This is a genomic window from Syntrophomonas wolfei subsp. methylbutyratica (genome assembly GCF_001570625.1).
In the GTDB taxonomy this organism is placed as follows: Bacteria; Bacillota; Syntrophomonadia; order Syntrophomonadales; family Syntrophomonadaceae; genus Syntrophomonas; species Syntrophomonas methylbutyratica.
Genome location: NZ_BBQT01000017.1, coordinates 1 through 57,671, shown reverse-complemented (window position 1 = coordinate 57,671; position 57,671 = coordinate 1). Strand labels below are relative to the sequence as shown.

Genomic DNA, 57,671 nt, shown 5'->3' with positions numbered 1-57,671 from the left:
TCAGGGCCAGGGGGATAGTTAGGAATATAACCAGTGGTTGGATGAAGGAATGGAACTGCAACACTAAGATAAAATAAATCAGGAAAAGAGCCAGAAGTGCAGCCCGGGTCAGGATACCAAAATTATCTTTGATTTGTTTATATTCGCCATCATAAAGGAGACTAACTCCCGGTAACTCGACAGAGGATAATTTGTCCTTTAGTTCTTTCTCTATTTCTACGGCACTATAGCCTGGTCTTATATCACTTCTTACTTTGATAGAGTTTTGGCCATCGTATTTATTAATGCTGGATAACTGGGGTTTAACCTCGATGCCGGCGATTTCTTTCAGGGGAACGCTCCGCTTGGAATAAGCGGACTTGATACTCAGGTTTTCCAGCTCTTGCCGGGAATTTATATCCGAGCGTAACAGGATATTATATTGCTCCCCTGCCTGGCGCAATACCGAAGCCCGCCCCCCCTCCAGGGCCAGGCTGGTCTGGCGTTGAATATCATAGTTGCTGATTCCCAGGAGGCTGGCTTTTTCAGCATCCGCCTCAACCAGCAATTGCTGTATTTCTCTTTCCCCATTATCTTCAACATTACGTGAACCTGGTATTTGTTTCACTTTACTCTTAATCAGCTCAGCAGCCTGGCGCAGGTTTTCCCGCTGTTCTCCACTTATTCTTAGCTGTACCGGGGCTACCGGAAAGGCTTTTTCCAATAATTTCACCTTAATATTACCGGCACTAATCCGGCTGTCCAGCTTCTCCTGAAGGTAACTGGCCATTTCCTCGTTGTTTTGAAAACGCTCTCCCTGCTGCGGTCGGATGCGCAGCATAACCTGGGCAAAGTCCGGAGCCTGTGGGGAAACAGGTAGTGTTATATAGAACTTGGGTACAGCACTGCCGACGGAACTGGTATAAGCCAGCACTTCTCCTTCCCGGGAAAGAATATCTTCCACCTGTAGCAGCAGTTCTTCGGTCCCGGCCCGGGTAGAGCCGGCCGGGGCATTAATATCAATGTACAGCAGGTCTTTGTCTGCCGAAGGGAAGAACTGCAGGCCCATAAAAGTAAGAGCATATACCGCCAGGCTAAAAATAAGCAGGGAAGAAATAATGGAGGTCCTTTTTCTAGCCATACTCTCTTGTAATAAATAAGCAAAAAATCTTCTTAGCCAATCATTTTTACGATGCTGGCTGGGAGTAAAAAACCGGTAGGCCATAGCCGGGGTAATAAGCATTGCTACTACATATGAAGCCAGCAGTGATATTAAGACAATCTGGGGAAGACTTTGGAGAAATTCCCCCGGTGCGCCGGGAAGAACAAAGATAGGAGAAAAGGCAATAATAATTACCAGGGTGGCGGTGAGAATAGGTATGGCTGCCTGCTTAAGTCCGTGCAGGCAGGCTTCCATCCGGTTAAGGCCTTTATCTAAGCCAACCTGGATGGCATCTACCATTACGATAGCATCATCTACCAGTATGCCCAAAACAATAATCAAGGCGGCAATCGATATTTCGTGTACCTTAATTCCCAACAGGTACATAGCCATAAAGCTGAGCATAATGGAGAGAGGAATAGCGGTAGAGGCCACCAGGGCATTTTTCCATCCCATTCCCAGCAGCACAACGATTATTACCAGGATTATGCCTTCCAGCAAATTGCGTAAGAAACGATAGAGGTTTTTATTTACTTCATCAGGCTGAAATAAGACCTGGTCCACCAGCAGGTCATGGGGTGCTTCACTTTTTAGCTTATCCAGCTCATCCCGGAGCTTTTTTCCTACCAGGAGAATGTTCTCTTCCGCCTCAAAATAGCCGGTTAACAGGAGAGCCGATTGGCCGTTGTGCCGGGCCAGGGGACGGTCGGGCTCTACTCCCCAGCGGATATTGGCAATGTCTTTTAATCTTTGGCTGCTCCCGTCTGGTGAAACCCCTATAATAGTGTTTTCAATATCGTCCGGGGAATTATACCAACCAGGAATCCTGACATTAGTCTTAATGCCTTCTTCTACAATGGCTCCGGGTGGAATGACTACATTTTGGGACTGCAGGATATTAAATATTTCCTCCAGGGACAGGCCGCTCGCGGCCAGGCGGGTATGGTCGATTTCTACCTCTATCCGTTTTTTTTCTTCCCCAAAGACTTCAAACCGGGATATACCCGCAACTTGCTCCAGCCTTTTTTTGAACTTCTCGGCCATAGCTGCTAATTCTTCTGGATTATAATGCTGCCCGGAGAGACTAACAATAATTCCCGTCGTTTCCGCCAAATCGGTATTAAGCTGAATGGGCAGGCATTCCGGGGGCAGATCTCTTTGCGTATCACTTAAAATCCGGCGCAATTCATTCCAGGATTCTTCCACCGGAGCATCATTTTGCAACTGCAGCAGAACTACAGAAATACTATTTCTACTATAAGATTCACTGAAATCATAGCCAGGCAGCTTGCGAATATTGCTCTCAATCACCCGAGTTACCAGTCTTTCTACTTCCTGTGGTGAGGCCCCGGGATAGATGTTGCTGATCATGGCTACCGGAGCAGTAACTTCCGGGCTCTCCTGTTTAGGCAGGAGGTAATAGCTGTAAAGCCCCAGAGCCAGGCTAATTATAATAAAAAGCAGAATAAAACGGCTGCTGGCAATTATTTTAGATAACATCCCTCGAATCATAATTCCCCCTCAATCCATAAGAAGGCTAGTTTCTATTAATATGGCCTTATTCCTTATTAGTGATGCGAGGGAAAATAATAAGCATCCCGGGTATACGGGTATTGAGTAGCAGAATCCACATGATGCAAGCTTTTAATATTTTGAACCTCTTTTTCCTTTGCCTGCTGACTAGTTAAAGATAGTGCCAGTAACTTAAGAAAACGGAGACTTGACTAGAATTCCACCATACTTTTGCCCATTGTTCAAATCTTCCGTCCAGATACAGGTGCAGCCCAAGCGTTGGGCACTACGGATAATTAGGGAATCCCAAAAGGAGATATGTTCTTGTTTTTGAATGTTGATAGCCTCTAGTAAATCCTCAACATTAGGGCTATGTAACGGCCATTGATCATAGTTTTCTATAACATTTGCCGCCTGTTGAGCGCTTATAGGATTCTTGAGCTTGCGAGTTACGATAACATAAAATTCCTGCAAAACCTGGATGCTAAGGCAGCCGTTTTTCTCTTCCCATAAGTTTATAAGTAAATTTCTGGCCTTCTCATATTTATTTCCAGCAGAACAATCATAGGCATAAACTAAAATATTGGTATCTATAAACTGGCGGCCCTTAATTTCGCTCATGAAGTTCCTCCCTATTCCATGTGCTTTCCCCAGCTGAGCCCATATCAAAACCTTCTTCCATAAGCCGAATACTAAATTCTTTAGCTTTTGAATATTGTTCTTCCCGTGCGACTATATCGAGGATGTATGTGCCTAAAAGAGCTGATAGTGACATGTTGCGGTCTACAGCCAGATGTTTGGCTTTCCTTAAAACATCTTCGGGAAGTGATAGTGTAACATTCTGCCGTCTCATTTTACCACCTCACTTTTTATGTGTATCACATTTTCACTTATTATATTATGCATTGATTCTAATAAAAAGTCTATTGCCAGGGTAGAGCACATCAAATAATAATTCCTCCTGCTAGTGAACATCCTATAACCAGGCTAAACTGCTTAAGATTCTCGATGCTATAAAATAATAACGCAGGAGGAATGAAAATGCGTATTAGTGACCCAAATAAATTGGCTGGAAAGATAATGGAAATAAAGGAAGGCTCTGATTTTACGGAAGTTATTGTGGATATAGGTGACTTTGCTGTTACTGCATCACTGACCTCCTCGGCCTACCAGGATTTACGCTTAAAAAAAGGTGACGAGGTTTTTACTATGTTTAATTCTACTGATGTCACCTTGATAAAGGATTCCAAAAAGAATGAGGACTAATGGGCAAGAATAAAGATGATTGAGATTCAACAATAAAATAGCATGGAAAAGAAAGCGTAGAAAATCTTAAATATTCTTAAAGTATTCCTGTATTATGAAGTAGCTCTTTTTTAAGCGCTCGCTATATGCGGGTAGCTCCCATTGTTCCCATTTGTAAAGATCGCTGCTAAGCAAATCTATAACTTGCTGATTATCGAAATCATAATACAGGGCCGATATGATTATACCGTCAGTTTTTTGAGTTCCCAGGATATCTCGACCGGCTTCTTCGGCAGGGTTGCTATCATTTAGCACCATAAGACTGGATGGATCGCTAAAGTTTAACCGGCCCCAGGGTAAACGGATATAAAGGGTACTATCGGCAAAATACCAGTGATTATAGGAGTTGGAGTCAAAAGTACCGTAATTAAGCTGGCTGGCATTTTCATAGAGGGCAGCAATGGGATTGCCATTTTTATCGACTCTATCCCGGCTTATCAGCGGTCTTATCTCTTCGAATAAACCCTGCGAACTGGCATAAGAAGAAAAACGATTTTGCGAAGCATTATAGCCCGGGTGCACCAACATTCTGGCGCTTTGTGGCCCGCTGAAATCCAAAAGGAATTCTGCACCACTGGGGGCAGAAATATTAATAGCAGGGTCAAATCTGAATTCGCCTTTCTCACGGTCGTAAGTATCCAGAGCAATTAGCAGTTTTTCTTTACTAAAATCCGGTTTCTTAAATAAATCGAGCTTCAAGTAGAGAAAACGAGCATCATAGTTTAGTGTAAGGCTTTTAATTTGACCATTACCTCTTTTGATAACGGGTGGAGCTTTACTGCTTTGAGGTTCTATCGCCAGCAAGCCATAGTTTTGTTCAGGATCAATAGCGTTATGCCAAAGAACATGCCGCTCGTAGGGTATCATAAAGGGCTCAGTCGTCCAGGTTTTCTTAGCCCACTCATCGAGCCATTCGAATATTACAGCTCCAGTGTAGCCTTCTCTTTTAATGGCCTGCATCATTCTTACTATGCCCTTACCCTGTTGCTCTTCGCTAAGTCCTCCATGGTTTAAGCCATCCGGGCTAAGGTGTGCTGTACCCATACCGGTTGCCAGGCCGAATTCTGCTACCAGAGCCGGATACTTATTATGTCCTTCCATAAATTCCTGCAAGTAGCCCCCGTACCTTAACCTTCCCTGTTCGTCCTGATAATCGTTATATTTGCTCTCATTATTCATAAAATCAGGATAATTCGGATATATGTGATAAGCTCCCAAAAAACCTGCTTTCATTTTGGATTCACAGCTAATATTATTAATATCTATTGACACCTTGTCATTATACTCCAGCGATTTTTTCCCCAGTTGATTCCATTCCGAATCATGCTCTTTTACATCCAGGGTAGGCCAACTTACTATGGCCACAGGGTGCAAAGAGGCATAGTGTTCTTCCTCATATTTTGCTAGATAATCACAATTCATGGCCAACCAGGCCTCGCAGGGACTGGCACTAGCTGTTGAAGAAAAATATTCTCCTTTATAAGAAAAACCGGAATTTTTATGGTTGGTGGTGGTAACTTCGTCCGGCTCCAGTTCTCTCCCTACCAGATAAGCCAAAAGATATTTGGAAATATCACTGGTATAAATCCCGTAGGCCCGGCCTTTTCGCGGGGTTATATAAGCCTGACCATGAATTGCATCTACCCCGTACTCTATTTCCTGGAAGTAAGCTTCTACATAATCCTTTTCTAAATAATCCTTTCCCGTGGGATTTTCTTCTGGCCAAATTTCCTGTAGGAGCCACAGAGGAGTGTCGGGGTGACTATCATTATAGGATTTTAAAGCATTATAGAATTCTGGGGGCAACAGAGTATAGATACGGATACAATTAGCATTCATCTGCCCGATTTTTTCCAACCAGTTCAAATAGATTTTTTCATCATTCGGAAACTCGGTAAACCACTTGCCAGGAAGGGCCGTGCCGATATTTACTCCTTTAACAAAAAAAGGCTGCCATTTACCATTTTCAAGAACTTGCAGAGTAGTTTGATTGGTTTTTGCGTAAATCCGGGTGGCCTGGTTTTTGTTTATAGCCAGTTTTATCTGGTCTATAATCCGTGTGTTTAGCAGCGTTGGGCTTTTATGAAGCCAATATAAAACCGGACCTGACAGCAGAAATAGCAGAGCCAGAATTAAAGCAAATATTAAAAAATTCAGTGAAATGATAGCCCATCTTTTCTGCATACTATTTCATCCTTCAACTAATAATGAGTCCAAAGGAAGGCTAGTTCCTAATTGTTATGATTCGGATAGTTAAAGGTTCTACCCTGCCAGGTACGAATTATAACTTCGTTTTCATTAATGTCCAATACATATTCCGGGTTAATCGGGGTTTTACCGTAACCTCCTGGTGCGTTGATAACATAAGTGGGGACGGCCAAGCCAGAAGTATAGCCCCGTAAATGCTTCATAATATCCAGGCCGGTATTGACCGGGCTAACAAAATGGGTAGTTCCTTTTACCTCTTTGGCCTGGAATAAATAGTAGGGGCGAACCCGGATTTTCAGCAATTCCTGGTTAAGTTTTTTCATAACATGGACATTATCGTTGATTCCTTTTAACAGAACAGCCTGGTTGCCCAAAACTACTCCTGCTCCAATGAGCCGGTCACAGGCCTGCTTGGCTTCCGGTGTTACTTCCAGCGGTGAATTAAATTGGGTATTAATATAAATGGGTGCATGCTTTTTTAGTACCGCACAAAGGTTGGCGGTTATTCTTTGTGGAAGTGTTACCGGTGTCCTGGTACCAATACGCTTAATTTCGACATGTGAAATGGCATCGAGTTCTCCCAGCAACCAGTCAAGTGTACGATCGCTAAGCATTAGAGCATCCCCACCGGTAATAAGAACATCCCGTATTTCAGAATTGTTTTTAATGTACTGCAGGGCAGCTTCCTGATCTTTACGGGTGGCATGGTTATCAGTTTCACCAAAATTTCTACGGCGCTGACAATGGCGGCAGTACATAGCACATTGATTGGTAACATTGATTATAAGTCGGTCGGGATAACGACGTGTAATACGGGGAGCAGGATTACTCATTTCTTCTCCCATGGGGTCATCCTCACCCTTATGTTCATTTATTTCATGCAGACTGGGGACAGACTGCTTGTAAATGGGTGACGCCGCATAATTTTTAAAATCGATTAAACTGAGATAATAGGGAGAAATAGCCCAGCGGACTTTTTTGGAAACCCTTTTAATTGTCTGAACTTCGAATTCATTTAAATCCAGAATGGAAGCCAGGACATTTCCATCATTGATACGATTCTTCATTTGCCAGGCCCAGTTATCCCAATCATTCTCGCTGGCCTGAAAGTACTTAAGGATATGTTCCTTATTGTGCAGATTTCGTTCATGTAATCGCATTCCCGTTTCAATAGTAGATTCGATGTCGAGATAGTCAGCAATTTCCTGTTTGAGCTCGCTTGCCCTGCATAAAGATACTTCGCGTTTTATCTCCTGGATTTCTTCATTTATCAAATCTTCTCTTAACAACAAAATCCCTCCTTGTTTACATTTTTTTGGAAACGAAGAGGGTGTATTACCTGTTCGGTTATAAATACTATACCCTCCCCAAAAAGCCTGCGAGGTTAGCTGACGGATTCGGGCAAGGGGATTGCCCTACCAGCAAAAGCCGGATTCACCCCAAAATTGGTTCCCCCGTTCCAGTTATTTAACTGGATTCGGCATGAATCTAATGAATCTATAAGATATCGTATCAATAATATTATAATACATATTGCGTATAGGGCAAATACATCAAAAAACAATTATTATTTACCTTCACCCATCTTTTTTGAAAGAAATCGATGTAATCACCGTTATATAACAATTAGCCCGTAGAATAAAGTAATATTGAATATCTGGAGTGAAAAGCATTTATTTTCTTCCAACTCTTATCCTCCAATAGCAAGTCATTTTATCCCCAGACGAATAAATTTTGCTTAAAGCATAGAAGCTAAAACTAAACAAGCCTGGAAAGGGGAGTCGTTTTTGAAAACACTTTGGAAAGGTGCGGTCAGCTTCGGCCTGGTTAATATTCCGGTAGGCATGTACTCGGCTACGGAGAACAAGGATTTGAAATTCCATTACCTGCATCAAGAATGTATGGCTCCGGTAAACTATAAAAAGGTCTGCTCAAAATGCAATAAGGAAATCAAAGCGGAAGAAATAGTCAAGGGCTACGAGTTTCAGAAAGGAAACTACGTTATTATCAGCGAAGAAGACCTGGCTCGCATCCCTCAGGAAAACACTAAAACCATTGATATATTGGATTTTATAAAATTAGAACAACTGGACCCGATTTATTTTGATAAAAGCTATTACCTGGAACCTGTTTCAGGTGGGGACAAAGCGTATACACTCATAGTTGAAGCCATGAAAAAGACAGGAAAAATTGCACTGGCCAAAATTATGATACGGTCAAAACAATCATTAGCGGTACTACGGGTGAAGGATGAGCATTTGATTATGGAAACCATCTTTTATCCGGATGAGATTAGATCCCCTGCTTCATTGGGAAAGGGGATCGGGGTAGAGAAGCTGCATGAGAAAGAAATAAAAATGGCGGTTAGCCTGATTGAGAATCTATCCATTGATTTCGACCCGGCAAGATATCAGGACAATTATCGTCAAGCTCTCTGGGAGATGATTGAGGCTAAAATCGCCGGAGAGGAATTTGTCAGCCCGGCCCCGGAACGGCAAGCCGGTAATGTAGTGGACCTAATGGAAGCTCTGAAGGCCAGTGTCAAGCTGGCTGAAGAGAACAAGAATGAGGGGAAGAAAAAGGGCAGCCCAAAGAAAGCGGCTAAAACCGGAAGTTAGCGATGGAAATATTCTTGCGAGAAATCCGCAGTATGGACCCGATAAATTGCGGGCAAGCTTTTGACAGCGAGGATTTTCTCTATCAGGTGAAATGGGATGGGGTGCGGATGCTGACTGCTGTTGCCGGAGAACAAGTCACCCTGCTTAACAAAAGGGGAAACCTGCGTAGCAGGCAGTATCCCGAGTTACAGAATCTGCCCAATTTGATCAAGGCCAGTACTGCGGTTTTGGATGGAGAAATCGTGGTGCTCCGTGAGGGCAAACCCAGCTTTCCAGCGGTGATGCAAAGAGATAACTGCCGGAATCCAATGAAGATTCAACATTTAAGTAAAACTCTGGCCATTTCCTATATGGTTTTCGATCTTCTTTATCTTAATGGTAGAGATTTAAGGTCAGCAAGCTTGGTAGACCGCCTCTCTCAGCTGGCGGAACTCTTTGATAATCAAGGCTGCCTTTATCTGGTGGAGAATTTTTCTCAGGGAACTATCCTTTTCAATTCGGTTCAGAGGGCGGGCTTGGAAGGGATAGTAGCCAAAAGAAAGAACAGTTTCTACCGCCCGGGAAAACAACATGATGATTGGTTTAAAATCAAATGTCGCCGCAGTCAGAATTGTCTGGTGGGGGGTTATACTTTACGAGGGAAACAAGTAAATGCTCTGTTATTGGGTGTTATGCGTGATAGAAGCTTAAGTTTTGCCGGTAAAGCCAGCAGTGGCCTGGATGCAGAGCAATTGCAAATACTGTCCGAGACCCTGCCTCGGTTGGAAGTGAAGGATTCTCCCTTTCCCGAGCCGACCCCGGCAGGTTCACATTATATCACCCCTCAATTGGCGGTAGAGGTTGAATATCTAGAGTGGACAGATTCTTTGCATCTTCGCTTTCCGGTGATAAAGTCCTTCATGAAAAATTCGGAAGCTGATTGCAATGTATAAAAGGGAAGTGAGGGGTAAGGGGTCAGCGTAAAAGATTACTATTTAATATTCGTTCAAGCACAATCAGATTCACTTTTCATCAATCCTTGTGTTCTCGGGGCATGGGGTTTAAAAGAAAGGAATAGAGTTATGGGCGAATCAGCAACGATAGCCATAGCGGGAAGAGAGATTAAGCTTACTAATCTGGACCGGGTTCTCTGGCCGGAAGACGGCTATTGCAAAAGAGATTTAGTGGAATACTATGCAGCGGTTTTTCCCTATATGCTTCCTCATCTAAGCGAGCGTCCGCTGGTCTTCACCCGCTATCCGCGGGGAATTGGAGAAAAATCATTTTATCAAAAAAATGCCCCGGAAGGCCTTCCGCAGTGGATAAAAACTTTCACCTGGACTGGCAGTGATGGCGACAGCAAAAACTATGTCCTGATACAGCAAACGGCAGATCTTATGTGCTTGGCCAATCTTGCCTGCATTGAAATTCATCCCTGGTTATCACAAATCAGCAGTATTGAATATCCTGATTTCATAGTATTTGACCTAGACCCTTCGGAGCAGAACACCTTTGGGCAAATTGTTAGTGTAACCCGCCTGTTGCAGGAATTAATGGAAAGTCTCGGCCTCCGGGTGTATCCCAAAACCTCAGGGGCCAAAGGGCTTCACCTTTACCTCCCCATAGCCAAAGGTTATACCTATAGCCAAATACGCCGTGTGGCCCAGGCGATGGCGGAGATGGTTTGCCAGGTGGTTCCCGATATTGCTACCACCGAGAGAGCCATGAAACGCCGGGGGCCTCGGATTTACCTGGACTACCTGCAAAACGGCCTGGGCAAAACTGTCTGTGCTGCTTACAGCGTTCGTCCTCATAAGGGCGCTCCCTGTTCCACCCCGATTGAGTGGCAGGAACTTGAGTCTGTAAGACCAGATCAGTTTACGATTAAAACCCTGCCGGAGCGACTTCAGCAGGTAGGCGATTTATTCGCTGATGTTTTATACGACCGCCAGGATCTAAAAAAAGCCATGGCGACATTGGGGGTTTATTAGCGTTCAAAGGATTATTATTCTAACCCCAATTCATTTTTCAATGCTTTTTGTAAGGTTTGAGAGAAATTTATACCGGCTTTTTCGGCTTTGGTATTTAACCAATTAGGAATACTTAAGGTTTTCTTTACCGCATGGTTATCGTTCTCGCGACGGTATTCAACTGTATCAATATCAATTAGATTAATGAAGCTGTTTGCTTCACAAGGAATATCTTTAATCTTGCCTGGTGTAGGAATTATTTCATCCTTGTTTTCGGCGTCCACCAGCCACATAGAAATGGCATCACGTGCCATTTCTATAGCTTCAACAAGCGAGTCCCCGAAGGTGAAACACCCGGGCAAATCGGGTACAGCTACAGTATAGCTGTTTTTTTTATCTATGGTGAATACAGCGGGATAAACATATTTCATAATTATAACCATTCCTTTCTTGAGGCACAAAACGTCATGAAAGATTTCTTTCAGACTTATTCTCCTTTCAAAGTAGTTAATTACCCCCAGGATCGGATTTATTTTAGTCCTGCTGCCTTGAGGATATTATTCAGGGTGCCTATTGGGATTTCTTTTTTATGTCTTGGTATAGGTATCTTAATTCCAGGTTTATCAGGATTAGTAGCCAGGTGGTGTTTTCTACCTTCTTCTATATACCATCCATTTTCCTTTAATAATTTAGGATTTCCCGCTCTGTCATGTTAAATCCTCCTGTTGTCTGATAGCATAATACGTAATAATACGTACGTCAATATTTCTTAAGCATAAAGATACAAAATATTTTATTTGGAATAGCAGCAGTTTACCTTTTTTCGTGAGAAAAACCAGCTTGTCAGCGTCCTGACACACCAGCTTTTTCTCGTGCATTCTCATTGCTATACAGCCAATGGATTTATAATACATATTAGGTCATGATTTGCTGGTCAATGGCTGTTGCCAGGGGCTTGCTTTGCGGGCCGAAGAATACGGTAACGGCAATATTATTACGGACAAACAGTACGCTCTGCCCAGCAACGGTAAATGATATATCGCCGGCTACCGGCGGATCGTTTCTTATGATATCGGGATTACTTATTTTCGATAATCTTTCCACCAGCACTTCCCGGGCGGTGTGTTCATCATCAGCCACATTAATATCCACCGTATAATCCCGGCCATCTGCCGCAGTTATCTGCCAGATCTTTTGCGAAGCAATGTCTTCTATCAATTTGGCATCTTTAATTAGGTTTACAGCCGAGAATCGAGGGGTAAAATCCTGCCGGGCGGGTCGATTGCTTATCGGCAAATCATCCAGCCCAAATTGCGCCCGAATCATCTTCTTGAATTTGGCTAATGAAGAATTGTCAATACTCTTTCTTTCCATGCTCGTTACCTCGCTGCTTATTCCGACCGGTTCCAGTGCCATTAAATACATGTTGACCACTTGCTGATCTTTTACCAGGCGTTCCCGGTAAAACGCTCCTTTATAGGGGGTGTTAACCGGAACATTTACTTTGGGGCTGCTGGTTTGGGCATAGGCATAGTTCGCCGGCAGATAAGCTGTTTTCCCGCTTACATCGCTCTGACCCGGGTATTGGCTCTGATCCACTTTCAAACAAGCATCATAGATGCCGATATCCTGACGGGCGGTGGGCTCGCTTAGGGTAATTTCATGATAGGAAAACCCGCCCCCAAAAGGAACTATCCAGTTAGGATTTTCATTGTCACAGCCAATGGGTATTATTTTGTTAAGATTAAAATTGCTAAACATTATATTGGTATAAGCATGAACTCCGGCTGATGCCGCCAGAGTGGCAACAAGATTGGCGCAGTCAGTGCAATTGAGGGGTTTGCGGGTAGGACTGCTGCGATCATTCAAGTATTTGCTCATTTTAACCCGACGCTGATCATCGGTATAGAATGAAGCCCCACGCGTAGTATCATATCTGAATGATGACGAATTATTGTGGGAAGTTGTGAGCGCACCGATCACATCCGTTGATGCAGGCGGAACCATCTTTATCAAAACATCAATCACATCAGTCCATACATAAGTGATATCCCCGGCGTTATAGGCGCCGGCGGCACTGTTCCAGGGGTGTTTGGGAGTGTTCGGCAGGGTGTAAACCAGGTGATTGGAATTGATTATAAACTTGCTTTGCTTGTTGTCCAGATCCTGGAATGACCATTTCCAGGTGTTGCTGTTTTTGCTTATGGAGGCATTCTTGATAAGATCAGACAGGCTCAGATTAACATCGATGGTTTTAGTTTCATTTTTGGCAATATTGATTTCATTCGTACTTACATTCCCCAGCAGCGGATGGGCGCTGTCCAGCTCCTGCGCCGACAGCTTGCAGCGCAGGGATTCAGCCGTCGAGGATACGAATTTGACCGTGATGGTCAGACGGGGGTTGGTCAGCAAGGCCGGTATGAATACTCCGCTCATGTTAATCTGCTCATTACTGCCTTTGCTGAATTCCATGCTTACCGGAGCATTGCTCTGGTTGCTGCGAAAATGAATACTACCCAGGGAGGGGTCGGCATCGTGATCAAACTTCAATGAAACTATCTGCAGTTCGCCGTCAGCCGCAGGACGTTTTTTGTCTTGCGCAATGATTAACGCAGCTACTACTGCAACTGTGGCAGATGCGGCTACTACTCCCCAGAAGACCGGTGATTGCAATAGAGTACCGAAACCGGCGGTTATGCCCCCGCAGCTGAAAAAGGACATGGCCCCGGCGCGTCCGGTTTGGGCCGCAATCTGTACTGGTCTGGCTTCGGCTACTTCTTCCATAGGGACTTCCTGATACTCTACTCCCCGGATGCGGCGGCGGCGAAGTCCTGTTGACCCCAGCATCCACATGCCGGCGCTGCCGGCTGCCTGAACCCCATATACGGAGTGAGTGACCTCCTCGCTGGTTTTGCTGTCGGTTTCCATTTGCCACTGCTGTTCGGGAGTCAATGTGCCCCACAGGGGATCTTCTTCGGTGGGGATAAAACAGGCAACCCCTTTCTCGCAGTCCAGTGGATTGGTGTTTTCCGCCAGGACAAACCGGACGTTGCGTACCAGGGCAATCGGCTTGTTATATACGATTTCCTGGGGATACTGCTGGGCCATAAACATATTGGATACTATGTGCGGGTCAAATATGAAGGGGGGATTGTCAATATAGCTGTTGATCTTTTCCGGGCTTAAAGCCTCATCAAACTCAGCCATATAGTCAATATATCCTTTGTAGCCCACCGTGTAGTCAGGCCGTCCGTCAATAGTGCGGGCACCGATAACGGCAGTCTCCCTGCCGGCCAGCGGGCGGGTGGCGGTACCGCTATTGTCGGCAGTGCCATCTACATACAGGGTTACATGGTTATGGGCTACTGTAACCGCGAAATCACCCCACTGATCAGGCAGTAACTCCCGCTCGGAAACAATTGACGCAGTACCGTTGGCAAAAACCAGCTTGAAGTTGTTGGATGCAGTTTTCTGCAGGAGAATCTCCAAACCGCTGCTTCTATCATCACGGCGGTTGGAATACAGACAGATCTGCGCCAGTTGGGTACGCTGCGGGAAAACCTTGCCAATGATGGAATAGGCGGTGGGTTCAGTGGACAGGTTATTGGTCAGCAGAGCACAGCCGCTGCCGTCCCAGGCGGTGCAAGCCACCAGATTGACGATTGCAGATCTGTGTTTGGTATTATCTCCTGCTATCCAGATATTAAGCTGGCTCTTGCTTCTATCAAGCGGTTGGCGCTGGGAGAAATCCAGCCAGGCCACACAGTGCTCGGATGAAGTCAGCGGATTGGCGGCAGCGGCCAGAATTTGCTCCGGCGACAGGACCTGGTCGTGAACCTGAATGGCAGTAACATACCCGTTATGACCGCAGCCTATGTCATAATTATTATTGTTGACTGCCGCTGTTCCGGTTTTGGTCTGTTTTAAAACCGGATAGCCCTGCAAATACAGGGCTGTATCGGTTCCATCATAGCTTATCGCGGCGTAATAGAAATACTGGGGGACCAGCTTTACCTCGTTCGGATAATCGGTTTTTAAACTGCAGAAGCCGGGAGCGTTGAAATATATCATGCCTTCCTCTATGCCCAGCTCAAAGACGCCTTCCTGCCGGTACAGGACTCCCCGCGAGCTGTCACTGAGCAGGCTGAAAAACACCTGCAGCGTGAACGGGCGGGATCCGCCCAGGGTGAAATCCGGGATGGGGTTATGCTGCATATAACTGTCGTTATACGTTCTCAGCCCATTGATGTTTTTGCGGTTAATATTTTTCATGGTTCAGCACCTCTTTTATGGCCGCCTGCCAGTTGCGGCTCAGTTTTTCACTTTCAGCAATAACCTCGGCGGGAACATCAATATTCTCGATTTGGTTCAGGTAATCGATAGCCAACCCCTGGGCGTAGTTGTCGCCTACCACAAATCCGTTGCAGATCATGGTGTGCGCTTCGCCGCTCAGATCCAGGTTGAAGATTCTCTTTCCGAAAGCGAGCGGATAAGCGTATTTTATGCGGCTGTAGCTGCCGTCCTCCATCAGCAGTTCATCGCGGTCGTTCAGCAGGATAAGCGGTTTGGAACCATTTCTGCTTATGAAGGGGTGATCCCGGGTGGCATAAATCTCCGCGTCATTGTCAGCCCGCAGGCAATACAGGGTTTCATCGGTACCGCTCCACACGTTGGTGACGGTGGCAGGCATCCCTTGAGTATTGGCCATCACCTGGTCGCCTATCCGCACCTCTTGGATCTTCCGGGCGATTCCATCGGCCATCCGCACCAGGGTATCTTCCGCCAGGCAGCCCCAGTACAGATGTATCTTGGAAATCTGTTTGTAGTGGGGACTGGGCTGGGAAATCGGATAACTGGAAACCTTTAAGAGGTGTTCCTGATTATCTTCATGGACATAGAATATAGCCTCCATATCAAATTTGTAGGCGCGATTGCCCGCAATTACGCTTTCGGTAATATAATTGTTCCAATACTGGTTAAACGTCCAGTTAAAACCGCCTGCCTGGGCCTGGAATTGCGGAGCGTCGCCATTATAGAAAAGGCCGCCAAAGCCTTCGCAGTTCAAAATTATCCCTACACTGTTGGGCTTGACCCGATCAAAGGTGTAGCCGCCGGCCAGTACCACCTGGCCCCGGTTGTCCAGATACAGCTTCTGATGTCTTTCCGGGGTACGAGCTTCCGGATAGCTGTAATCGATTTTTTCGGCAGCTATAGGAGTGCGGGCATAACAAACCCCGATGTCGTCAGCCGGGCCGGATTTTTTATGAACGGGGTCGGTGATATCGATATGGTCTATAACCTCAGCCACCGAGGTCAGCAAGGTGCTCTCAGTTATATAGGAGTTTAATAAATTGCTGTTGGCAAATTCCCAGGTGGCATGCAAAATCGCCTTGATATTGTGGTTGGGCAGATTCACCTGCTCAACCGTACAGGTAATGGTGAGATTTTTATGCCCGTTGCCGAATGCCGTATTGCAGCCGATAATATTATTCCCGTCATACAGGGTCAAGGTTACAAACATGCGCAGCGCAAATTGGGTCAGACAAACCGTGCCGAAGGAAGTGAGTTTTTGCCCGGCCTGGTCATAGGTGATGTCATTGACCATACAGCTATCTACAAAACCTTTGGCTGCGGATGAATCCCGATAATGATCAACATAGTGCTGACGAGTGTTGACAGCCAGCGCATATAATTGCGGGTATTCCTGCTGGAAATGGTCAACTCCGCCGCACATGGCACAGAAGCAATCGTAATCCTCTTCACGGGCAAAATTCAAGGGCATGGATCGGTTACGCTGCAGGTTGTGCGCCTGGGTTGTTTTGTATAGTGATGCAAAGTAGTCCTGCATTATAATCCCCTCTTTCATAATTTGTTTTCATTAATATAGCATTAATTCCAGCAAATATCATTTATTTTTACTCTCCTCTTGCTTACACTTTTTTGGTGTCATTTCTTTCTTTGACTCAATCCGGAGATGTTATGGTTTTGTTCAGTTTCTGAAGAACAGGAGGTTTGTTTCGGGAAAGAAAGATGCTTGGGAAATATATGCAAAAGAACTCTAAATGTAAAAAAATGCATATAAATTAATGTCAAAACAGGCGCCAAAATTTGTGTCAAATAAAAAAGCACTTCCAATAAATCCTTGAAAGTGCCGATTTTACTTATGGTACGCCCGAGAGGAATCGAACCTCCGCACCCGGCTCCGGAGGCCGGTGCTCTATCCACTGAGCTACGGGCGCATAATTATTGCATAGCAATTATAGCAGAATATTATCGGCAGGTCAAAAACCACAAAAACTACCTCCAGAGATTTGCAGCTGCTTGAAATAGGGATGCAGTTCCTGTGGATGCCAGCAGCCGGAAACTACTCTGGGGATTCCGTACTTCTTGCTGGCTCGCGTTCCAGCAGGGAAAGTAAAAAAGCCAGGATACATATTATCGCGGCTATTCTATAAACCGAATGGGCGGCTCCGGCATAGGCGGCGATATAGCTGGTTTTCTGCTGGTAAAGGCTGAGGAAGTAAGCAAAAGCACTGACCGAGGCGGCAACACCCAGGGAGAAGGAAAAGTTTCTGACTGTAGCCATGAATCCGCCAGCATAGCCAGCTTTTTCACGCGGAATGGACCCCAGGATGGAGCTGCTGTTGGGGGAACCGAAGGAGCCCATACCAACTCCCATCAACAGCAGACTACCGGCAACTTTTAACAGGCCGCTCTCTTGCTCCAAAGTAGACAATAGCAGGTAGGCAGAGGTCATAAAGAGAAAAGATAAGGGGGTAATCCTTCTATTGCCGATGCGGTCGGAAAGAGCTCCGGCGAGGGGAGCGGTTATGGCCATGGTAACCGGTGGTATGGTCATAATCAAACCGGAAAAGGCCGGGGGGTAATGCAAGAGGTTTTCCAGAAAAAACGGCATAAGGAAAAAAACCGAGGTCTGGGCACTGTAAGCGGCGAAGGCCAAAAGGTTGCCATGAGAAAAGTTTTTTATTTTAAATAGCTCTAAATCCAGTATGGCGTCAGAAATTCTTTTTTCATAAAGGTAGAACAAGAGCATAATTAAAAGCCCCAGGCTGAATAGTTTCCATTCAATACCATGGCTTCCGGAGAAGGAAAGCAGCAAGATGATGGTTGACAGGGCAAATAGCAGCAGTCCCCCCAGGTCGTGCTTCTTCGGGGCAAGGCTTTTTGCTTGTTGGGGCAAATACCTCATGCCCAGGTAAAAGGCGAGGATTCCGATGGGAACATTGATGAGAAATATCACCGGCCAAGTGAAGTTGGCTATTAGAATTCCCCCTAAACTGGGACCGGTCATATTCCCTACACCTACTATGCTGCCGGTAATGCCCAGAGCTTTACCCCTCTCTCCGGGGGGGAAGGCATTGGAGACTATCCCGATTCCAGTTGCCATCATCATACTGGCCCCTATGGCCTGTATAACCCGAGCGGCCACTAAATAAGCCAGGGAAGGGGAGAGGCTGCATAATAAGGAGCCTATGGTGAAAATAAGGAAACCGTAAGAGTATATTTTACTACTACCCAGCATATCTCCCAGCTTGCCAAAGAAAAGCAGGGAAGTGGTGATTACGAGCATATAAGCTGTTACCACCCATTGAATCTCCCGCATGCTGACCGAAAGCTCCCGGGCAATAGTGGGATTGGCGATATTTAAAATACTACCATCGACCGTGGACATAAATATGCCGATGCAAATAATTATTAACACACGCCATTTTTCTTCTAGCTTCATTGCTTTCCTTTCCGGGTAAACAATTTTCACAACCATAGTTAATTGGAATATAGTGAACAATTGTGCTTATTATAACAGTTTCCGGGCTAGAAAATCACCAGTTAACAGCTTTCAGAATAAAATCAATGTACTGTAATAATGCTGAACGGGCAATTTTTGATAAGAGGGTGTGGCTCCGATTTTAGCTTTCTAAAAATGAAGGAGTGGATGGCTATGACTCTTACCCAACTGGCATTAGCGGCAATATTGACGGAAAAACTATGGGAAAGTTTAAAGCTGATATGGGAAAAGAAGAAGTTGAGCATTGACAGGGTGGGTGCTCTTGTTCTGGGGATTACCATAGCTTTGGGAACTGGAATAGATTTGTTTGCCACCGTTGGACTGCCTATTAATATTCCCTATCTAGGCTTGATTCTAACCGGGATAATTATTTCCCGGGGGGCTAATTTTATTCACGATTTATTTAAAATAACGGAAGAGGTGAAAGTAAAAAGAAAAGCAGAAAATGGAAAGTTTAAGAACCTATCACTGCAATAATGGCATCAGCGAGGTAGCGAACTGCTTTTTGAGCGGCATCCAGGGAATTGCTTTCGGTTCCAACTTCAAATATGAGAGAAGTAGGGTAGAGATCTTGATTATAATCCCCCTGCCCCAAATAAATACCGCGCATTAGACCTGGATGCAGATCGTCCGCAGCGGCCTTGATGCTCCGGGCAAAGTTAAGATTAGGGTTAAGGTTAGGATTGGAGCGTCCAATAACTATCATTACCCGGGCAGTATCTATACCGTTGATAGTAGTGGCATATGAACTTAAGGGGGCTGAATCTCGATGTATGTCAAAAGATGCATCCGGCCTTTCTTTCAACAATTGGGTAACGGTGCGCCGGGAGCGGTGATAGGCATTAATATCATGCGGGTCGTGGGGATTATAACTGTGGTGAACACTTATACCGGCTTTGGTCAGGGATTCAGCCAGGGCTGCTCCTACCTGAAAGATATCACCATTACCAGGTTTACCCGGGCGGCCTGAATCAGGTAGATACGATTCATCACTATGAGTGTGATAAATTACCACATGATGAGGATTTAGCAGGGCCTGAGCTTCTACCGTATGGGGATAGGTGATGGAGGCGGCATTCAGCTTTTGGCTGACAGAATTAAGCTCTGACTTGTCAATATCCTTTTTCCTGGCCACGGCATTGCTACCACTAATACTTATTATGACATAGTGCAAGTTATCCTCACTGATATATTCGTCCTGCTCATAAACCGGAATGCCTGTTTCCAGGATTACTTTTCCTTCACTATCCCGAATGGTAACATAGCTGGCCCTTTGAGAATTAAGGTCATTGCCGGGTTGGGGTTTGCTTTGTGGAGAGTAGGCGGTGTGTATTACATAGGCTCCTACCATTAGTACCATAAGTACAGCAAAAAAAAGCCAGATATATCTTTTAGTGATAGTATCCATGTAAAAACCGCCTTTTCACAATCTTTGTTTGTATTATGTGAAAAAAGCGCTGGTCTTATGTGAGAGTTTCAGAAATTATTTATTCGATTTAATAAGGATCCCAGCTAGCCAGGTATTTCTCTTGCTCGGAGCTTAGCTCGTCAATTCTTACACCTTCTGCCTCCAATCTTAAGCAGGCTACCCTTTGGTCTATACTGTCCGGGACATTATATACCTTGTTTTCCAATCGAGACCTGTTTTCAATTACATATAGCAGAGACAAAGCCTGCAGGGAAAAACTCAAGTCCATTACTTCAGCCGGATGACCATCGCCAGCGGCCAGGTTAACCAGACGACCTTCCGCCAGTAGATAGAGTCTGCGGCCATCTGCCAGTTTGAACTCTTCAATGTTGTTTCTAACTATTCTTCGGCTTACGGCTAAAGCAGCCAAATCATTTTTGTTGATTTCCACATCGAAATGTCCCGCATTGGCCATTATGGCTTTATCCTTCATTACTGCTATGTGTTCTTTACGAATCACATTTATATTTCCGGTAACAGTAATGAAGATATCTCCCAGGGTAGCAGCGGTTGACATAGGCATTACTTCAAAGCCATCCATAATAGCTTCATTGGCTTTAATCGGGTCGATTTCAGTAATAATTATCCGGGCTCCCATACCCAGAGCTCGCATGGATACACCTTTGCCGCACCAGCCGTAACCGGCTACCACTACATTTTTCCCGGCTACCACCAGGTTGGTGCTGCGGTTGATCCCATCCCATACTGATTGGCCGGTACCATAGCGATTATCAAAAAGATATTTCATATAGGCATCATTTACTGCCATCATCGGAAAAGGAAGAGCCTTATCCTTTTCCATAGATTTTAAGCGTATTATACCGGTCGTGGTTTCTTCACAGCCACCTATAAGCTTTTGAGCCTGTTCGGGGCGCTGCTTGATAAGGGTCGTAACCATATCAGCTCCGTCATCAATAAGAGCATCGGGACAAGTATCCAGAGTTAATTCCAGGTAGCGCTGGTATTCTTCCGGGCTCTCGCCATGAAGGGCGAAAACGGTAATACCGGACTCTACCAGTGCGGCGACTACATCATCCTGGGTGGAGAGAGGGTTGCTGGCACAAGCTATAACCCGGGCTCCGGCTACCTGCAAAGTCTGCAGCAGATAGCCGGTCTTGGCCTCAAGATGCAGGCAGCAAGCTATGGTTTTTCCAGCCAGGGGTTTTTTCTCGGCAAATTCCTCTCTCAATTTATTAAGAACAGGCATATTATTACTAACCCATTCTAACTTTTTAAAACCATCAGGGGCCAGGGAGCAGTCTTTAATAATGGAAAGGCTGCTGGCATCCGTTTTTAAAAGGGCATTCATTTTGGACCTCCTATTATATTTGATTAAAATTCTAGCAATAGAGATTATTTCAAAAGGCTAAAGCAGGAGACATCCATATTATAAACAAAATGCCTGGTATAGGAAAGTACAAAAGATAAAGAGGCTACTTCCATTCTTCATACCAGTGGTAGTCATGCTTTTTGGCCCCATACTTTTTGGCATTTTTAATATTGTAATATTCAGTGTTGCCAAAATAGACATCAAACCAGTAAGGGTAGTTCCCCCACAAACCATAATGGATGTCGCCCGTATCCATGACTACCAGCGAATGATACTTGTTCCCGTTAATTTCAAGGGGAGGGGAGGGATAAACAACTGTTCCAAAAGGAATTATAGGTACTCGGGGGTCATAACCAGGGTAACGAGGATGTACCGCAATACCGCCAGTGAAGTAGTACTGTCCGTTAGCTGGTCTCGGTGCATTGATTTCTTCGGTATAAGCGGTTGTCTGCTGTTGTTTGGCGGTAAATTGCACATACCACTTTTCTGCTGGGGAATTATCTTTTTGTTGTATTGGTGTTTTACTTTGTGGTTTTTGTGGCGAACTTTTGTTTCCGTTAATATTAGCGTAAACGATAGTTATGATCATAACTATAAATATTAGTAAAGCAGTAATTATGAGCATTCTTTTATTATTATTAAGCATTGTATTTCCTCCCTCCATTTTAATTAATTTGTATCAGCCAGAGAAATAATATTTATGGAGGATGGAAGAATATTTGCTCAATTTACCCAGACTTTTGGCTATGGTAGAGGAAAGTAGACGATTGCATTTTATTTCATTGGAATAATATTAGTAATGATTATGAGAGGGCCAAGTTTATGCTATAATGGCAAGAAATTACCTTAAAGGAGAATGATATTAAAATGCAAAACCAGGGTATTGATGAGGAGTTGTTTCGCTATATTGCAGATTCAATTGGTGATACCCCCTATTACAAACTGCTGGGCATCCAGGTCATCAAAATTGGCCCAGGTTTAGCTGAATTGTCGGTAAAGGTTGACCTCAAACATACCAACCCTTTGGGAGTTACCCATGGGGGCTTAATGATGTCCTTGGCGGATGCAGCCATGGGCAATGCCATCAGGAGCCTGGGTATCAAAGCAGTAACGGTAGATTGTTCCACGGGCTTTATCGCCTCAGCCCAGCAGGGGGAAACGGTAATTGCTCGCGGAGAAGTGTTAAGAGCGGGAAAAAACATGCTTTTTGCTCAGGCGGAAGTACGCGCCGGCAATCGACTCCTATCCAACAGTAAGGCCAGCTATTTTAAAACTGGAGAAATGGATTTGAATAACTAATCGTACTAGAGTCAGGAGCTGAGATTATTGAGCAATGAGCTTTTAAGGAGCAATAATTATGCATTGCTGACCTTTGCCTCAACTTCCCATGCTTTAAAGGCGGAGAAGCTTTTGAAGTCGCGTCAGGCGGATTTTCTGGTAATTCCGACTTTGCGCGAGATTTCCACCAGTTGTGGGTTATCCATAAAAATTGCCCCGACCAATTTACCCGATTATTATAATTACCTGAGCAGCAAGAAGGTACATATTGAGGGGACATACCAGGTAGCAAAAGAGGGCAAAAAAAACCGGGTGGAGCAGATTCAAGTATTCAAAGCAGAATAAAAGTAAAACCGTTTCACTATTGCTGAAGCGGTTTTGCTGGAAGGATAGGTTTTACCATGCCGCTTTATCCACTTGACGAAATTAAGAAATATTTTGAACCCTCCGGGCCCATGGAGCAGTTGCTTACGGATTACCGGTTTCGCCAGGAACAGGTCAATTTAGCAGAAGCTGTTAGTGCGGCTTTATCTGACCAGGAATTTTTGCTGGCGGAGGCTGGAACCGGTGTGGGAAAGACTTTTGCTTACCTGCTTCCGGCTGTTTTATGGTCACTGCAGGAAAACGAGAAAGTGGTAATAGCTACCAGGACTAAAGCTTTGCAACAGCAGTTAATCGAGCGAGACCTGCCGGATGTTAAACGGGTGATCAAGGCTGATTTTACTTGTGCCGAAGCCAAGGGTCGGGAGAACTTTCTTTGTTGGAATAAATATATTAATATTCTGGCCGGGAAGAAGCGCCTGCAGGAAGGGGAAATTGAATTTCTGCAGCCAGTTTTGCCCTGGGCCGAAGAAAGCGAAACCGGGGATAGAAAAGAACTCCGCCTCAGCAGTGCTTTAATGAAGCATTGGGATATATTGGCCGCCGATCGTAAGAGCTGCCGCAAAGAAAAATGTCTTTATCATGAAAAATGCTTCCGTTTAAAAATGATAAAGAGGCTGGAGAAGTCCCAAATCATAATTACCAATCATGCCCTTTTGCTTTCTGATGTGCAAGTTGATAACCGGTTATTACCGGAATACCATCACCTGGTAATTGATGAGGCTCACAGCCTGGACCGGGAGGCTTTTGATAAGCTATCCATGCGATTTTCTTTTGGGGATAGCATGGAACTTTTGGAATACCTGCAAAAAGCTTATCTTCCACATATTAGAGAACTGTCTTTCGCAGATAGAGAACTTCTTGAGGAATGTCTGACCCATATCAGTATGGTGGTAAAGTTGTTGAAAGAATATTTTTCTGCCTTGAATCGGCCTCTTTCCTCCAAAAATGACTATGAAGCAACGCTGGTGATTAAGGCAGCAGATTTGGAAAAAACCTGGTTTCTCGAAGCACTGGAGATTCACCGGGATTGGCAGGATAGTATTAATCTGCTTTTAAGAGGTTTGAAGAAACTGGAAGAGGGCATGGGTGGGGTGGAAGAAAGCGAAGAGCTTTCTCGTATAATTATTTCTCTACAAGAGGAAGCTGACCACGCTTTTCAGATCAATGAAGAACATTCTTTTCAAAGTGATATGTTAGTTTGGCTTGATTGTGAACGGGGAAAGGTTAAGGCTGTATCATCATCAGCTGTTTGTATAGCCGGTGAACTGCAAAATCGTCTCTACCACAAGTTGGAGAGTTTGGTGCTGGTATCTGCCACCCTCGCTGTAGAAGAGCGCTTTGACTATTTTCTTAATAAGTTTGGTTTGAGTCAACTGCAGGAAGAAGAGCGACTAAAAACCCTCCTGGAAAAGTCGCCTTTTGATTATGAAAAGCAAGCTGGATATATTTTACTAGACGATATGCCTGCTCGTGCTGAACCGGATTACCAGGAAAAATTGGCAGGAATACTGAGCCAAATAATAGATATAACTGGAGGCCGAACTCTGATTCTCTTTACCTCCAGACAACAGCTCAAGGATATCGCTGGCATTTTAAGACCTTATTGTGAACAGCGCCAGGTTAAATTACTGGTGCAGAACGAGGATGGGGGATTCGAGACCCTCAGAGAACAATACACTGCCCATCCAAGAAGCGTTATTATGGGTCTGGATACCTTCTGGGAAGGTATTGACTTAAAAGGGGATCTATTGAAATGTCTGGTGATTATCAAATTACCCTTTCGTTCTCCTGATGAACCTTTTTGCCAGGCCTGGGAGAAGTATTATCAACAATTAAATCAAAGCGGCTTCAGCCGTTTTTTACTTCCTGATGCCGTTATTCGCTTAAAACAGGGGGTAGGCAGACTGATACGCGGCGAAAATGACCGGGGAGCCATAGTTATACTGGATGCGAGGTTAGGAAAGAGCAGTTATAGTAAAGTATTCTTAAATAGCCTGCCTTTTAAAAACCCCCGCGTTTTGAGTAGTAGGCAGTTTACCCAGGAGTTAAAAAAATGGGTTTAGCCGGGGAGTAACATTTCTCTTCATTCTTCATAGAATATAGCGAAATCTAATCTTCAGGCAAGGGGTGATTTTAGTGCGGGTTTATTACTTCCGAATTCCCGTTTTTCTACGCAATCTATTAAAAAAGGTAATAAAGTAAGTAAAGGAGTAGCTTGTTCTACTCCTTCTCAATTCCCATTTAGCCCTATACCCAGTATTCCACCCAAACCTCCAGCCAGTAAACAAAGCAGGAGGGTGTAGACAAAGGTTTTAAGAGCTATTAGGGACGGGTTAAAAATAAAGGTGGCAATGAGCATTATAATGAAAAAAACCATCCCTATGCTTAAGCCGCGTATAAGTCCTTTACTTCCATAATGCTTGCTCACCTGGCAGGCAGCCAAAAAAATGCTCAAAATGAGTATGCCTTTTCCCAGTGCCGGAAGTAATTCTTCACTCAAACTGCTGAAATAAATCACAAAAGCGGAAACAAGTCCAAGCACCAGAGAAAAGAGAACTGCTTTAGTAATAGCCCGCAATTCTACCGACAGGATTCTATTCATAAGTAAACACCTCCTATGCTTGAAAAATATGTAAGAGCCCGGGAAATTATGACAAGAAAAACTTCCGGGGAAGCATGGGGACATTCTTTTTGCTTCTTTACGCCTCACCCTACATTTTTTAATCACTCTTCTAAATTACCTGGCAGCTTTAATAAACATTAGCAATTAGGTTTTTTAGGGGAAGGGTGATAGCCGTTAAAGCTCTCTATTTAATGAGCATTTTGGCTGGAGGATGTACTCTGCTTGGCTCCATGGCCTTGTTTGCCAAAAGAAAATGGAGCAATAGCAGTCTGGGGCTTTTTCTCGGTTTGGCAGCGGGTGTAATGATTGCGGTAGTGTGTATGGATATGTTGCCATCTGCTTTGCTGGTCAATGCAATAGAAGCTGGCCTGGGTTTTGTTGTAGGCCTGCTGGTTCTAGCTCTTTTACATATAATGCTACTGTCCCGGCAGGCAGAGAATGAAGGTCTTTTAAGGTTGGGTTACTTAATAATGTTGGGCATTGCTCTCCATGATCTTCCAGAGGGAATGGCCATTGCTTTGGGAAGCGAAATGAAAGTTAGGACTGGAATGGTAATTGCTCTGGCCATAGGGATACACAATATACCAGAAGGAATGGCTATTGCTGCTCCTTTGCTAATGGGGGGTATGAAACGATTAAAAATATTTCTTCGAGTTTTTCTGGTTTCGCTGATTACTCCTTTAGGGACACTAACCGGTCAGGGTTTAGTAAAGATTGTTCCAGAAGTATTGGCTTTCCTGTTAGGCTTGGCTTCAGGGGTAATGGTTTTTCTGGTTCTTTTTTACCTTTGGCCGCAGGCTGGGAGCAAGGATAAAAAGAGCCGCGTTCAAGGATTTCTCCTTGGCTTGCTGATTATTGCCGCCGCTACTTTTCTCTAAATCTAAAAATGTACCACGGGAAACTTTTTTTGTCCATTTTAGAAAAGATAGTTTTATTACGGTTTAAGAACCGAACAAAAGAATAAAAAGAGCTGCAAATAAGGATAATAAGGGAAAAAGCAGAGGAGACAAGGATTTGGCAAAGTGGTTATATCTTTCGTTGGCGGCTCTTTCCGGTGCAGCCATGGCCCTGCAGGGAACTTTTAATGCTGCCCTGGGCAAGGTAGTGGGTATCTGGGAATCAACTCTGATAGTACACCTGGTAGGAACAATGACTGTTCTGCTGATAATGTTGGGTTTAAGTACTGGTTTTAGCAACCTGGGCAAGCTGAACAGCGTTCCCTGGTATGCCTTTTTGGGCGGTTTTCTTAATGTATTGATAATCTACGCTCTGGTGCGAGCTATTCCCCAGATTGGAGTAGGAAATGCCACGACCGCCATAATAATAACCCAGGTTTTAACAGCAGTGTGTATTGATAACCTGGGTGCTTTCGGTATGAAGAAGTATGAATTTCATTATCTCGATCTTCTCGGTGTGGCTTTACTGGCGGCCGGAGCCCGGATTCTACTCATGGAGTAAATTCAATTTAGTAGAAGAAACCTCTGGAGAGATTGACCAATAGCACTACTAATCCTGCCAAGATTAGTAGAATGCCCAGAAGGAGTGTCCAAAAAGGAAACGGCAAAAGGCGAAGGGCCAGTTCCAGATAATAGCTTACCAGATCTTCTTTCTTTAAGGTTAACAGGCTGCTTTCGGCTCGTTTATATGAAAAATAAGCCAAGCCTACTAAGAGTACACCAATTAGCAACAGCCATAGCCCTGTATTCACCAAAACACCTCCCCCCCAGCTGTTTTATTACCCCTCACTGCTTACTTACATTTCTAGCGCATGCTTCTTCTATTATATACTAACCACCCATGACCCAGGGACCACAAGCATCGATGAAAAGTGAGTTAGTATGCGCTTGTATCATAAACTGGGGCATGAAATAACCCCATTCCCCTCCCGACGCCTGACTCCTGACGATAACCTCCTTCCCTTCTGACGACCGACGCCTGACGACTAATAAAGAGGATTTACGCTTAAGAGCGTGGAAGTTTCTCTTTAAGCACCGGAAGAAACTGTGGAGCAGTTCCAACACAGCGCTGCAACGAGGCGGAGTATTAGAACCCGCTGCCTGTTTTGTAAACAGGAATCTGACCGTTTAAAGAAGCACCCTGCGGGCACCACTGATGTTCGCTTCGCTCACTATTAAGGAGGCGGGGTACATATTTCACCTCGTTATACCTTTTTGCGGAGAAGCAGCGGATAAACACTAAAGAGGTGGGCAAATGGCCATAAGATACATACTGGGAAGGGCAGGAAAAGGCAAAAGCCATTTAGTTTACCGGGAAATGGAGACGGCTTTGCGGAGCGACAAGGAGCAGGCTTTGATTTTGCTGGTTCCTGAACAATATACGCTGCAAGCCGAAAGGGATGTGATTAGTCAACTGCGCTTGCCGGGTATTATGCGCCTGGAGGTTTTAAGTTTTACTCGCCTGGCTCAGAATGTCTTTAGCCGGGTAGGGGGCTTAACCCGGGTTTTTCTCAATGAACAGGGAAAGATTATGGTCTTAAGACGAATTGTCGATGAATGCGGCCCGGAATTGGGTTTGTATAAAAAGGCAATCCGTCAGGAGGGGTTTATAAAGCAGTTCAGCCAGCTAATGGCCGATTTTAAACAGCGCAATATCCGCCCCGAGGATTTGCAATTGGAGGCTGCTTTTGAAGAAATACCGGATCAGATTATTAAGCAGAAATTAAAGGATATAAGCATAATATACCAACGTTTTAATCAGTATATGGAAGGGCGATACATTGATAGTGAAGACTATATGGAACTTTTAATGGAAAAATTAGAACACTATACCTTGCTCAAAAACGCCAGAGTTTGGATTGATGGTTTTACTACCTTTGCCCCCCAAACCCTCAGAATTATAGAAAAGATTATGGTAATGGCCTATGATACTACTATTTGCTTTACTCTTGATCCGGATACCAAAAAAGCTGATCTGGATTTATTCCAACTACCAGCGCGCAGCTACAGGCAGATCCGTGATATGGTACGAAAAAACAACTTGCAGGAAGAATTAATCTGGGTAGATTCTCGTCCGGCTGAGATGTTGAAGAGTCCGGAGATAAACCACCTGGAGGCAGAGCTCTTTGCCTACCCGGGGAGAATATTTGCTAAAAAGCCGCAGAATATTGAATTATTCGCTGCTACTAATATAAATAGTGAAGTTGAGGCCCTGGCTGCGGAACTTTTGCTTTTAGCGCGCCAGGGCTACCGCTGGAAAGACATGGCGGTGGTCTGTCATGATATGGATCGCTATGGAAGCTTGATAAGAAGGACCTTTCGTGATTATGGCATACCCTGTTTCATGGACAGAAAACGGGATATCATGAGCCATCCCATTATTGAGTTGATTCTTGCTGCTCTGGAAATCCTCAGCCGAGGATACCGTTATGAAGATGTTTTTGCTTATCTCAAAAGCGGTTTCAGCGATTTAAGTGTAGATGAAGTGGAAATATTGGAAAACTATTCTTGGGAATACGGAATCAAAGGTGGTAAATGGAAGGAAGATTTCTCATATGGTGATGCAGAAAGCCTTATCGAATTAAACCAGAAGCGACTCCTGTTTATTAAACCGCTCGAAGACCTTGGCGTTATGCTGAAGGGAAATAACACAATAAGAGAAATGGCTCAGGCCCTCTTTGTATTTCTGGAGAGAGAAAACATTTACTCAAAATTAGAGAAATGGACCAATGATTTAATGGCCAGGGGGTTTCTCGAAGAAGCCAGTGAAAGCTCGCAGCTGTGGAATGCTATGATAGAAATCTTAAAGCAAATGGCGGAGATAATGGGCGAGCAAAAAGTAAATCTTAAGGAATTCAAGAGGATACTGGAAGCCGGCTTTTTATCTTTAGAAATTAAAATAATTCCCACCACAATTGATCAAGTTTTGCTTGGTGATATACAGCGTTCCAAAAGCCATGATATTAAATGTCTCTATGTAATTGGCGTCAATGATGGGATACTGCCTTCATTGGGACGTGAAGAAGGAATTTTAAGTGAAACAGAAAAGGAAGCATTGCAAGAAAAAGGACTGGATCTGGGCTATGAACGAGAAATGAACTGGGAAGAAGAGCGTTTTTTGATTTACACTGCGCTGGCCAAACCGGCTGAAAGAATCTACTTTAGCTATGCCCTGGCGGATGAAGAGGGGAGGGCATTACGTCCTTCACTTTTGATCGATCAGCTAAGAATGATCTTCCCCTCCTTATCATTAAAGACTAATCTCTTGGAGGATCGCCAGTGGCAACTGCAGATGATTGCTACTCCGGAAAGCAGCTTTAAACATATGGTGGAAAAGTTGCGTTTGGGTTTGGATGGGAAAGAATTGGAGGATATCTGGTGGGATGTTTACCGCTGGTATTTTGAGCAGGAAAGATGGCAAGGCTCGAGAGAACTGCTGCTCCAAGGGCTCTTCCATCATAATCAGCCTGAACCCCTCGAACCCCAATTATCACGGCGTCTTTTTGGCACACCGCTTCGCTCCAGTGTTTCTCGCTTGGAGCAGTTTGTAAGTTGTCCCTTTGCCCATTTCGTTCGCTACGGTCTACAGCCGCAGGAAAGAAAGAATTATGAACTCAATAGTCCGGACCTGGGGTTATTATTTCATGATAGTCTTTTACGCTTCAGTCATAAACTTCGGGAGAATAAGCAGAAATGGCCGGAACTGAGTAAAGAGGACTGCCATGCTATTATCGATGCGGTAGTGGATGAAATAGCCCCGAGCTTTGGCCAGGGGATATTTAACAGCCATCCGCGCTACCAGTATTTATTGAATAGATTGAAAAGAATAAGCCGGCGTGCTGTATGGATCTTGACGGAACATATTCAGCAAGGCGATTTTAAGCCCTGGGATTATGAGGTTGCTTTTGGCCGGGGAGGAATGCTTCCCGCGGTTGAAATAGATTTAGAAAACGGAGAAAAAATTATTTTGGAAGGAAGAATAGACCGGGTTGATTTGTTAGAATTAGAAGAGAGCTGTTATGTTAGAATTTTGGACTACAAGTCAGGCCAACAGGATTTTCATCTTTCCGAGGTTTTTTACGGCTTATCCTTGCAGTTAATGGTGTATTTAAAAGCGCTGTTGACAGCCTGGGAGCAAATGGGGAAGAAGCCAGCCGTGCCAGCGGGGGTTTTCTATTTTAAGATAGATGACCCTATGATTAACAGCGAAGAAAAGATTGTGGAAGTAGTGGAAAAGGAGATTGCGAAAAAGCTAAAATTAAAAGGCCTGGTTCTGGCTGATGCTAAAATTGTTCGCCAGATGGATCGTGAAGTGAATGGTTACTCTACAGTCTTGCCACTGGGATTAAGCACCAAGGATGAATTCTACCGTTTTTCATCGGTGTTGCCCCTTAAGGAATTCTTGGCTTTGCTGAAACATGTAGAGCGATTGCTTAAGAGAATTGGACAAGAGATGGTTAATGGGCAGATAAGAATAGAACCAGTTTATACTCGTAGACGACTGGCTTGCACCTATTGTTCTTATCCCTCTATATGCCAGTTTGACCGGCTATTTTCGGACAACAATTGGAGATACCTTAAGCCTATGAGTCGGGAAGAAGTGTTAACATATCTTATGGAAGAAAACAACCAGGGATAGATGGGCAATAAAAAACACTTGTGATAGAATGTTTAAATATCAGAGGTGGAAATATCTAGCTATTAATCTTTCAATGGGGGAATGGAGATGAAGCCAGCAAAGCATGATAAAATTGTAAGTTTTAGTGGAATATCTGATAGTAGTTTTAAGGGATTCAAGGTCATTATTGATCTGTTTACTGATGAATTATATCTTAGAGCACCCGCAGCGAAACTTAGTGGTATAAGCTATAAGTTTGATAGTTTGACTATGCTGCGCTTGGATCGAAAGGAGAAAGGGCATCAGGATATTCTGGATATTAACATTGTTTATCCGGATGGCGAGCAAACGGAAACCGTTATTATCAACCGGGAAGATGCTTACCGGGTATTGATAAGGTACAAATTCTTCAAGGACGGGGCCAGTGAATTAAGGAAGAGGAAAACTGAATTTGAAGAAATAAGCGAATTAAAAAATGTGGCCCTGATCGAGTTTACCAGAAACAGAGATGTTAGGAACTATAACTATGGTACCCTGCTTCTAGCCCAGAAAGAAATGAATTTTATTTCCTACAATGGCAAGAATTTTATCCTGCATCTGGATGAACTAGATAGTGGCTATTATTATCATACCGTAGTTTTGCCCACGGATATTTTGGGTTATTCACGATGGATTTCTGTGCACCGGGTATCGGATTTGAAAAGAGAATCCTGGGAAATTGTTACTTTTATGAGTAATGAGGCCCAGGCGGGTCAGGTGGAAAAACTTTTTGAAGAGCATTACGCTAAATACCTGGAGAATAAGATGAAATCAGTTCAACAGCTCTGGCAGGTTTTTAACCAGCAAATTGAAGAACACTACCAGGCATTGAAAACTGATTCCGAGGTGAAGGAGTTAGCCGGTAAATTTATAAAAGAAAAAGGGGAGGCAGTTTTACTTAACCCTGACAGCTATTGGGATTTGGAATACTTGATGGAAAAAAAGAGAAGCAACGCCTATGTAAAAATTTTAGCTCCATATGAGGAAGAAATAGAGGTATCTCCTCAGGTTAAGACCTTTTTTGAAGATTCCTTCCTTCCATTTTATGAATCTTTGGTGCAGAAGCCGGAGATAAAAAATGAAGTGGCCTTCCTGGCGGTTTGGAAGTTGCTAAAGGCAAGCTCATTGGAGTGTTATGGAGATATGTTCAGCGCTCAGTTTCCTAATTTTTCGGAACAGGACAGTGACTGGCAGGCATGCGTGAATAATTTCTACTCACTATTTAAACCTGCCTCTCCAGCGGAGAAGGATCTGGCCCTGTTCAGCTATTTTATGATGGCAAATTATTGGAAAAATGAAGATAACTTCACTTATTACTACCAGATTATTAAGGAAAGCCAAAACAACGCTTGATTCCATTAAAAACCTTATTTTATGCATATAAATATATAAATGATTCTACTGCAAAAAGTTATTAATATTCATTGGCTTGTATAAATATACCGCTCCAGCGTCCTGTGGGTACGCCTGATGCTCCACCCTGCGGCTGTCGCTATCGGGGTTGTTGCACCTGCTTCGGAAGGACACGGGGGTCGTTCCCTACATCCTTTGCTTGTCTTTGTAAATCTTTTAGCAGTGGAATAAATTTTAGATTGATTATGAATAAGTGGGAGGAACAGAAAAATTGAACCATAACGATTTTGAGGCTATGCATTTAAATATAATCGAGAGCTTGAAGAAACCGCAGGCATTATCCCTGGGTTGGCAATTGGAGAACTGGGCCGCCCAGCAAGGCGAAAAAACTGCCCTGATCTATGGTGACCGCTATATCAGCTATGAGCAATTTAACCAGATGGCCAATCGTTATGCTCATTTCTTTCAGCAAGAGGGATTTAAAAAGGGTGATGTGGTTTCATTACTGATGGATAACCGGCCGGAGTATCTGATGGCGGCCAGTGGTTTAAATAAATTGGGTGTAATAGTTAATCTGGTAAATACGGTTATTCGCGGGGAACGGCTGGCTCATGCCATTAATGTCAGCGAGTCCCGAGCGCTTATCGTTGGCCATGAATTTCTGGAACTCTACCAGTCGGTGAGCAATGGAATCCGGCTGAGAACTCCGGGACGGATCCTGGTGGAAACCGGGGAGCAGAATATTACCTTGCCGCCTGCTGCTGAAGACTTGAATCAACTACTGTCCGGTTGCCCTGCCCATAATCCGGAAAGCACCGGAAAATCAAGCAGTGAAGATATAATAATATATATGGAGACTGCTGGGAGCAGTGGACTGCGCAAAACAGTGATGCTTTCACAAAAAAGATGGCTGCTTATGGGACAGCAGTTTACTATGCTGACTAATATGAATCAGAATTCTATTATTTATTTAGTCATTCCCTTCTTTTACAATATGGGATTTAATATCTGCTTTTCCAGTATGCTGGCAGCTGGTGCCAGTATGGTAATAAAGCCACGTTTCTCGTTGAGCAATTTCTGGCCGGATATTCGCCGCTATAAGGTTACGCATTTTATGGCGGTGGGGGAAATGTTGCGTTACCTTTGCAATCAGCCGGAAGAAGCCGATGATTTGGATAACCCTTTGGAATATATTGTTGGGGTCAATACCCGGGGCGATCTTCTGCAGCAACTGCAGCAGCGTTTTGGAATTAAGAAGATTGTTGAGGCTTATGGAACTTCTGAAGGCGTAGGAACCTACATCAATGAGGATGAGATCCCCGGTATGTGCGGCAATCTTAATCTGAGAGCTATGCGGCAGGGAGAAGTGGTAAAGTATGACTACGACAGTGAAAGGATAACTCGAGATGATAAAGGATTGGCAGTAATCTGTAAGCCGGGTGAGATTGGACTCGTTCTTTCGGAAATAAATGCCAATAACCCATTTGGGGGCTATGTTAATGATAGTGAGATGAGTGAAGCCAGAATTGTCCGCGATGTGCTGCAAATAGGGGATGAATACTTTAACACGGGTGATTTGGTAAAACTTCATGATGGAGATTATATATCCTTTGTTGATCGTTTGGGTGATACTTACCGTTGGAAAAGTAAAACCGTTTCTGCTAATCAGGTGGCAGATGTTATAAATAAATTCTTTGGTAGTATTGAAGAAGCCTTTGTTTATGGAGTAAAGGTTCCCGGCATGGAGGGAAACTGTGGGATGGCCGCTCTGCAATTGTTGGATGATGTACCTCTGGATTGGGATAATCTAGTGGATCATATCAATCGCAGAATGCCTGACCATGCCCGCCCGGTATTTATCCGTATTTGTGCTCATGTAGACCCCAGGTTGTTTCGGAAAAAAAGGCGGCAACTACAGGAGGAAGGCTTTAACCCAACGCTAGTCAGAGATCCTCTTTACTATTTCGATCTTAAGCGTAATGCTTATCTTACTTTAACTACAGAAAAATATCAGGATATTAAGGATGGCAAAATCCGCTTATAAGCTACGTTGAAACAACTATTATGGGGAGGGCGAAAAATGAATTGGATGGAAGAAATTGATCGTTACAGCCGCTATAATGTTTTCCTCAAAATACTTCAGAGCAAGGAGTATATATCTTTATTTGACCCCAGGTTAAAAAGATATATGGATATATTGATAGAGTTGGAAAAGCCTTTTACTAACTGGTCTACCCCTAACAATATCATATTAGTACATAATACCTTGTGCTTGCGGCATTTCCCCAACAAATATGAGAGTTCGGCTAAAAGGCCGGTATTGATTTTACCGCCTCAAGCTGGACACCATTCCAACCTGGCCGATTATTCCCCGGCCCAGAGTCTGGTTCGGGTATTTCACCGCTATGGCTATGATGTTTATGTTACCCAGTGGTTATCCGCTACTACTGAGTATAAAGATCTGGGAATTGAAGATTATATAAGGTTGACCGATGAAGCGGTGGAAGAAGTAAGAAAAAGAACCGGGGTTTACAAAATTCACCTGGTGGGGCAATGTCAAGGCGGTTGGCAGGCCAGTATTTATACATCTCTTTTTCCAGATAAGATTTCCACGCTGGTATCAGCGGCAGCTCCGATAGATGTTAATGCCAAATCCTCCCCTATAGTGGAATATGCCCAAAAGCTGTCCATTGATGTTTTTCGCTTTATGGTTAATTCCGGCGGTGGGGTAATGCAGGGTAAATATATTTTACAGGGTTTTAAGAGCATGCAGCCGGAAGAGCATTATGTGCGCAAGTATTTTCGTCTCTGGCAGATGATCAAAGAGGGCGATGAAGATGGAATTAAGCGTTTTATACACTTTGAAAACTGGTATCAGTATACGCAAAATCTTCCCGGACGTTTTTATCTGGAGATTGTAAAAAACATATTCAAAGAGAATAATCTCACCAAGCCAGACAGTTTTCAGCTTGATGGCCGTCCGGTGGATTTAAGAAATATCAGCTGCCCGGTAATCATAATGGCCGGGAAGAAAGACCATATTACTCCTCCTGAGCAGGCCTTTGCTCTTAAGAACTATATCTCTACCCCGGCTGCGGATGTAATCGAGATACTAACCGAGGGAGGACATATCGGGACTTTGATGGGTACCGAATCTCTGCGGGAGGACTGGACTGCGGTAAACGAAGTGCTTAAGCTGGCCATTTAGGGGTGAAAATATGGCCCATTGGACAATAGAACAGGAAGAAGCAATAAATGCGCGCAATAGCAATCTCCTGGTAGCAGCCGCCGCCGGTTCGGGAAAAACTACGGTTCTGGTGGAACGGATAATTCAACTTGTTCTTCGTGATCGAATTGATATCGATCGCATGCTTATAGTAACTTTTACCCAGGCGGCGGCCGGAGAGATGCGCGAAAGAATCAACGCCGCCTTTTTTAAAGAACTGGAGAAAGGAAGAGAAGACGGGCATCTCAGAAGGCAACTCTATTTATTAAATCGCTCCTCCATCAGTACCATTCATGCCTTCTGCAGCGATGTAGTACGGCAGCATTTTCACCTGGTTAATATTGACCCTCATTTCAGAATTGCCGATAGTACTGAGACTGAATTGATTAAGATGGAAGCCCTGGAAGAGCTTTTGGATGGGGAGTACGAAAAGGGGAATGATGGTTTTGGGGATCTGGTGGAGGTGTTCGGCGGCAATAAAGACGATAAACCGCTGGAAGCCCTTATATTACGCTTACACAGCTTTATTCAGAGTCATCCCCAGCCGTTCAGCTGGTTAGAGGAGAAAATTGATAATCTGGCTCTGGGTGAAGATAATTGGGCGGAAAATCCCTGGGCCAGTGAGCTTAGCCAACAAATAAAGATAGAACTATCTGCTGCCCAGGATATTTTAAATCAGGCCCTCAAGCTCTGCAATAAAGCCGATGGACCCTGGGGATATCTTGAAGCTATTGAAAATGATCAGAAATGGGTGGCGCTTTTGCTAAAGGCAGCGGATCAGGGCCTGCCTGCCCTATATTCCTGCCTGCAGCAGCTCAGTTTTACCCGCCTGGGGAGGGTTTACCGGGATGTGGATGAAAACCTTAAGAATCAAGTAAAGATTCTCCGGGATGAAAGCAAAAAAATACTTAACGCTATAAATAGTTTGTTGGGCCGTGATCCGCTGGAATACCTGCAGGATTTAAATGAAATCTACCCCATAATGAAGTACCTGGGGGAGATCATACAAAGTTTTGCGGAAATTTACCAGGAAAAGAAAAGAGAGAAAGGAATAGTCGATTTTAATGACCTGGAGCATTTGGCTTTGCAGATCCTGAGTAACGAAGCAGTAGCTCGAGAATACCGGGATTATTATAGTTACATATTCATTGATGAATACCAGGATAGTAATCTGGTACAGGAGACTATTCTAAATTATATCAAAAAAGAAGATAACCTCTTTATGGTGGGGGATGTCAAGCAGAGCATCTATCGCTTTCGATTGGCTGATCCCTCTTTGTTTTTGGAGAAACAAAATTCTTACCCCTTGCAAGATGGCAGCGTGAACAGAAGGGTTGATCTTAACAAGAATTTTCGCAGTCATCCTGAAATACTAAACGCCGTCAATTATCTTTTCCGCCATTTAATGTCCCAAGAACTGGGGGAAATTGATTATGATGAAAAATCCTATCTCTATCCCGGGCTTAACACTAAGCTAAAATACGAAGAAATAGATGATCCATCCAGCCAGGAAGGAAAGGAGAAAGAGAATACAGCCAGTAGGGTGGAGATCTATATACTGGAAAACAACCCGGATCTTATTGCCAGGTTGGAGGAGAATGAAACAGAAGAACGAGAAATCCCGGGTGAAGCGGAAAATGAGTTTATTGAACGCATAATTGAAATGGATAATACGGAAATGGAAGCCCTCTTAATTGCCCAAAAGATCAGACAGCTCTTGGAGAAAGATATTTATGACCCTAAACTGCAATGCAGGAGAAAAATAGAATACCGGGATATGGTAATATTGCTGCGAGCTACTCGAAACTCTGCCGGGATATTCATGGAACAGTTAAGCTCGGAAGGCATACCGGTTTATGCTGATGCCAGTTCGGGTTATTTTGATACTATAGAGTTGAATTTGTTTATAAACCTTTTGCGCTTAATTGATAATAAAAGACAGGACATAGCTCTTCTGAGCGTGATGCGCTCACCCATAGGTGGATTCAGTATAGAAGATTTTATTAAAATCAGGACCAGGCTGATTCCCCGCCGTGAAAAACAATCCTGTTCTTTTTATGAGGCCATGGAAATCTATATGGAAGAGAATAATGATGACTTGAAGGATAGATTAGTATTCTTCATACAGCGCCTAAAGGAGTGGGAATTAGAGTCTCGCATCATGGCATTGGATGAATTTATGGGGAAGCTCTTAATGGATACCGCTTATTATTACTATGCCGGGGCTATGCCCGGGGGGGTGCAGCGCCAGGCCAACCTTAGAATTCTGCTGCACCGGGCGCGGGAATTCCAAAAGAGTTCTTTTAAAGGCTTGTTTAGTTTCATAAAGTACATAGAAAAAATCAAGTCCAGTGGGAGTGATATGGGGAATGCCTGCATTATTGGAGAGAACGATAATGTAGTACGCATTATGAGCATCCACAAGAGCAAGGGCTTGGAGTTCCCGGTGGTTATTCTGGGTGGATTGGGAAAAAATTTTAATATAAGGGATAGCAATGAAAATGTTCTGCTGCACCGGAAGCTGGGAATAGGCCCCCGTTATATCAATACCCAGCTTAGAACCTATCACGATACCATTGCCCGCCTGGCCATTAAGAACCGGATAAAATTGGAGAACCTGGCTGAGGAAATGAGGATACTCTATGTGGCTTGTACCCGACCTCAAGAAAAGTTAATTATGGTGGGAACTACCCGCCAGTTGGAAAGTGCATGGCGAAGATGGAGCCAGGCAGTAAACTCCTATAACCAGTCCCGGGCCAGGAGTTTTCTGGATTGGCTTATCCCTATTATTATGCGGCATAAGGAAGAGGGGCAGTACCTGCGAGAAATAGCCGGAGGAGATTGGGATAGAGAAATACTATGGGAAGATGAATCCAGGTGGAAAGTTCAGCTTATCAGTCCCTGGCAGTTAAGCGCCGAGGAAAAAAGGAAAAAGGAAGAAAAGCATGAATGGGAGAGACTATTAGAACAAGGGGGCTATCCATGCCCTTCTGCCGAAAATGAAGAAATTAGAAAGCGCTTGAACTGGAAATATCCTTACCAGGAAGCAGAAAAGATTCCGGCCAAAATATCCGTAAGCCAGGTCAGCCAGATTAGCAGCGGCTATTTGGAGGATGGAGCAGATACTTTTCTAACCCGGGTTCCTGCTTTTCTAAGCGGAGAAGAAGGCCAGAAAACGAAGTTTAGCCCGGTTGATAAAGGCATCATTGTCCATTTGGTAATGCAAAATATTGATTACAGGCGAGTTAGCCGGGAGGATAGTATTAAACAACAATTGGGCGAGATGGTGGAAAGGGAAATCTTAACCCCGGAACAACTTGCCGTGGTTGAGGTTAATAAAATATGGCGATTCTTCCAAGCGAAGCTGGGACAAAGGGTATTACAAGCAAAACGGCTATTTCGGGAAGCGCCTTTCAATCTGCTTACTCCAGCCAACGAGGTTTTTCCTGCCACGGAAAGCCAGGAAGAACTTCTGATTCAGGGGATTATAGACCTGTATTTTTATGAGGGCGAAGATATTGTTTTGCTCGATTTTAAAAGTGATATCGTTCACCATAAAAGTGAGGAGGAAATCTTAGCTCCTTACCAGGTACAACTCAAGCTCTACAAGAAAGCGTTGGAGAGAATTACCGGTCATAGGGTCAAGGAGTCTTATCTCTACTTTTTTGACTTGAACCGTGCAATCAGAGTCTAGATGAATAACTGATGATTCCACTGCAAAAAGTAATAATTATGCATTAGTTTGCATAAATATTCCGCTCCAGCGTCCTTAATAGCGACCGCAGGGAGCATCAGTTGTGCCCGACAGGGCGCTACGCATGGGCAACACCAACGGCTTGTCTCGCGGCTCAAGGGGTACCGCGCCAATCTCCCGTCCATGGGAGGTGGCGCTCTCGCGACATCCTGTCGCTCGCCCCCTTTCGCCTGCTCGTCTTCGCCGGTGCAACCTTAATAGTGACATCCGAAGGATGGAACATCAGGAGTACCCGAAGGGTGAAGCATCCATGCTTCGCCAACGCTCGCTTTGCATATTTATGCAACCCCATGCAACAAAAAGGGTTTTTTGCAGTAGAGTCACTGATGAATTACCGAAATAATAAAAGCAGGTGTCATGATAGACACCTGCTTTTTAATTCCAGAATAAATCTATTCTACGGGTTAATCTTGCAGGTCTTGGTCCAGATACGCATCTTTTGAGCTTCTTTTACGAGTTCATCTCTGAAATCAGGATGGGCGATGTTGATTAGAGCTTCAGCTCTTTCCCAGGTGCTTCTTGCTTTCAGGTTAACGGTGCCATACTCGGTGGTAACCAGGTAGACACAGGAACGGGGAACAGTTACTATGGTTCCGGGGCTTAAGGTAGGTCTGATACGGGAAACCCGGCTTCCATCCTTGAGAGTGGTGGTCGAGCTCAAGCAGATAAAGCCCTTGCCGCCTTTGGACCTGTAGGAACCGAGGATAAAGTCAAACTGACCGCCGGTACCGGAAATGTGCCTCCAGCCTGCGGATTCAGAGGCTACCTGGCCAAAGAGGTCCACTTCCAGGGCGTTGTTTATTCCTACCACCTTATCGTTTTGCCCGATAACCGCAGGGTCATTGGTATAGCCTACCGGGTAACTGGCAATGGCCGGGTTGCGGTCCATAAAGTTATAAAGCTTTTCACTGCCCATGGCGAAGGTGTAGACCATTTTTCCCTTATCAATGCTCTTGCGCTTATTGTTTACTCTGCCGGCATCATACATATCCACATAGGCATCCACCAGCATTTCGGTATGCACTCCCAGGTCCTTCAAATCGGACTGGGCGATCATCGTTCCAACGGTATTGGGCATAGCCCCGATGCCCAGTTGTATGCAGGAACCGTCCTCCATCTCTTCCATAACCAGGGAGGCGATTTTGCGGTCTACATCCGTAACCGGCAGTTCGGGCAGACTCAAAAGTTTGGGGTTGGTCTGGCTTTCGACTATGTAGTCGATGTCGGAGATATGAACCGCTTCCTTGGAGCCACCGAAACATACGGGGATGGAGGTGTTGACTTCGACAATTTTTATTTTAGCTTTATTAATTACGTAAGAAGATATGGAATTGGAGGTACCCAGGTTAAAAAAGCCATGTTTGTCCATGGGAGCTACCGGAATAAAGGCCACATCGATATGGGCAAAATCTTCGACAAACCTGCCGGCTTCATGATAGGTCAGGGGAATGTAGTTACAGAGATCCTTCATGGCCAACTGGCGGGAACCGCCGGAAAAATGCCAGTCATTATAAATGAAATGATCTCTTTCCGGGTCACATTTTACTATTTCAGGCATAAACGTTGCAGTTACTACTCTGACTTTTACATCTTTGAGTTCATCTTTGCGCCGGGCCAGGGCTGCGTCCAGATCCTTGGCCTGCATCATGAACTCACCGTATTCCACCCAATCGCCGGATTTTACGATCTTAACTGCTTCATCCGCAGTGCGCAGTTTCTCTTTATACAGATCCAAATAAGTCTTTCCCACTAAAAATAACCCCCTTAAATATTTTCTCTTTAGTATCCAACCAATTTTTGATAATTCCACCTATCCGACTTGGAAAAAGAAAATTTAAGTTGGTACCACCTCCTTCATAAGGAATCGCTAAGATATTGAAGTAAAAAATCCTGAAGAGAGTTTTGGATGTAGGAGATTTCTCGAATGCTTGTAAAATACTGTTTTTAGTTACATACTATTAATTATGCCATTGAATCTAACAATTGAAAAGTCAATAAATTCAGAATTTATTAACGAGGTGAAATATGTCTCCCGCTTCTTTAAGCGGTTCCTATTAACAAAACAGGCAAAGAGCCCTAATCTCCCGCCTCGTTGCAGCGCTGTGTTGAAACTGCTCCGCAGTTTCTTCCGATGCTTAAAAAAACAATATATAGGACTCTTCTTTATGGATAACGAATATGAATTTGGGGTTAAAATTCGCCATAATACTTAAAAGTCCTTTAATAAATTTCTAAAAAAGAGTGAATTTTCTCACAAAACATTTTGGGGAAATAGTTTAATTATTATGGATAGCTTAATTATGGGGAATTCCTCTATAGGGTTAGTACTAAAATAAACAAGCATTGTGAACCAATTTATCAGAATCTTATGAATGCGTTTGCCCGGGAAGCTTGCATATATAAAAAGACTAAAATACAATATACAGGGAAGGAGATGGGCTTTTGCAACAGGATAAAGGTAAACTTGATATCATTGCCAGTAAAGCTTTTTCGGCCAGTCCTGAACTGGTTCGGATTGTAGATTTTTTGAACAAAAGCCTGAAAGGCAAGAAAATAATGTTTGGTTTGAGTAAAAATAAAGAGAAAGAGCAGATGACCATTAGCATTTATGAATTTGAATAGCTTTGAGGTGAATGATAATTGAGTAAAGAACTTCGCGACTTTATTAAGGAAACCATTAGTATAATAGTTATCGCTTTTATTTTATCCTTGATCCTCAGGGCTTTCGTAATAGAGGGAAGAGAAATACCTTCCGGCTCTATGTTACAAACCCTGCAAATTGATGACCGGGTTATGGTAAATAAGTTCATTTATCATTTTAAGGAACCGGTGAGAGGCGACATAGTTATTTTTGATCCGCCTGAAGAATTAAATTCCAGCAAGTATTTTATCAAGCGGGTAATCGGACTGCCCGGAGAAAAGGTAGAAATGAAAGAAGGCCGGGTATTTATTAATGACAAACCCCTGTCTGAGCCCTACCTGCCTGAGGAAATAAACTATCAATTTGGACCGGTGGTAGTCCCTTCAGATGCCTTATTGGTTCTGGGTGATAACCGCAATTTTAGTTTTGACAGCCATATGTGGAATACCTGGTTAACCCGTGATCGGATCAAAGGTAAGGCTTTTATGATTTACTGGCCTCTGTCCCATTTTTGCCTTTTGGAACGGGAGGTTTCTTTTGAATGAGGATTCTCCTAACCAATGATGATGGAATTCACGCCCGGGGGATACAAGCTTTGATTGGAGAACTGGGCTCCATAGCGGAGCTCTTTGTAGTTGCCCCTGACCGCGAAAGGAGCGGAACCGGTCATTCCATTACGGTCTTTGATCCGATTAAAGTAATAAAGGCCAAATTGGCAGGAATAAAAGCCGGTTGGGTAATCGGAGGTACTCCGGTTGATTGTGTAAAACTGGCCAGCAGTAAGCTGGTAGGAGATAATATTGACCTGGTGGTATCCGGAATCAATCATGGGCCCAACCTGGGAACCGATGTATTGTATTCGGGAACGGTTTCGGCAGCGGTTGAAGGAGTTATTATGGGTTCCCCCTCCATTGCGGTATCTTTGAATTCCTTTGCCGCAGATACGGATTTTTCTTTTGCGGCCAGGTTTACCCGCCGGGTTATTCAGAATCTTTTTAAAAATGGTATGGAAAAGAAGACCTTGTTGAATATAAACATCCCCTACCTATGTCCGCAGGACATTAAAGGTATCAGAATCACCCGCCTGGGGGTTAGAAATTATGAAAACCTCTTTGAAGAAAGGCAGGATCCACGGGGTAACACTTATTTTTGGATGGGTGGCGGAGTATTGGAGGAACCGCAGGAAGAAGATAGTGATGTAAATGCAGTACAGCATTCCTACATAAGTATAACCCCCATACATTTTGATTTGACTGACTACCGCCTGGTAGAGCAGTATCGGAAATCATTCAGCCAGTTTTCACATTTATTGGGAGATGCCAATGATATTTTTTAGCCTAATTTTGAATACCGCCATATTTTTTATAGTACTTAACTTTTCTTATATAAAAAAGAAGAGGGAAAATCCGGCTTATCCTGATAAACCGGTAAGCCAACTAATTCTCTTCCCACTGGCTTTAGGGGTGGTATTTACTCTCATAGTAGATGTTTTCAGGGGATTTATGCTTTATCAGTTGCTTATATTTTTGCTGGCCGCTTTGCTTCTATATTGGATTTTTTATGTACTTAAGAAAAGCTAGGATTTTAGCAAAAAGCTTTGATAGTTTTATTAAAGTATAGTACCATTTTTACAGTTGACTTTTAATTAACGAGGAGGTTGTTTGATGAAGGTTTACCCTAGTAGTAAAATCCGTAATATTGCTTTTGTAGGTCATGGAGGGACAGGAAAAACCTCACTGGCAGAAGCGATGATTTATAATACAGGGGCTACCAAGAGGCTGGGTAAGGTTGACGATGGCAACACTGTAGCGGATTTTTATCCCGAGGAAATTAAAAAGAAAATAACCATTAGCACAGCTTTAGTGCCTTGCGAATACAAGGACCATAAAATAAATATTCTGGATACTCCCGGATATAGCGACTTTTACTTTGAAGTAGCCGGTACTATGCGGGTCGCAGATTCCATGCTGGTAGTTCTCTCCGCCACTGCCGGTGTGGAAGTGCAAACAGAAATCGTGTGGGAAGACTATCCCACGGTTCCCAAGCTTGCTTTCATAAATAAGATGGATCGAGAAAATGCTGATTTCTACAAAGTATTGGATGATATGAAAAACAGCTTTACTGATAATATTGTTCCGGTACAAATACCTATTGGAGCCGCCGAGAGCTTCAAAGGGATAGTGGACCTTTTAAAAATGAAGGCCCTGATATTTGAAGCCGGGAGTGGAAAAATCAGCGAAGAGGAAATTCCCGCTGATATGATGGACGAGGTAGAGAGCTTTAAAGAAACCCTGATTGAAGCTGCTGCTGAGGCCAATGATGATTTGCTGGGCAAGTACCTGGAGGGAGAAGAACTCAGTGACGCGGAAATAATGGATGGCATTAAAGAAGCAGCATCCAATGGTTCGGCAGTATTTGTCTTTTGTGGCTCAGCCTTAAATAATATGGGTGTCAGCCCCTTGATGGATTTCATCGTAAACTGTGGCGCAGCTCCAGATAAGAATCCTTTGGTAGCCGGTAAAGACATGGAAAATGAAGCGAACCTGGCTCAAGTGTTTAAGACCATCGCCGACCCTTATATAGGCAGGCTGACCATGTTTCGTTTATTTACCGGTAAGCTAAAAGCTGATTCCGTAGTATATAATGCCAATAAGGAAAAAGAGGAAAAAATCGCCCAATTATTGATTATGACCGGCAAAGAACAGGCTTCAGTTCCCGAGATTTATGCCGGTGATATCGCAGCAGTAGCTAAACTTTCGGTTACTTCAACCGGAGACAGTCTAACCCTCAAAGCCCAACCAGTAATTATGGATCCCATTGAGTTCCCCGAGCCTACGCTGGGAATAGCTATTGAACCTCGCAGCAAAGGCGATGAGGACAAGTTAAGCGGAGCCCTGCAAAGACTTCTTGAGGAAGACCCCACCATTCGGGTAGAAAAGAATGCGGAAACCCGGCAGACAATTCTAAGGGCCATGGGTGATACGCATGTAGATATAATCCTGGAGAAGTTATCCCGCAAATTTGGGGTGGATGTTATCAGCCGGGAAATGAGGATTCCCTACCGGGAAACCATAAAGACTTCAGTAGAGGCTGAAGGTAAACATAAGAAGCAGAGCGGTGGGCACGGGCAATATGGTCATGTTTTCGTAAAATTCGAACCCCTTTATGAGGGAGAATTTGAGTTTGCCGAGAATGTTTTTGGAGGGTCAGTTCCGCGGCAGTACTTCCCGGCAGTGGAAAAAGGACTGATTGAAGCCATGGAAGAAGGGGTACTGGCAGGCTATCCGGTAACCAATATTAAGGCAACCTTGTATGATGGTTCTTATCACTCGGTGGACTCCTCTGAAATGGCTTTTAAGATGGCGGCTCGCATAGCCTTTAGAAAGGGTGTTGAATCTGCCAAACCGGTTTTGCTGGAGCCCATTATGAATGTGCAAATTGAGGTTCCTGAAGCATATATGGGCGATATAATCGGCGATTTAAACAGCCGGCGGGGAAGAGTGCAGGGAATGGAACCGGCAGGCAAAAAACAGCTTATTAAGGCTCAGGTTCCCCTGGCGGAAATGGCGCGCTATACTATTGATTTAAAGTCAATGACCCAGGGGCGCGGCAAGTTTAAAATGGAGTTTTCCAACTACGAAGAAGTGCCGGGCCAAAACGCTGAAAAAATAATAGAAAAAGCCAAACAGGAAAAAGAAGAAAAGGAAAAATAGCAGCAAGTCAACAGGGGACCTTAAAGGCCCCCTGTTTTGTCTAAGTACAGGTTTCTTTAGCGTCGCATTTCCCTAAAGGGAAAAAAGAAGCTTTCGTCAGCTGAGTTTTGCCGGTCAATAAAATAGAAATAATAATCTTTGGAGTAAATGGGCTTTTGTTCATTTCGCAGTTCATATAGAATATAGACGATAAAAACTATTGCCGCCAGAGACAGTAAAATGGCCATAAAATAAAGTGCATTGCCAGTTGCCAAGAGGGCCCAAAAGGAGAAACACAAAATAATGGCGGCCAATAGTATTTGGACAAAAAGAAGTTTATTTTCTTTCAATCTAGTTGCCTCCATTTATCTTTTTTGGATTATTCACTGTTTGGGGCAGCTTAATACATAAAGAAGGAGAATTAGAATGGGGAAAAGATCGGCTAAACGGTTCAGGAGAGTGGTAATATGAAAAGCTTAAGTAATTATTTGATGGAACAATTGCTTACTTTTATTTCGCAACCAGCGTTAAAAGAAATACTAATTGCGGTTTTGGTATTTTTGATATTTTGGCTTTTGGGGAAATTATTCTATCGAAAAGTTCTAAGCTGGCTTCTACAAATGAGCAATAAAAGTAAGTCAAAATGGGACGAAACAATCTTTACCGCCCTGGGAAAACCAATGCAAGTTCTTATTATATTAATTGGACTATATCTGGCCCTGGATATTTTATTGAACAGTGTTTCTCAGGAAGAAATGCTTTTAAAGCTTTTTCGTTCCAGTCTGGTAGCTACTCTGGGCTGGGCTCTTTACCGCTTGTCTGCCAGCAGTTCTATTTTATCTCAAGAAGCCCGGGAAAGATGGAACATAGATAGTATTTTAATACCGTTATTATCCAAGGTTCTGCACTTTCTTATTATTGCTCTGGTCATTATTATCATTGCGGGGGAATGGGGTTTTGATGTCAACGGTTTTATTGCCGGTTTGGGATTAGGGGGGCTGGCCCTGGCTTTAGCGGCCAAGGATATGCTGGCCAACCTCTTTGGTGGTATAGTTATTATTTTGGAAAAACCCTTCATTATTGGTGACCGTATATCTATACCAGGTGTTGAAGGGACAGTTGAAAGCATTTCCTTTCGCAGTACCGGAATCAGAACTTCTGAACAGTCCCTGGTTACGGTTCCTAACTCCGCCCTGGCGACTCAAGCCATTACCAACTATAGCCGTATGGGCAAACGCAAGATAAGCATTAATTTAGGTATATCATATCATACCAGCAAAGCGCAGATAGAATCTGTTATAAATAAGCTTAAACAGATGCTTACGGAACATCCTGCTGTAGATCCCGAAACCATATTGGTGAATTTTGAGTCTTTTGGGGAAAGCAGTTTGAATATTTTTCTATACTTTTTCACCAAGACAACCGTATGGGCTGAATACCTGCTTATAAAGGAGGAACTTAATTTAAAGATAATAGAGATTTTGGAGGATGAGGGGGTGGAAATCCCCTTCCCCAGTCGCAATCTTTATCTGCTAAAAACCGAGGAGACAAAATCGTAGCTATATAAGGATTTGTTTACATGATTCATTTCCAAACAAAAACCGCGCAGTTTGCGCGGTATCATTATTCATTATGGCAGGGGAGAGAGGTCTCGAACCCCCAGCCCTCGGTTTTGGAGACCGATGCTCTGCCAATTGAGCTACTCCCCTGTACGCTGTATACTAGCAGAGTAAATTCTATCATAAACCGTAGGATGTTTCAATACTTGCTTTGGTCTTAATAATTTCTGTTTTTTTGTAAGTCTTCTATTCTGAACCGCGTAAGTCTATAATATAAATTGCTTAATAAGCAATACTATGAGAGGTGAAAGTGTGAATAACGTACTGGTATTGATGGGAGGAACCTCTGAGGAACGGGAAGTTTCCTTAAGAAGCGGCAAGGCTGTTTATGAGGGTCTAAGAGAAGCGGGATATGAAGTGGAAGCTTTAGATTTTACACCGGAGACTATACATCGGATAAAAGAAATTTCTCCTGATGTGGTTTTTATAACCCTGCACGGTAAGAACGGGGAAGATGGTACCGTTCAAGGTTATCTTGAACTTCTGGGAATACCTTACACCGGATCAGGAGTTTTAGCCAGTGCTGTCTGTATGAATAAAGTGATAACCAAGAAGCTTTGTAGCTTTGAAGGCTTGCCCACGGCTGATTTTCAAGTTATCAAAAAGAGAGGGTTCAATAGAGATTCGTTTAATCCAGCTTTGTTAATGGAAGACTTTGGCCTGCCCCTGGTGGTTAAACCGGCTACCCAGGGTTCCAGTGTGGGTACATCGATTGTTAGAGAAAGCAAAAATATTGTGCCGGCCCTTGAACTGGCTTTTTCCCTGGATGAAGAAATCCTGGTGGAGAAATTTATTGCCGGAACCGAGCTTACTGTAACGGTATTGGGTAAGGATAGTCTTAAAACATTACCGGTAATTGAGATAGTACCGAAGAATGAATACTATGATTATGAATCCAAGTATATGCCGGGAATGTCTGATCATATAATACCAGCCAGGATCAGTGAACCGGAAAGAGAAAAAGTAGAGGAAATAAGCTGTAAAGCCTATGAGGCAGTAGGATGCCGGGGTTATGCCAGAATCGATTTGATACTTGACCGGGAAGGCAATCCTTATATATTGGAAATAAATACACTTCCGGGAATGACTGGGACCAGCCTGGTTCCTGATGCGGCCAGAGCAGCAGGTATAAAGTTCCCGGAATTACTCGATTTTTTTGTTAAGATGGCCCTGGAGAAATAAGAGCTCACAATTTTAAACCTGAACTGCTTTTGATATAAAGCTGCTCTCTGACTGCAAGTCCTGAGCAGTTTTTCTTTTGGCCAATTATGTTGACATAATATATTTTATTTTCAAGCAAAGGAAAAATTATTGGCAGAAAGGACGATTAGCTTCCTTACAGCCAAGTATCTGTTATAATTGTCCTAAGTAATAGCAGGGAGATGAATCATGGATAATAGATTAGAAGAAATAAAGAACAAGGTAAATGCGGGAGAAAGGCTCTCACGGGAAGACGGAATTTACTTGTACCAAAGCAATGATTTACTGGCAATAGGGGAAATGGCCCGTAACAAAAAACTGTCAGTCTCAGGGCGCCGGGTCTATTTCAATATAAACCGCCACATAAACCTTACCAATATATGTGTATCACGTTGCCGGTTTTGTGCTTTTGGTGTAGATGAAGATGGCAATTCTGGTCCTTATTTGATGAGCCCGGATGAAGCTTTTGCCTACGGGGCTGAAGCCGTGGACTATGGTATTACCGAATTTCATGTCGTAAGTGCTATGCATCCCCATATGGGGCTTGATTATTATATTGAGGTTATTTCTCGCCTGCATAAGGCCTATCCGGATATTCATATTCAGGCCTTTACTGCGGTGGAGATTTTTCATTTCTCCAAAATAAGCGGACTACCAGTTCGCGAAGTACTTCAACAATTAAAGGATGCCGGCCTTGGCTCCATTCCAGGTGGAGGAGCAGAAATTCTCAATGATGATATACGACAGGAACTTTGCCCGCGTAAAGCCAGTAGTGATGAATGGTTAAATGTTCACCGTATTGCCCACCAGATGGGGATAAAGACCAATTGCACCATGCTTTACGGTCACATTGAGGAGATTGAAGATAGGGTTGAGCATTTGATTCGCCTGCGTGATTTACAGGATGAAGCCCCCGGTTTTCAGGCATTCATCCCTTTACCCTTCCTTCCGGAAAATACTAAAATCAGTCACCTGAAGAGAACCGGGGCGGTAGATGATTTAAAGACCATTGCTATCTCACGCCTTATGCTGGACAATATGGAGCATATCAAGGCCTTTTGGATTATGCTAGGGCTTCCCGTAGCTCAGATTGCCCTGGAATTTGGGGCCGATGATATTGACGGAACCGTGGTAGAGGAAAGGATTATGCATGCTGCCGGGGCCAGTACGGAGAAGGGGATAAGCAAAGAAGAGCTGGTGCATCTAATCAAAGAGTCCGGCTATATCCCAACGGAGAGGGATACTTTATATAGTATTATCCGGGAATTCTAAAAAGCGCTTTATCAGCAGCTTCATTGTATTGAAGGGAGTATTGCCATATGCGGCCCAGAGTTGGACATATACAATTCATCAATTGTTTCCCCTTGTTTTATGGTTTAATAGAGAAAAAATTTTTACTGGAGATTGATTTAATTAAGGGTAATCCCTCTGACCTTAACCGTATGCTCCAGGAAAACCTCCTGGATCTGGCCCCTATACCTTCCATAGCCTATGCCAGGAATTACCGGGACTATGTGCTTATGCCGGATATTTCGGTAAGCTGTGATGGAGAAGTAAAGAGTATTTTCTTTTTTTCCAAAGTACCTATAAATGAACTGCACCAAAAAAAAGTGGCTCTTACCAATACTTCGGCAACTTCGCAGGCCCTTCTTCGTGTGATCTTAGCCCGATATTATAATATTATGCCAGAGTACTTTTCCTCTGCTCCCGAACTGGGAGCCATGCTTATGGAGGCTGATGCAGCACTACTGATCGGTGACGATGCCCTTAGAGCCCGCTATAAAAACCAGGATCGCCTGTACATCTATGATCTGGGAGAAGAATGGAAAAAGTTTACCGGTCTGCCTATGGTTTTTGCACTCTGGGCGATAAAAAAAGACTTTGCCAGCAAGAACGTCGAGCAATTGAGAATTATCAAGGAGACCTTTACTGAATCGATCAAATTCAGCCTGGAAAATGTACTAGATGTGGCAAAAAAAGCTTCGCAATGGGAAGATTTTGGGGCTGATTACCTGGTAGATTATTTTCGTTGTTTGCGCTTCGACTTTGATTCCGGTAAACAGGAAGGTTTAATGGAATACTATCGCCAGGCGAAAAATCAAGGCCTTTTAGATGAGGTGCCGCCGCTGGAAATACTGGATATTTGAGCGGAAGACAGAGGACGGAAAATAAGGGTATGAAAGTTGGATTAATATTCCTTGCTGATATGCGGGTTTAGTGAGGGATGTTCAAAATAAGGCAGCAAGATTTTTGTCTTTTTCGCGAGAAATTATGTCTATGCAACAGTTTCATTTCGAGGAGAGAGGTGCCAATTACTATTAGACAGCGACTTAAGGAGATTATGAAGGGGCGGCGCATGAGCGATGAGGATTTTCAACTCTTGTATGAGCAAGGAGAGCTCCTGGAGATAGGACAGGCTGCCAACCGGAAAAGAGAAGAAAGATTTGACAATAACCAGGCTACTTTTGTTATTGACCGCAATATCAATTACAGCAATATTTGTTCATGCAAATGCCGTTTTTGTGCCTTCTACCGTGATAAAGAGGATGCAGATGCTTATGTAATAAGCCCGGAAAGCCTTTTTGCCAAGATTGATGAAGCCATGGAGCTGGGAGCTACCCAGCTTATGATTCAAGGTGGGCTTAACGATGATCTGGATATAAGATATTTTGAAGAAATGTTTAGCAGTATCAAAGCCCGCTACGATATTTGTATTCATTCCTTGACCGCTCCGGAAATAGCCTTTATTGCCCGTACTTCCGGGCTGAATATAAGGGAAACTCTGATGCGGCTGAAAGCGGCTGGCTTGGATTCGCTTCCCGGCGGGGGGGCCGAGGTTTTACATGATGAGGTGCGACAGAAGATAAGTCCCAAGAAAATTAGCAGTAGCCAATGGCTGGAGGTAATGAAAACTGCCCATGAAATAGGCATGGAAACGACTGCAACCATGATGATGGGTAGTGTGGATCAACTTGAGCACCGGGTGGCTCACCTGCGTCTGATAAGAGATTTGCAGGATGAAACCGGAGGGTTTAGAGCCTTTATTCCCTGGACCTACCAACCGGGTAATAACGAACTGATGGGGCGTAAAATGTACTCGGCCCAGTACCTGAAATTCCTGGCCCTGTCCCGGCTCTATTTGGATAACTTTGCTCACATCCAGGGTTCCTGGGTTACGCAGGGGGATAGGGTGGGGCAGATTTCATTGCTTTTCGGTGCCGATGATCTGGGCAGTATTATGATAGAAGAAAATGTGGTTCGTTCAGCAGGTCTGGAATATAAAATGAAGAAAGAAGAAATGATCGAACTTATTAGGGGAGCCGGTAGGATTCCTGCACTAAGAGACACCGAATACCGGATATTAGAGGTATATTAGTCATCGGAAGACAGAAGACGATTTAAGTTATTTCCTACTACATCCTACCGTCCAAAGGCCTTTTAACTCACTCTTTATCGGTGCTTGTGGCCTTAGGATGCGGTGGGTTAGTAAGAACAATAGGGTTTGACAGAGAGGAGTTGGACAGGTGGAAATTCCCGGCTGCGAGCTAGCCTTTATCGGCGGGTCCAGCAGCTTGAGTATTGAGGTTCCGGAAAGCCTGGGCCTGGATTATGTTCAAGTTCTAGAGAAGAGCCTGGTTTTTTCCACTCCTTACGGTTTGAGCCCCGAATTCAAGCTGATGAATATCCAAGGAGAACAAGAGGAGAGGAAAGTCTTAAGCTGCCGGATGCATGGTTGGCGCAGCGGAGTCAGCAGGGCTGATGCTTCCCGTCAAGTGTTTTGGGTTTTACAGCAAGCGGGGGTAAAAAGAGTACTGGCGGAAGGTGGAGTGGGGGCAATTAATCACCTGCTCAAACCCCGAGATGTAATTATACCCCATGATTACATGGACTTTTCCCTGCGAAAAGATGTAGGACTGGAGGAGCGCCACCTTTTAGTTATGCGTGAGGCTCTTTGTAGAGTTATGAGGAAACAGCTGCTGGAATTACTGGAGAAGAGTTGGAAATTTCGAGTTTTTGACCGGGGAGTTTATGTTAATACCGATGGCCGGCATTTTGAGAGCCCTGCGGAAGTGGCTTTTTTTAAAATGGCCGGAGGTGACATAGTAGGACAGAGCATCTGTCCCGAGGTATACCTGGCACGGGAAATAGGGGCTTGTTATGTAGGCTTATACTTGGTGGTGAATTATGCCGAAGGAATTGTTAGCCCTTGGGAACACGAGGAACTGGCCGAAATATTTTATGGCGAAAGCCAGACCCTGGCGAGAATGGTCTTTGAATTCTTCAGAACCCTACCCCCTGGTCGAGAATGTAATTGTGCTGAACTGCGCAAGGAGACTCTCTTGAAAGAAGTATATAAGTAAGGGACATTGAGCGTTGCTGATATGACCCCCGGTTGTTGGAATCTTGGAGGAGGTTTAATATGCAAAAAACATCTAGCACTACCAAACTGGTAATTTTTCTTGTAGTTTTGGGGCTAATATCTTATCTTGCCAGCCTTTATGTGGACTGGTTGTGGTTTAAATCAGTTAACTTCCAGAGTGTCTTTTCGACCATACTATTAAACAAGATAGGCTTGTATGTCTTTGTTTTCCTGGCTACAGCTTTGCTTTTTGCTTTCAACCTGCGTTTGACCAGAAGTCATATGGGGCCGGTGAAAGAACCTGTCTATGATGACGAGGAAGGACGAGTTATCTACCTGGATGATGAAAAGACTCCCTGGAAAGACTTCCTGCGGGGAAAATCCTCCCGCTGGCTTTATCTGGGTATCAGTTTATTCGCAGCTTACCTGGTAAGCTCGGTAGCTGTTGATAACTGGATAGTAGTTCAACAATATATCAACCGGGTACCTTTTGGAACTACCGATCCTATTTTTAGCAAGGATTTAGGTTTTTATTTTTTTAATTTGACTTTTTACAAGTTTGCTTACGGTACCTTGATGATGGCTTTGATATTATTATTTATAACCCTGGGCTCTATTTATCTTATAAATGCTTCCACGGACCTTCTTTTTGGCAATTGGAGACAATTCAGCTTTGCCAAAGGTCACCTGGCTACTTTGCTGGCGGCGATATTTTTGCTGAAAGCCTGGGGTTACAAGCTGGCTGCCTATGATATTCTTTTTTCCCCGGCCGGCATTGTCTATGGAGCCACCTATAGCGATATTTTTGCCCGTCTGCTCAGCTACCGCATCCTCCTGCTATTATCGATAATCATTGCCGCCGTTATTCTGGCCAATATTTTTGTTAAAAAATTCAAGTGGATTTTAATAAGCCTGGGTACCTGGGTGCTGGTAGCTTTTCTAATGGGAAGTGTATATCCTTCCTTGATTCAGAAATTAGTGGTACAGCCCAATGAATTTAACAAAGAGAAACCCTACATTGAAAACGCCATTAAATATACCCGCCAGGCCTACAGCCTGGACCGGGCGGAAAACCGGGAGTTTAATATTGACTATAATCTGGATATTTCCGACCCCAGCCATCAGAGCACCATAGATAATATTCGTCTCTGGGATTGGCAGCCTCTGCGCACCACTTACAAAAACCTGCAGCAGCTCAGGAGCTATTATGTTTTTGACGATGTTGATGTTGACCGCTACACCGTAGATGGAAAGTACCGGCAACTGATGCTTTCAGTACGGGAGATAGACCAGGAAGAACTGCCCCAGCAGGCCAAAACTTGGATAAACCAGCGCTTGATGTATACGCATGGCTATGGTTTAGTGGTCAGTCCTGTGACTGAAGTGGCGGAGGAGGGATTTCCCCAGTTCTTTGTAAAGGACATACCGCCACGCTTTTCTACCGATTTAAAGATAAAACGACCGGAAATATATTTTGGAGAGAAAACCGATAATTATGTGATAGTAAACACCGAACAAAAAGAATTTGATTATCCGGCAGGGGAGAAGAATGTCTATACTCGCTATGAGGGAAAGGACGGAATCAAGATTAAATCTTTTGCCCGCCGCCTTCTTTTTGGCTGGGTCTTAAAAGATTACAAGATGCTCTTGTCCTCAGATATTTCTAACGAGAGCCAGGTTTTGATGAACCGCAATATTCTGGAGAGAGTACAAAAAGTAGCGCCTTATCTAAGCTATGATGGCGACCCTTATGTTGTAATTAATGATGACGGCAAGCTTTACTGGATTCTGGATGCCTATACCGTCTCTGACAAGTATCCATACTCGGAGCCTTTCGACAAGCAACGTAATAATTACCTGCGCAATTCAGTAAAGGTAATCTGTGATGCCTATACTGGAAAGATGAACTTTTATATTGCTGATGAATCCGATCCTATTATAAAGACCTATAGCCGGATATTCCCCCAGGTATACCAACCACTAACTGCGATGCCCGAGAGCTTGCGCAGCCATTTACGCTATCCGGTGGATATGTTTTCCATACAGGCGCAGATGTACCGGACTTTCCATATGACTGATCCGTCAGTATTTTACAATAAGGAAGACCCCTGGTTAATACCCAACGAGACGGTTGAGGATAAGCAGGTAAAGATGGACCCCTATTACCTGGTAATGCGCTTGCCGGAAGAAGAAAAACCGGAATATATCTTGATGATGCCCTTTACTCCCAAGAGCCGGGCAAATATGGTTGGTTGGATGTGCGCACGCATGGACGGGGACAATTATGGCAAGATGCTGGTCTATAATTTTCCCAAACAGGAAACTATATATGGGCCGGAGCAAATCGAATCCAGAATCAACCAGAACACAGAAATAGCCCAGCAACTTAGCCTTTGGGATCAGAGGGGTTCCCGGGTGTATCGTGGTAATCTGCTGGTTATTCCCATGGGTAATTCCGTATTATATGTGGAACCCCTGTATCTACAAGCGGAGAATAACCGCTTGCCGGAACTAAAACGAGTGATTGCCGCCTTTGAAAACAAGGTGGTAATGGAGCCCTCACTTGATACGGCTTTGCTTAAATTATTTGGCCAGGACCAGCGTGTAGAAAGCCAGCGAACAGGAGTAGTGCTTACCCCGGGGGAACTTCCCGGAGCCACAGTAGCTGAGCTGGCCAAATCAGCCCGGGAATACTATGACCGGGCCAACCAGTTGTTGCGGGATGGTGACTGGGCCGGTTATGGGGAGAATATCAAGAAGCTTAATGAAACCATCAGCCGTCTGGAGGAAGCAGTAAAACCATAAAGACAAGGAGAAAAGGAATAAATGAATCACAGTTTGCGGATAGTCTGCCTGGGGGACAGCATTACCTATGGCTTTCCCTGGGGACCGCAGGCCTCATGGGTAACTATGCTGGATGAGGTCTTGGATGGAGAAGTTATTAACCGGGGAATTAACGGCAATACCACTGCGAATATGCTGGCTCGCTTCGAAAGAGCCGTTTTGAAGTATAATCCCAGCCATGTCATTATTATGGGCGGTACCAATGATGTTATTTGTGGAGAGTCTTTTGACCGTATTACCTGGAACATTCGTGAGATGGTGGAACGGGCTGAGAAGGCCGGGATAAAAGTGGTGTTGGGAATACCTACGGCGGTTGATGAACCGTATTGGGAGAAGCTTCTGATCAGATTGCGTAGCTGGATTAAAGATTTAGCTAAGCAAGAGGACCTGCAGATTATTGATTTTTCCCGCCCTTTCTATGATGATAAAGGGCGGGTCAGGAGCGATTTGTTGCTGGCTGATGGCGGACACCCCAGCCGGGCTGGTTACCAGGCCATGTTTGCCCAAATCGACCTTAAAATATTTACCGATTGACATTCCCAGATCCGCCATTCCCACTTCCAACTTCCCGTCTCCCACCTCTCAAAGGCTGGCCGGAACCTCATCTGGAGGTAAAGGTGTAATATTTATGGTTTCAAAAGCCTCGTGGCCCGGCTTGAATATTTTAACCTGGGCCATATTTTCTTTTCTGGCATCACTATACCGGGCTACTATGGCAGCGGCCAGGTTGATTTCATCTGCCTGGGGATCATCATCTCCTCGTAAGAGGCCTAAAGGTCCGGGACGATCCAGTACTTTAAAAAGATAATCATTACCCCGGGCTATTTTTTGAATATTTTCATTTTCGCTGTGATTCCTACCCACAGCCAATAATGTTCTTTCCCCCAGGTAAAAGTGGCGTCCCAGTTTCAGGATTTCCATTTCCCCGGCTTCCAGCTCCGGTTTTACTTCCAACAATTTCTTTAGACGGCGGCTAAAACTAGCTTCTGTAAGCAGACAACCACCGGCAGGTGTGGGGTAATCATAGATGCCTAATTTTTCAGCCAGCTCAATCTGCCGGGTTCTACCACGCCCGCTTATGTCCATAAGTTGCTCACGGTCAACCCAGCCTTCTGTTTCAGGTATAGTCGCCGGCAGCAGTCGAGCTGAAAGGGGCCTGAGCACCAGCCCCCGGAAGCCCGAGAGTTTGTCCACCGCATTTAGAGCCGAGCGGTTCTGACTCATCGGCCTTTGTCCTAAAACTTCACCACTGATTAAGAAACTGGCATCAAGCTTTTGCATAAATTCTCCGGCCTTTCTCAGCATGTAACCATGGCAATCAATACAGGGATTAAAATTTTTGCCATAGCCGTAAACCGGATTTTTTAATACCTCTTCTATGTATTCTTTTCCGGTATCCAGGACAAATAATTGAATACCCAGTTCTTTAGCGGCCATATGGGTGGCGCGGTTGGCTCCGAAAAAAGGGCTGGAGAAATTGACCCCGATGACGGTAACACCCTGTTTTTTTACCAGGGCGGCAGCCAATTGAGAATCCAAGCCACCAGAAAATAGACATACTGCTTTCACTAAACTCTTCCTTTCTTAAGTTTGACTCTACTGCAAAAACCCCTTTTGTTGCATGAGGGTTGCATAAATATACAAAGCGAGCGTTGGCGAAGCATGGATGCAACACCCGGCGAAGGCGAGCAGGCGAAAGGGGGCGAGCGACAGGACGTCGCGAGAGCGCTATCACCCTGCGGGTAC

Annotated in this window: 46 protein-coding genes, 2 tRNA genes and 1 riboswitch (1 of these 49 running past the window's edge); of the genes, 28 read left to right on the top strand and 20 right to left on the bottom strand. The window is 44.1% G+C overall.

The annotated features are described in order from the left end of the window. The 3 genes from AWB54_RS11595 to AWB54_RS11585 all read right to left on the bottom strand — a co-directional run. Nucleotides 1-2,653 carry the 5' portion of an efflux RND transporter permease subunit gene (locus AWB54_RS11595; RefSeq protein WP_061214765.1) on the bottom strand. It extends 377 nt beyond the left edge of the window, so the window shows 2,653 of its 3,030 coding nt (coding positions 1-2,653); its start codon is at nt 2,651-2,653; its stop codon lies beyond the left edge, outside the window. Between the two features lie 192 nt (nt 2,654-2,845). Further along, nucleotides 2,846-3,274: a PIN domain-containing protein gene (locus AWB54_RS11590; RefSeq protein ID WP_061214764.1), complete on the bottom strand. Its 429-nt coding sequence runs from the start codon at nt 3,272-3,274 to the stop codon at nt 2,846-2,848. Beyond that, on the bottom strand, nt 3,261-3,506 hold the full coding sequence (locus AWB54_RS11585; protein ID WP_061214763.1) for a DUF6364 family protein: 246 nt from the start codon (nt 3,504-3,506) through the stop codon (nt 3,261-3,263). Before AWB54_RS11585 ends, AWB54_RS11590 begins: the two co-directional genes overlap by 14 nt. 188 nt (nt 3,507-3,694) lie before the next feature. On the opposite strand from AWB54_RS11585, the gene AWB54_RS11580 reads away from it, so the two are divergent. Further along, nucleotides 3,695-3,919, top strand: a complete 225-nt coding sequence (locus AWB54_RS11580) for a TOBE domain-containing protein (RefSeq protein ID WP_061214762.1) — start codon at nt 3,695-3,697, stop codon at nt 3,917-3,919. Nucleotides 3,920-3,985: 66 nt separating this feature from the next. On the opposite strand, the gene AWB54_RS11575 is transcribed toward AWB54_RS11580, so the two are convergent. Beyond that, nucleotides 3,986-6,142 carry a hypothetical protein gene (locus AWB54_RS11575; protein ID WP_061214761.1) on the bottom strand — a complete coding sequence of 719 codons (2,157 nt, stop codon included), beginning with the start codon at nt 6,140-6,142 and terminating at the stop codon, nt 3,986-3,988. Between the two features lie 47 nt (nt 6,143-6,189). Then, complete coding sequence (gene eam / locus AWB54_RS11570; RefSeq protein ID WP_174520066.1) at nt 6,190-7,458, bottom strand: glutamate 2,3-aminomutase; 1,269 nt, start codon at nt 7,456-7,458, stop codon at nt 6,190-6,192. A gap of 66 nt (nt 7,459-7,524) precedes the next feature. Further along, a riboswitch (cyclic di-AMP (ydaO/yuaA leader) is annotated at nt 7,525-7,659 on the bottom strand. A 294-nt stretch (nt 7,660-7,953) separates the two neighbouring features. On the opposite strand from eam, the gene ku reads away from it, so the two are divergent. The 3 genes from ku (at nt 7,954) to ligD (AWB54_RS11555) (ending at nt 10,754) form a co-directional block, all read left to right on the top strand. Continuing rightward, nucleotides 7,954-8,784, top strand: a complete 831-nt coding sequence (ku, locus tag AWB54_RS11565) for a non-homologous end joining protein Ku (RefSeq protein WP_061214760.1) — start codon at nt 7,954-7,956, stop codon at nt 8,782-8,784. 2 nt (nt 8,785-8,786) lie between these two features. Next, the gene (gene ligD / locus AWB54_RS11560; protein WP_061214759.1) at nt 8,787-9,716 is read left to right on the top strand and encodes a non-homologous end-joining DNA ligase; all 930 of its coding nucleotides are present in this window, start codon (nt 8,787-8,789) and stop codon (nt 9,714-9,716) included. Nucleotides 9,717-9,845: 129 nt separating this feature from the next. Continuing rightward, nucleotides 9,846-10,754 carry a non-homologous end-joining DNA ligase gene (gene ligD / locus AWB54_RS11555; RefSeq protein WP_061214758.1) on the top strand — a complete coding sequence of 303 codons (909 nt, stop codon included), beginning with the start codon at nt 9,846-9,848 and terminating at the stop codon, nt 10,752-10,754. 14 nt (nt 10,755-10,768) lie between these two features. On the opposite strand, the gene AWB54_RS11550 is transcribed toward ligD (AWB54_RS11555), so the two are convergent. The 6 genes from AWB54_RS11550 to AWB54_RS11525 all read right to left on the bottom strand — a co-directional run bounded on the left by AWB54_RS11550 (nt 10,769) and on the right by AWB54_RS11525 (nt 18,480). Then, complete coding sequence (locus tag AWB54_RS11550) at nt 10,769-11,164, bottom strand: type II toxin-antitoxin system HicB family antitoxin (protein WP_061214776.1); 396 nt, start codon at nt 11,162-11,164, stop codon at nt 10,769-10,771. Between the two features lie 98 nt (nt 11,165-11,262). Continuing rightward, on the bottom strand, nt 11,263-11,373 hold the full coding sequence (locus AWB54_RS16390) for a type II toxin-antitoxin system HicA family toxin (protein WP_235811175.1): 111 nt from the start codon (nt 11,371-11,373) through the stop codon (nt 11,263-11,265). Nucleotides 11,374-11,648: 275 nt separating this feature from the next. Beyond that, the gene (locus AWB54_RS11540) at nt 11,649-15,005 is read right to left on the bottom strand and encodes a LamG-like jellyroll fold domain-containing protein (protein ID WP_061214756.1); all 3,357 of its coding nucleotides are present in this window, start codon (nt 15,003-15,005) and stop codon (nt 11,649-11,651) included. Then, nucleotides 14,992-16,581 carry a Hint domain-containing protein gene (locus tag AWB54_RS11535; RefSeq protein WP_061214755.1) on the bottom strand — a complete coding sequence of 530 codons (1,590 nt, stop codon included), beginning with the start codon at nt 16,579-16,581 and terminating at the stop codon, nt 14,992-14,994. Before AWB54_RS11535 ends, AWB54_RS11540 begins: the two co-directional genes overlap by 14 nt. A 316-nt stretch (nt 16,582-16,897) precedes the next feature. Beyond that, nucleotides 16,898-16,972 (bottom strand) — tRNA-Arg (locus tag AWB54_RS11530). 125 nt (nt 16,973-17,097) lie between these two features. Then, a complete protein-coding gene (locus AWB54_RS11525) occupies nt 17,098-18,480 on the bottom strand; it encodes an MFS transporter (RefSeq protein WP_061214754.1) in 1,383 nt (460 codons plus the stop codon). Between the two features lie 213 nt (nt 18,481-18,693). Here AWB54_RS11525 and AWB54_RS11520 point away from each other — a divergent pair, with 213 nt between their 5' ends. Continuing rightward, nucleotides 18,694-19,017 (top strand): MurR/RpiR family transcriptional regulator, encoded by a 324-nt coding sequence (locus tag AWB54_RS11520; RefSeq protein ID WP_174520065.1) that lies wholly within the window; start codon nt 18,694-18,696, stop codon nt 19,015-19,017. Here AWB54_RS11520 and spoIIP read toward each other — a convergent pair. The 3 genes from spoIIP to AWB54_RS11505 form a co-directional block, all read right to left on the bottom strand. Then, nucleotides 18,995-19,948, bottom strand: a complete 954-nt coding sequence (gene spoIIP, locus AWB54_RS11515; RefSeq protein ID WP_061214753.1) for a stage II sporulation protein P — start codon at nt 19,946-19,948, stop codon at nt 18,995-18,997. The genes AWB54_RS11520 and spoIIP overlap by 23 nt on opposite strands. A gap of 88 nt (nt 19,949-20,036) precedes the next feature. Next, nucleotides 20,037-21,317 carry an adenosylhomocysteinase gene (locus tag AWB54_RS11510; protein WP_061214752.1) on the bottom strand — a complete coding sequence of 427 codons (1,281 nt, stop codon included), beginning with the start codon at nt 21,315-21,317 and terminating at the stop codon, nt 20,037-20,039. A 124-nt stretch (nt 21,318-21,441) separates the two neighbouring features. Further along, nucleotides 21,442-21,984, bottom strand: a complete 543-nt coding sequence (locus AWB54_RS11505; RefSeq protein ID WP_061214751.1) for a hypothetical protein — start codon at nt 21,982-21,984, stop codon at nt 21,442-21,444. A gap of 221 nt (nt 21,985-22,205) precedes the next feature. Between AWB54_RS11505 and AWB54_RS11500 the strand changes: the two genes are divergently transcribed. From AWB54_RS11500 to AWB54_RS11490, 3 genes are read left to right on the top strand one after another with little or no spacing between them, the layout of a single operon-like run. Beyond that, nucleotides 22,206-22,637, top strand: a complete 432-nt coding sequence (locus tag AWB54_RS11500) for a PaaI family thioesterase (protein WP_061214750.1) — start codon at nt 22,206-22,208, stop codon at nt 22,635-22,637. A gap of 27 nt (nt 22,638-22,664) precedes the next feature. Then, nucleotides 22,665-22,961, top strand: a complete 297-nt coding sequence (locus AWB54_RS11495; RefSeq protein ID WP_061214749.1) for a DUF3343 domain-containing protein — start codon at nt 22,665-22,667, stop codon at nt 22,959-22,961. A 56-nt stretch (nt 22,962-23,017) separates the two neighbouring features. Then, on the top strand, nt 23,018-25,063 hold the full coding sequence (locus tag AWB54_RS11490) for an ATP-dependent DNA helicase (RefSeq protein WP_061214748.1): 2,046 nt from the start codon (nt 23,018-23,020) through the stop codon (nt 25,061-25,063). Nucleotides 25,064-25,230: 167 nt separating this feature from the next. Here AWB54_RS11490 and AWB54_RS11485 read toward each other — a convergent pair whose 3' ends face one another. Beyond that, nucleotides 25,231-25,602: a TIGR04086 family membrane protein gene (locus tag AWB54_RS11485; RefSeq protein WP_061214747.1), complete on the bottom strand. Its 372-nt coding sequence runs from the start codon at nt 25,600-25,602 to the stop codon at nt 25,231-25,233. Nucleotides 25,603-25,787: 185 nt separating this feature from the next. Here AWB54_RS11485 and AWB54_RS11480 point away from each other — a divergent pair, with 185 nt between their 5' ends. Beyond that, nucleotides 25,788-26,501, top strand: a complete 714-nt coding sequence (locus AWB54_RS11480; protein ID WP_082736186.1) for a ZIP family metal transporter — start codon at nt 25,788-25,790, stop codon at nt 26,499-26,501. Nucleotides 26,502-26,637: 136 nt separating this feature from the next. Beyond that, on the top strand, nt 26,638-27,081 hold the full coding sequence (locus tag AWB54_RS11475) for a DMT family transporter (protein WP_082736185.1): 444 nt from the start codon (nt 26,638-26,640) through the stop codon (nt 27,079-27,081). Between the two features lie 7 nt (nt 27,082-27,088). Here AWB54_RS11475 and AWB54_RS11470 read toward each other — a convergent pair whose 3' ends face one another. Next, nucleotides 27,089-27,331, bottom strand: coding sequence for a hypothetical protein (locus tag AWB54_RS11470; protein ID WP_061214746.1), 243 nt, complete (start codon nt 27,329-27,331; stop codon nt 27,089-27,091). Nucleotides 27,332-27,834: 503 nt separating this feature from the next. On the opposite strand from AWB54_RS11470, the gene addB reads away from it, so the two are divergent. From addB to addA, 5 genes are all read left to right on the top strand, one after another. After that, a complete protein-coding gene (gene addB / locus AWB54_RS11465) occupies nt 27,835-31,218 on the top strand; it encodes a helicase-exonuclease AddAB subunit AddB (protein ID WP_061214745.1) in 3,384 nt (1,127 codons plus the stop codon). An 87-nt stretch (nt 31,219-31,305) separates the two neighbouring features. After that, nucleotides 31,306-32,589, top strand: coding sequence for a hypothetical protein (locus AWB54_RS11460; protein ID WP_061214744.1), 1,284 nt, complete (start codon nt 31,306-31,308; stop codon nt 32,587-32,589). 271 nt (nt 32,590-32,860) lie between these two features. Continuing rightward, nucleotides 32,861-34,633 carry a long-chain-acyl-CoA synthetase gene (locus AWB54_RS11455; protein ID WP_061214743.1) on the top strand — a complete coding sequence of 591 codons (1,773 nt, stop codon included), beginning with the start codon at nt 32,861-32,863 and terminating at the stop codon, nt 34,631-34,633. A gap of 36 nt (nt 34,634-34,669) precedes the next feature. Beyond that, a complete protein-coding gene (locus AWB54_RS11450; protein WP_061214742.1) occupies nt 34,670-35,797 on the top strand; it encodes an alpha/beta fold hydrolase in 1,128 nt (375 codons plus the stop codon). A gap of 10 nt (nt 35,798-35,807) precedes the next feature. Next, nucleotides 35,808-39,509, top strand: coding sequence for a helicase-exonuclease AddAB subunit AddA (gene addA / locus AWB54_RS11445; RefSeq protein ID WP_061214741.1), 3,702 nt, complete (start codon nt 35,808-35,810; stop codon nt 39,507-39,509). Nucleotides 39,510-39,966: 457 nt separating this feature from the next. On the opposite strand, the gene AWB54_RS11440 is transcribed toward addA, so the two are convergent. Beyond that, nucleotides 39,967-41,319, bottom strand: a complete 1,353-nt coding sequence (locus AWB54_RS11440; RefSeq protein ID WP_061214740.1) for an acetyl-CoA hydrolase/transferase family protein — start codon at nt 41,317-41,319, stop codon at nt 39,967-39,969. A gap of 692 nt (nt 41,320-42,011) precedes the next feature. Here AWB54_RS11440 and AWB54_RS11435 point away from each other — a divergent pair. From AWB54_RS11435 to fusA, 5 genes are all read left to right on the top strand, one after another. Beyond that, nucleotides 42,012-42,191: a YpmA family protein gene (locus tag AWB54_RS11435; protein ID WP_061214739.1), complete on the top strand. Its 180-nt coding sequence runs from the start codon at nt 42,012-42,014 to the stop codon at nt 42,189-42,191. 18 nt (nt 42,192-42,209) lie between these two features. After that, the gene (lepB, locus tag AWB54_RS11430) at nt 42,210-42,755 is read left to right on the top strand and encodes a signal peptidase I (protein ID WP_061214738.1); all 546 of its coding nucleotides are present in this window, start codon (nt 42,210-42,212) and stop codon (nt 42,753-42,755) included. Beyond that, nucleotides 42,752-43,546, top strand: a complete 795-nt coding sequence (surE, locus tag AWB54_RS11425) for a 5'/3'-nucleotidase SurE (protein WP_061214737.1) — start codon at nt 42,752-42,754, stop codon at nt 43,544-43,546. Before lepB ends, surE begins: the two co-directional genes overlap by 4 nt. Next, nucleotides 43,533-43,790, top strand: a complete 258-nt coding sequence (locus AWB54_RS11420; protein WP_061214736.1) for a hypothetical protein — start codon at nt 43,533-43,535, stop codon at nt 43,788-43,790. The genes surE and AWB54_RS11420 overlap by 14 nt, the downstream gene beginning before the upstream one ends. 84 nt (nt 43,791-43,874) lie before the next feature. Continuing rightward, nucleotides 43,875-45,923, top strand: a complete 2,049-nt coding sequence (fusA, locus tag AWB54_RS11415; RefSeq protein WP_061214735.1) for an elongation factor G — start codon at nt 43,875-43,877, stop codon at nt 45,921-45,923. A gap of 56 nt (nt 45,924-45,979) precedes the next feature. Here fusA and AWB54_RS11410 read toward each other — a convergent pair whose 3' ends face one another. Then, nucleotides 45,980-46,252 carry a hypothetical protein gene (locus AWB54_RS11410; RefSeq protein WP_061214734.1) on the bottom strand — a complete coding sequence of 91 codons (273 nt, stop codon included), beginning with the start codon at nt 46,250-46,252 and terminating at the stop codon, nt 45,980-45,982. 117 nt (nt 46,253-46,369) lie between these two features. Here AWB54_RS11410 and AWB54_RS11405 point away from each other — a divergent pair, with 117 nt between their 5' ends. Then, a complete protein-coding gene (locus tag AWB54_RS11405) occupies nt 46,370-47,461 on the top strand; it encodes a mechanosensitive ion channel family protein (RefSeq protein WP_061214733.1) in 1,092 nt (363 codons plus the stop codon). A gap of 74 nt (nt 47,462-47,535) precedes the next feature. On the opposite strand, the gene AWB54_RS11400 is transcribed toward AWB54_RS11405, so the two are convergent. After that, nucleotides 47,536-47,611: transfer RNA gene (locus AWB54_RS11400), tRNA-Trp, on the bottom strand. A 162-nt stretch (nt 47,612-47,773) separates the two neighbouring features. Between AWB54_RS11400 and AWB54_RS11395 the strand changes: the two genes are divergently transcribed. From AWB54_RS11395 to AWB54_RS11365, 7 genes are all read left to right on the top strand, one after another. Beyond that, complete coding sequence (locus AWB54_RS11395; protein WP_082736184.1) at nt 47,774-48,703, top strand: D-alanine--D-alanine ligase; 930 nt, start codon at nt 47,774-47,776, stop codon at nt 48,701-48,703. A gap of 207 nt (nt 48,704-48,910) precedes the next feature. Further along, nucleotides 48,911-49,993: an aminofutalosine synthase MqnE gene (mqnE, locus tag AWB54_RS11390; protein WP_061214731.1), complete on the top strand. Its 1,083-nt coding sequence runs from the start codon at nt 48,911-48,913 to the stop codon at nt 49,991-49,993. 47 nt (nt 49,994-50,040) lie between these two features. After that, nucleotides 50,041-50,868 (top strand): menaquinone biosynthetic enzyme MqnA/MqnD family protein, encoded by an 828-nt coding sequence (locus AWB54_RS11385; protein WP_061214730.1) that lies wholly within the window; start codon nt 50,041-50,043, stop codon nt 50,866-50,868. 158 nt (nt 50,869-51,026) lie between these two features. After that, entirely contained in the window at nt 51,027-52,097 is a 1,071-nt protein-coding gene (gene mqnC, locus AWB54_RS11380; protein ID WP_201785626.1) for a cyclic dehypoxanthinyl futalosine synthase, read from the top strand. A 148-nt stretch (nt 52,098-52,245) separates the two neighbouring features. After that, nucleotides 52,246-53,082 (top strand): MTAP family purine nucleoside phosphorylase, encoded by an 837-nt coding sequence (locus AWB54_RS11375; RefSeq protein WP_061214728.1) that lies wholly within the window; start codon nt 52,246-52,248, stop codon nt 53,080-53,082. Between the two features lie 59 nt (nt 53,083-53,141). Then, nucleotides 53,142-55,886, top strand: a complete 2,745-nt coding sequence (locus AWB54_RS11370) for a UPF0182 family membrane protein (RefSeq protein WP_061214727.1) — start codon at nt 53,142-53,144, stop codon at nt 55,884-55,886. 21 nt (nt 55,887-55,907) lie between these two features. Next, nucleotides 55,908-56,459, top strand: coding sequence for an SGNH/GDSL hydrolase family protein (locus tag AWB54_RS11365; protein WP_061214726.1), 552 nt, complete (start codon nt 55,908-55,910; stop codon nt 56,457-56,459). A 48-nt stretch (nt 56,460-56,507) separates the two neighbouring features. On the opposite strand, the gene AWB54_RS11360 is transcribed toward AWB54_RS11365, so the two are convergent. Continuing rightward, nucleotides 56,508-57,494 (bottom strand): DUF814 domain-containing protein, encoded by a 987-nt coding sequence (locus AWB54_RS11360; RefSeq protein ID WP_061214725.1) that lies wholly within the window; start codon nt 57,492-57,494, stop codon nt 56,508-56,510. Nucleotides 57,495-57,671: the final 177 nt, after the last annotated feature.

Coding starts and splice junctions, on each gene's coding strand:
- AWB54_RS11520 (WP_174520065.1), top strand. CDS start 18,694: ATGACTCTTACCCAACTGGCATTAGCGGCAATATTGACGGAAAAACTA.
- surE (WP_061214737.1), top strand. CDS start 42,752: ATGAGGATTCTCCTAACCAATGATGATGGAATTCACGCCCGGGGGATA.
- ligD (WP_061214758.1), top strand. CDS start 9,846: ATGGGCGAATCAGCAACGATAGCCATAGCGGGAAGAGAGATTAAGCTT.
- spoIIP (WP_061214753.1), bottom strand. CDS start 19,948: ATGGATACTATCACTAAAAGATATATCTGGCTTTTTTTTGCTGTACTT.
- AWB54_RS11510 (WP_061214752.1), bottom strand. CDS start 21,317: ATGAATGCCCTTTTAAAAACGGATGCCAGCAGCCTTTCCATTATTAAA.
- AWB54_RS11500 (WP_061214750.1), top strand. CDS start 22,206: ATGCAAAACCAGGGTATTGATGAGGAGTTGTTTCGCTATATTGCAGAT.
- AWB54_RS11525 (WP_061214754.1), bottom strand. CDS start 18,480: ATGAAGCTAGAAGAAAAATGGCGTGTGTTAATAATTATTTGCATCGGC.
- AWB54_RS11450 (WP_061214742.1), top strand. CDS start 34,670: ATGAATTGGATGGAAGAAATTGATCGTTACAGCCGCTATAATGTTTTC.
- AWB54_RS11575 (WP_061214761.1), bottom strand. CDS start 6,142: ATGCAGAAAAGATGGGCTATCATTTCACTGAATTTTTTAATATTTGCT.
- AWB54_RS11460 (WP_061214744.1), top strand. CDS start 31,306: ATGAAGCCAGCAAAGCATGATAAAATTGTAAGTTTTAGTGGAATATCT.
- AWB54_RS11550 (WP_061214776.1), bottom strand. CDS start 11,164: ATGAAATATGTTTATCCCGCTGTATTCACCATAGATAAAAAAAACAGC.
- AWB54_RS11535 (WP_061214755.1), bottom strand. CDS start 16,581: ATGCAGGACTACTTTGCATCACTATACAAAACAACCCAGGCGCACAAC.
- AWB54_RS11540 (WP_061214756.1), bottom strand. CDS start 15,005: ATGAAAAATATTAACCGCAAAAACATCAATGGGCTGAGAACGTATAAC.
- ligD (WP_061214759.1), top strand. CDS start 8,787: ATGGAAATATTCTTGCGAGAAATCCGCAGTATGGACCCGATAAATTGC.
- AWB54_RS11385 (WP_061214730.1), top strand. CDS start 50,041: ATGCGGCCCAGAGTTGGACATATACAATTCATCAATTGTTTCCCCTTG.
- AWB54_RS11490 (WP_061214748.1), top strand. CDS start 23,018: ATGCCGCTTTATCCACTTGACGAAATTAAGAAATATTTTGAACCCTCC.
- AWB54_RS11505 (WP_061214751.1), bottom strand. CDS start 21,984: ATGCTTAATAATAATAAAAGAATGCTCATAATTACTGCTTTACTAATA.
- AWB54_RS11585 (WP_061214763.1), bottom strand. CDS start 3,506: ATGAGACGGCAGAATGTTACACTATCACTTCCCGAAGATGTTTTAAGG.
- AWB54_RS11370 (WP_061214727.1), top strand. CDS start 53,142: ATGCAAAAAACATCTAGCACTACCAAACTGGTAATTTTTCTTGTAGTT.
- fusA (WP_061214735.1), top strand. CDS start 43,875: ATGAAGGTTTACCCTAGTAGTAAAATCCGTAATATTGCTTTTGTAGGT.
- AWB54_RS11405 (WP_061214733.1), top strand. CDS start 46,370: ATGAAAAGCTTAAGTAATTATTTGATGGAACAATTGCTTACTTTTATT.
- AWB54_RS11580 (WP_061214762.1), top strand. CDS start 3,695: ATGCGTATTAGTGACCCAAATAAATTGGCTGGAAAGATAATGGAAATA.
- AWB54_RS11365 (WP_061214726.1), top strand. CDS start 55,908: ATGAATCACAGTTTGCGGATAGTCTGCCTGGGGGACAGCATTACCTAT.
- addB (WP_061214745.1), top strand. CDS start 27,835: ATGGCCATAAGATACATACTGGGAAGGGCAGGAAAAGGCAAAAGCCAT.
- AWB54_RS11590 (WP_061214764.1), bottom strand. CDS start 3,274: ATGAGCGAAATTAAGGGCCGCCAGTTTATAGATACCAATATTTTAGTT.
- AWB54_RS11485 (WP_061214747.1), bottom strand. CDS start 25,602: ATGAATAGAATCCTGTCGGTAGAATTGCGGGCTATTACTAAAGCAGTT.
- mqnE (WP_061214731.1), top strand. CDS start 48,911: ATGGATAATAGATTAGAAGAAATAAAGAACAAGGTAAATGCGGGAGAA.
- AWB54_RS11420 (WP_061214736.1), top strand. CDS start 43,533: ATGATATTTTTTAGCCTAATTTTGAATACCGCCATATTTTTTATAGTA.
- addA (WP_061214741.1), top strand. CDS start 35,808: ATGGCCCATTGGACAATAGAACAGGAAGAAGCAATAAATGCGCGCAAT.